At 70.9% G+C, this 57,671-nt stretch carries 31 protein-coding genes (1 of these 31 only partly in view); 19 read left to right on the top strand and 12 right to left on the bottom strand.

Annotated features, from left to right (window positions below):
* From OG792_RS20415 to OG792_RS20400, 4 genes are all read left to right on the top strand, one after another.
* A protein-coding gene (locus tag OG792_RS20415; RefSeq protein WP_329101211.1) for a low temperature requirement protein A crosses the window boundary here: on the top strand, positions 1-391 show its 3' portion. 920 nt of this gene lie to the left of the window's left edge; only the last 391 of its 1,311 coding nucleotides appear in the window; its start codon lies off the left edge, out of view; it ends in the stop codon at positions 389-391.
* A gap of 250 nt (positions 392-641) precedes the next feature.
* Positions 642-1,346, top strand: a complete 705-nt coding sequence (locus tag OG792_RS20410; RefSeq protein ID WP_329101209.1) for an RNA polymerase sigma factor — start codon at positions 642-644, stop codon at positions 1,344-1,346.
* Positions 1,346-2,572, top strand: coding sequence for a CU044_5270 family protein (locus OG792_RS20405; RefSeq protein WP_329101207.1), 1,227 nt, complete (start codon positions 1,346-1,348; stop codon positions 2,570-2,572). Before OG792_RS20410 ends, OG792_RS20405 begins: the two co-directional genes overlap by 1 nt.
* Entirely contained in the window at positions 2,569-6,345 is a 3,777-nt protein-coding gene (locus OG792_RS20400; protein WP_329101205.1) for a S8 family serine peptidase, read from the top strand. Before OG792_RS20405 ends, OG792_RS20400 begins: the two co-directional genes overlap by 4 nt.
* Positions 6,346-6,431: 86 nt before the next feature.
* On the opposite strand, the gene OG792_RS20395 is transcribed toward OG792_RS20400, so the two are convergent.
* Together OG792_RS20395 and OG792_RS20390 are read right to left on the bottom strand one after the other, a co-directional pair.
* Positions 6,432-8,984, bottom strand: a complete 2,553-nt coding sequence (locus tag OG792_RS20395) for a tetratricopeptide repeat protein (protein WP_329101204.1) — start codon at positions 8,982-8,984, stop codon at positions 6,432-6,434.
* A 624-nt stretch (positions 8,985-9,608) separates the two neighbouring features.
* Positions 9,609-9,959, bottom strand: a complete 351-nt coding sequence (locus OG792_RS20390) for a hypothetical protein (RefSeq protein WP_329101203.1) — start codon at positions 9,957-9,959, stop codon at positions 9,609-9,611.
* A 208-nt stretch (positions 9,960-10,167) separates the two neighbouring features.
* Between OG792_RS20390 and OG792_RS20385 the strand changes: the two genes are divergently transcribed.
* Genes OG792_RS20385 through OG792_RS20375 form a run of 3 tightly spaced genes read left to right on the top strand, consistent with a single transcriptional unit; the run spans position 10,168 to position 14,189 of the window.
* Positions 10,168-11,421 carry a condensation domain-containing protein gene (locus OG792_RS20385; protein WP_329101202.1) on the top strand — a complete coding sequence of 418 codons (1,254 nt, stop codon included), beginning with the start codon at positions 10,168-10,170 and terminating at the stop codon, positions 11,419-11,421.
* Between the two features lie 33 nt (positions 11,422-11,454).
* Positions 11,455-12,738 carry a condensation domain-containing protein gene (locus tag OG792_RS20380; RefSeq protein ID WP_329101200.1) on the top strand — a complete coding sequence of 428 codons (1,284 nt, stop codon included), beginning with the start codon at positions 11,455-11,457 and terminating at the stop codon, positions 12,736-12,738.
* Positions 12,735-14,189: an amino acid adenylation domain-containing protein gene (locus OG792_RS20375; protein ID WP_329101198.1), complete on the top strand. Its 1,455-nt coding sequence runs from the start codon at positions 12,735-12,737 to the stop codon at positions 14,187-14,189. Before OG792_RS20380 ends, OG792_RS20375 begins: the two co-directional genes overlap by 4 nt.
* A 15-nt stretch (positions 14,190-14,204) precedes the next feature.
* On the opposite strand, the gene OG792_RS20370 is transcribed toward OG792_RS20375, so the two are convergent.
* Both OG792_RS20370 and OG792_RS20365 read right to left on the bottom strand, forming a co-directional pair.
* Positions 14,205-15,440 (bottom strand): cytochrome P450, encoded by a 1,236-nt coding sequence (locus OG792_RS20370; RefSeq protein ID WP_329101196.1) that lies wholly within the window; start codon positions 15,438-15,440, stop codon positions 14,205-14,207.
* Positions 15,437-15,670 (bottom strand): phosphopantetheine-binding protein, encoded by a 234-nt coding sequence (locus OG792_RS20365; protein WP_329101194.1) that lies wholly within the window; start codon positions 15,668-15,670, stop codon positions 15,437-15,439. The genes OG792_RS20370 and OG792_RS20365 overlap by 4 nt, the downstream gene beginning before the upstream one ends.
* A 416-nt stretch (positions 15,671-16,086) precedes the next feature.
* Between OG792_RS20365 and OG792_RS20360 the strand changes: the two genes are divergently transcribed.
* Positions 16,087-16,698 (top strand): phosphopantetheine-binding protein, encoded by a 612-nt coding sequence (locus OG792_RS20360; RefSeq protein ID WP_329101192.1) that lies wholly within the window; start codon positions 16,087-16,089, stop codon positions 16,696-16,698.
* Between the two features lie 9 nt (positions 16,699-16,707).
* Here OG792_RS20360 and OG792_RS20355 read toward each other — a convergent pair whose 3' ends face one another.
* A complete protein-coding gene (locus OG792_RS20355; protein ID WP_329101190.1) occupies positions 16,708-17,739 on the bottom strand; it encodes a hypothetical protein in 1,032 nt (343 codons plus the stop codon).
* A gap of 297 nt (positions 17,740-18,036) precedes the next feature.
* Between OG792_RS20355 and OG792_RS20350 the strand changes: the two genes are divergently transcribed.
* Together OG792_RS20350 and OG792_RS20345 are read left to right on the top strand one after the other, a co-directional pair.
* The gene (locus tag OG792_RS20350) at positions 18,037-19,974 is read left to right on the top strand and encodes an ABC transporter ATP-binding protein (protein ID WP_329101189.1); all 1,938 of its coding nucleotides are present in this window, start codon (positions 18,037-18,039) and stop codon (positions 19,972-19,974) included.
* Positions 19,971-21,770 (top strand): ABC transporter ATP-binding protein, encoded by a 1,800-nt coding sequence (locus OG792_RS20345; RefSeq protein WP_329101187.1) that lies wholly within the window; start codon positions 19,971-19,973, stop codon positions 21,768-21,770. Before OG792_RS20350 ends, OG792_RS20345 begins: the two co-directional genes overlap by 4 nt.
* Before the next feature lie 397 nt (positions 21,771-22,167).
* On the opposite strand, the gene OG792_RS20340 is transcribed toward OG792_RS20345, so the two are convergent.
* Positions 22,168-22,998 (bottom strand): NmrA family NAD(P)-binding protein, encoded by an 831-nt coding sequence (locus tag OG792_RS20340; protein ID WP_329101186.1) that lies wholly within the window; start codon positions 22,996-22,998, stop codon positions 22,168-22,170.
* Positions 22,999-23,186: 188 nt separating this feature from the next.
* On the opposite strand from OG792_RS20340, the gene OG792_RS20335 reads away from it, so the two are divergent.
* Positions 23,187-24,488 (top strand): macrolide family glycosyltransferase, encoded by a 1,302-nt coding sequence (locus OG792_RS20335; protein WP_329101184.1) that lies wholly within the window; start codon positions 23,187-23,189, stop codon positions 24,486-24,488.
* A 210-nt stretch (positions 24,489-24,698) separates the two neighbouring features.
* Here OG792_RS20335 and OG792_RS20330 read toward each other — a convergent pair whose 3' ends face one another.
* The 4 genes from OG792_RS20330 to OG792_RS20315 form a co-directional block, all read right to left on the bottom strand.
* Positions 24,699-25,127: a cold shock domain-containing protein gene (locus OG792_RS20330; protein WP_329101182.1), complete on the bottom strand. Its 429-nt coding sequence runs from the start codon at positions 25,125-25,127 to the stop codon at positions 24,699-24,701.
* A 229-nt stretch (positions 25,128-25,356) separates the two neighbouring features.
* Positions 25,357-26,160, bottom strand: a complete 804-nt coding sequence (locus OG792_RS20325) for a sulfotransferase domain-containing protein (protein WP_329101180.1) — start codon at positions 26,158-26,160, stop codon at positions 25,357-25,359.
* Positions 26,161-26,643: 483 nt separating this feature from the next.
* Positions 26,644-27,933: an acyltransferase family protein gene (locus OG792_RS20320; protein WP_329101178.1), complete on the bottom strand. Its 1,290-nt coding sequence runs from the start codon at positions 27,931-27,933 to the stop codon at positions 26,644-26,646.
* Positions 27,930-29,018 carry an alpha/beta hydrolase gene (locus OG792_RS20315; RefSeq protein ID WP_329101176.1) on the bottom strand — a complete coding sequence of 363 codons (1,089 nt, stop codon included), beginning with the start codon at positions 29,016-29,018 and terminating at the stop codon, positions 27,930-27,932. Before OG792_RS20315 ends, OG792_RS20320 begins: the two co-directional genes overlap by 4 nt.
* Positions 29,019-29,233: 215 nt before the next feature.
* Here OG792_RS20315 and OG792_RS20310 point away from each other — a divergent pair, with 215 nt between their 5' ends.
* From OG792_RS20310 to OG792_RS20300, 3 genes are all read left to right on the top strand, one after another.
* Complete coding sequence (locus tag OG792_RS20310) at positions 29,234-30,421, top strand: sensor histidine kinase (protein WP_329101174.1); 1,188 nt, start codon at positions 29,234-29,236, stop codon at positions 30,419-30,421.
* Positions 30,418-31,083, top strand: coding sequence for a response regulator transcription factor (locus tag OG792_RS20305; RefSeq protein WP_329101173.1), 666 nt, complete (start codon positions 30,418-30,420; stop codon positions 31,081-31,083). The genes OG792_RS20310 and OG792_RS20305 overlap by 4 nt, the downstream gene beginning before the upstream one ends.
* Positions 31,084-31,377: 294 nt before the next feature.
* Positions 31,378-32,118 (top strand): FkbM family methyltransferase, encoded by a 741-nt coding sequence (locus OG792_RS20300; RefSeq protein WP_329101172.1) that lies wholly within the window; start codon positions 31,378-31,380, stop codon positions 32,116-32,118.
* A gap of 78 nt (positions 32,119-32,196) precedes the next feature.
* Here the strand turns inward: OG792_RS20300 and OG792_RS20295 are convergent, their stop codons facing one another.
* Positions 32,197-33,105 carry an alpha/beta fold hydrolase gene (locus OG792_RS20295; RefSeq protein WP_329101171.1) on the bottom strand — a complete coding sequence of 303 codons (909 nt, stop codon included), beginning with the start codon at positions 33,103-33,105 and terminating at the stop codon, positions 32,197-32,199.
* Between the two features lie 308 nt (positions 33,106-33,413).
* On the opposite strand from OG792_RS20295, the gene OG792_RS20290 reads away from it, so the two are divergent.
* The 4 genes from OG792_RS20290 (at position 33,414) to OG792_RS20275 (ending at position 37,111) form a co-directional block, all read left to right on the top strand.
* Positions 33,414-33,626 carry an MbtH family protein gene (locus tag OG792_RS20290; protein WP_329101169.1) on the top strand — a complete coding sequence of 71 codons (213 nt, stop codon included), beginning with the start codon at positions 33,414-33,416 and terminating at the stop codon, positions 33,624-33,626.
* Positions 33,627-33,718: 92 nt separating this feature from the next.
* Positions 33,719-35,305 carry a lysine 5,6-aminomutase subunit alpha TIM-barrel domain-containing protein gene (locus OG792_RS20285; protein WP_329101167.1) on the top strand — a complete coding sequence of 529 codons (1,587 nt, stop codon included), beginning with the start codon at positions 33,719-33,721 and terminating at the stop codon, positions 35,303-35,305.
* Positions 35,298-36,074 carry an OAM dimerization domain-containing protein gene (locus OG792_RS20280; protein WP_329101165.1) on the top strand — a complete coding sequence of 259 codons (777 nt, stop codon included), beginning with the start codon at positions 35,298-35,300 and terminating at the stop codon, positions 36,072-36,074. Before OG792_RS20285 ends, OG792_RS20280 begins: the two co-directional genes overlap by 8 nt.
* Positions 36,071-37,111: a hypothetical protein gene (locus OG792_RS20275; RefSeq protein ID WP_329101163.1), complete on the top strand. Its 1,041-nt coding sequence runs from the start codon at positions 36,071-36,073 to the stop codon at positions 37,109-37,111. The genes OG792_RS20280 and OG792_RS20275 overlap by 4 nt, the downstream gene beginning before the upstream one ends.
* Before the next feature lie 38 nt (positions 37,112-37,149).
* Here the strand turns inward: OG792_RS20275 and OG792_RS20270 are convergent, their stop codons facing one another.
* Positions 37,150-38,346: a cytochrome P450 gene (locus OG792_RS20270; protein ID WP_329101161.1), complete on the bottom strand. Its 1,197-nt coding sequence runs from the start codon at positions 38,344-38,346 to the stop codon at positions 37,150-37,152.
* A 243-nt stretch (positions 38,347-38,589) separates the two neighbouring features.
* On the opposite strand from OG792_RS20270, the gene OG792_RS20265 reads away from it, so the two are divergent.
* Positions 38,590-57,603, top strand: a complete 19,014-nt coding sequence (locus OG792_RS20265; protein WP_329101159.1) for a non-ribosomal peptide synthase/polyketide synthase — start codon at positions 38,590-38,592, stop codon at positions 57,601-57,603.
* The last annotated feature ends 68 nt before the right edge of the window (positions 57,604-57,671 follow it).

The raw sequence follows: 57,671 nt of genomic DNA, 5'->3' as shown, positions 1-57,671 counted from the left end.
CCTGCTCGCCCTCGGGCTGAAGAAGATGCCCGCGTTCGTCGACCCCACCCTGCGTCACCCGAACACCCGTCTACCGTCCCTGGGAGTGTGGTCCCTGTACGGCGGCGCCGCCCTGTTCCTGCTCGGGCACGTCGCCTTCCAGCTACGGATCACCCACCTGATCCGTACGATAATCCGCCCCAGGCTGGTCACCGCGCTGCTGCTGGTTGCCCTTGTCCCGGCCGCCATGATGCTGCCTGCCCTGTGGGCTCTGGGTCTGCTCGCGGCGAGCGGCCTCGGACTGGTCCTGGTGGAGATCGTCGTGGCCGACGGCCAACGCCGACGCCTGCGTGAATCCGCCCAGGCGGAGGAATCCGGCCCCGGCGGCGAGCCGGCCGGCCCGACCTCCTGACCCCGTCCCGCCCGTGAAGCCCGGCGACTACCGGTTCCTCGTCGGCGGGCACCCGCCCCGGAACCCGATCCCGGACGGCGGCTGCACCGACGGGATTTCCGAGGACTCGCACCTCCGGCCGGGGCCCGGGTTATGGGCATCGCGGGACACCAGTCGTTGGGGTGTGAAGGGGAGCGCGGTCATCGGGTGTAGAGGGGTGTCGGACCCATGACGCTCCTGGAGGACAGACATCCATGACCGGACCATTCTCGTGACAGCGTCACCCGTGTGCGCGGTCGGCCCCGACTCGCTGGCCGGCAGCGACCCGCCCGCCGACGTCGGTTACGTGGCCGACGTCGTCGTGCTGCGGCAGTCGCGGGGCGAGCCGGAGCGGTTTGCCGTGCTTTTCGACCGGTATTATCTTGAGATTCATCGGTTCGTGGCGAACCGGCTCGGTCCGACCGTCGCCGACGACCTGGCGGCGGAGACGTTCCTGGTCGCCTTCGGCAAACGGTCCCTGTTCGATAGCGGCGACCCCGCCGACAGTGGTGCCCCGATCGACCGTGTCGGTGAGGCCGGCGCCGGATCGGGCGGGCACGTCCGGGCGTGGCTGTACGGCATTGCCACGAACCTCGTCCGCCGCCAGCGGCGCAGCGAGGAGCGGCGTTATCGGGCGCTGGCCCGGGCGCCGCAGGACCGGTCCGTCGCCGGTCACGATGAGCGGATAGCCGCGATGGTCAGCGCGCAGAGTGTGCAGCGTGATCTGGCCGCGGCGCTGGCCTCGCTATCGCCCCGGGACCGCGACGTGCTTCTGCTTGTCGCGCTCGGCGAACTCACCTACCACGAGGTCGCGGCAGCCCTGGAAATTCCGTACGGCACCGTCTGCTCCCGGCTCAACCGGGCGCGTCGCAAGATGCGCAAGGCGCTCGGCGACTCCGATCCGACCAGCCACGATCGAGACCTGAGGGACCTGTGATGGACGAGGTGCGGATGATTCGCGACGTACTGGGGAATGCTCCGGCGCCGTCCGCCGAGACGATGGCCCGGGCCCGGGTGGCCCTGCTGGCGCAGGCTCGGACCGACTCCGCGGCGATCAAGTTGGGCAACGTGGAGGCACCGGGGCGCCGCCGGGTCACGGCGTTGCGTACCCGGCTGGCGGGACGGGGTGACCGACCCGGCGCCCGATGGTGGCAGTGGTCGCTCGGCGGGCTCGGGATCTCGGCCGCGGTTGCGGTGGCGCTGGTCGTACCGGTGATCCTCGGCCCGGCGACGGCTCCCGGCGACGCGAGCCGGGGTGGGGTGGCCAGTCTCCCGGACACGAACACGGACCCGGACAGGGTCCCGGTCAGCGACGGCGACAGCGCCGGGACGGTGCTGCGACTGGCCGCCGCGAACGCTCGACTCGGTCCGGCCCTGGAGGTCCGGCCGGAACAGTTCATCTACCGGGTGGTCGAGGAGGGCTACTTGCAGGTGATCGGCGACGTCGAGGGTGACGGGCCGGTGGCCAGGATCTGGGAGGGCCGCCGGCACGAGATGTGGTACACCGTCGACGGCCTGCGGTCGGCACGGCTCCGCATCACGCACGGGACCAGCCGTACCCCGCAGACCCCGGCGGACGCCGAGGCCGCCCGCGAACTCGGGTACGACCTGACCGCCCCGCCGAAGGTCGAGGAGTACGGGCCGGCGCCGGACTACCAACCGCCCGCCGACTGCGCGAACTGCCCGGCGGTCCGAGACCCGGGCGAGTTGTACCGACCGACCCCGGCCTACCTGGCCAGCCTGCCGACCGATCCGGCCCGGCTACTGGACACCCTGCGGCAGGCCGTCGGCGACCAGAACAAGCACTCGGCCGACCAGGAAGTCTTCACGGCGGTCCTGAGTCTGCTCCGGGAGGCCGACCCGATCGTGCCACCGGAGGTTCGGGCGGCTCTCTACCAGGCGGTCGCACTGATTCCCGGAGTCGAGCGGGTCGCCGGCCGGGTCGACCTGGGTGGTCGGCAGGGTATCGCCATCGGCCGCGACGGTGAGCCGACCGGTGACGAGACCCAGCGGGAGGAACTGGTCTTCGACACCGCCGGCCGTGAACTCCTCGGCTTCCGCACGGTGCAGATCCGGACGGCACGCGGCATACCGGCCGGCACCGTGGCGTCAGCGGCCGTGCTCACGTTCATGACCGTCGACCGGGTCGGTGAGGTCCGATGACCGCCGGAAAGACCCGGTTCCGGGTCCGCGGACGGAAACTGCTGGCCGTCGGTCTGTCCCTGGCCGCGCTCCTCACGGTCATGCCGACGTACGGCGCGGCCGGTGCCCCACCCACCGGATCGACGGGGGCACCCGGCGACAGCGGGACGGCCGATGCCGGGCGGACCCTACAGAGCAACACCGGAACGGTCACGCTGATCACCGGGGACGTGGTCCGGCTCGACCCGGACGGCGAACCCTCAATTCAGCCGGGTACCGGGCGGGACGCGACCGGCACGGTCCGGCCCCGGACCGTCTCGTACGCCCGCTACCAGCGCGACGGCGCCTGGTACGTGATCCCCACCGACGCCGTACCGCTGCTCCGCGCGGACCTGCTCGACGAACGGCTGTTCGACGTCACCGGCCTGCTGGCGCAGGGGTACGACGACAACGCCAGTCAGGTGCTGCCGCTGCTGGTCCAGTACGCCGACACCGGCCGGGCCCGGCGGGCGGCACCGCTGGCCGGGACGATGATCCGACGGGTGCTGCCGGCGCTGAACCTGACCGCGAACGACCAGCCGAAGGCGATGGCGGCCCGGTTCTGGGCGGACCTGGTCCGTCAGGCGAACCCGGAGGGGCGGAGCATCCGGGGTGGCGTCCGGAAGGTGTGGTTGAACGCCCGTTACCGGGCGACCCTGGAGCGGAGCGTGCCCCGGATCGGTGCACCCACGGCCTGGCGGGCGGGCTACACCGGTAAGGGCGTCACGGTCGCGGTCCTCGACTCCGGATACGACACCGACCATCCCGACCTGACCGGGCGGGTGTCGGCGGCAGCGGACTTCACCGGGACCGGGAGCGTCGAGGACCGGTACGGCCACGGCACCCACGTGGCGGCGACCGTCGCGGGCTCGGGGGCCGGCGGTCGGCATCGCGGGGTCGCGCCGGACGCGAAGCTGGCGGTGGGCAAGGTCCTCGACGACTCCGGTCGCGGGCCGGAGGACTGGATCCTCGCCGGCATGGAGTGGGCGGTCACCAAGGCCGGTGCGAAGGTGGTGAACCTGAGCCTCGGCGGCGTCCCGAGCGATGGCACCGATCCGGTCAGCCAAGCGGTCGACCGGCTCAGCGCCGAACACGGCACGCTCTTCGTGGCCGCCGCCGGCAACAACGGGGCGTGGGCGCCGGTGTCGGCACCGGCCAGCGCCGACGCGGCGCTCGCGGTCTCCAGTGTGGACTCGACCGACCGGATCAGCGAGTTCTCCAGCCGAGGCCCCCGGATCGGGGACGGGGCGCTGAAACCCGAGCTGGCCGCGCCGGGCGAGGCGATCCTGGCCGCCCGAGCGACCGGGGCGTACCCGGGGACCGCCGGCGATCCCGACCACGTGCCGCTGTCCGGCACATCGATGGCCGCGCCGCACGTTGCCGGAGCGGCGGCGATCCTCGCGCAGCGGCACCCCGACTGGACCGGTACGCAGCTCAAGGCGGCCCTGGTCGGCGCCGCGACGCCGGCTCGGGAGTCCAGGGTCTTCGACGTCGGCGCCGGCCGGATCGACGTGGCCCGAGCCGTCACCCAGCCGGTCCGGGCCGAGGCGGCGGGCCTCAACGCGGATCTGCCCTGGGACGCGGCCGGCGTCACCCGGGAACTGACCTACCGCAACGACGGGTCGACACCGGTCACCCTGCGGCTGACGCTGAACCTGGAAGACACCGCCGGCCAGCCGGCCCCGCCGGGACTGGTCACGCTCGGCGCGACCACCCTCACCGTGCCGGCCCGGGGCAGCGCCTCCGTTCCGGTGCGGATCGCCAGCCAGGAAAGGGTCGGAACGTACGGCGGGGTCGTGCAGGCCACCGGAGGAGGCAGCAGCGTACGAACCCCGGTCGGGGTGCGGCAGGCCGCCGAGACGCACGAGGTCACCGTCCGGTCGCTGGACCAGCAGGGCAGTCCCAGTGACACCGCCACCACGATGGTGGTCGGCATCGACCCCGTGACGAGCGGGTTCCGGGAGTTTGTGTTCGGATCGGGTACGGTCTCGGTGCCCGCCGGACGGTACGCCTTGCTGTCCAGCGCCGAGCTGCCGGCAGCGGCGAACGGCGGGCACCGCGCCGCCACTCTTGGCTATCCGGGCCTGACGGTCGCCGACGACACCACGGTCACCATGGACGCCCGGTGGGCCCGGGTCGTACCGCTCGGGGTAGCCGACCAGCCGGCGGCAACCGACGGGCTGCGGCAGATCACCATCGGCGGGCGGTGGGCCGGCGCACCGAACAGCACCAGCATGACGACCATCTTCGAACCGCGCTTCCGCGAGGTGCTGGTGGGCAGCGCACCCGGGGTGAGCGCGGAGGAGTTCACCCTCACCGACCTGGCAGTCCTGGAACGGCCGATGCTGGAGCTGTCGGCGACCGCACCGGAACGGTTCCCGGTCCGGGTCGGCTGGCTATGGCGGCCCGGACCGACGCCACCCTTCGAAGGGACCGCGCGGCTTCCGGTCGTCCGGCTCGTGGTCGGCCCGGCCGGTGAGCTGCCCGACGTCGACGTCGCCGGCGTGCTCGCCGTGCTCACCTCGTCGGACGACGAGGTGGAACCGTTCGCGCTGGCCCCGGTGGTACGGCAGCTTCAGGAGCGGGGTGCCCGGATGGTGCTGATGGCGACCGGACGGTTCAGTTGGGCGGGCGAGCCGCTCGCCCTGCCGACCATCACGTCGGGCCCCGGCCTCCCGGGACTCGACCGATTTGTCGAACTCGCCGGTGACGGGACGCTGACCGCGACCGTGACCGGGCAGCCGGTCAGCCCGTACCGCTACCAGCTTGGCCACCGCGTTCGGGGCGGGGTTCCGTCGGACCTGGCGTACCGGCCGACGACCAGTGAACTGGCCGCCGTCGCGACCGGTTACCACGACGCGGGCGAGGGAGTACGGCAGATCAGCTCGTCGATCCGGTTCGACGGCGACTACCACGGGGTGTTGATCTCGATGCCGGTGTTCGCGCCGCTGCGACGTACCGAGTACTACACGCCGGGTAGCTGGCGGATCGGACTCGGCAACGGCGTCTCGCCCGAGGTGGCGAGGGCCGAGTCGAGCCTGCGGCCGGGGGGCAACCCGGCGGTCAGTTGGGACAGGGCGGTGGTGGGGCCGGCGTTGACCGGACCGACCGTGGGCAACGCCGGCAAGCCGTGGGTGAGCCGGCAGGGGAACGTGCTCGACGTGCGGGTGCCGATGTTCACCGACGCCAGCGGCCATCCCAAACCGACCTCCGAGTTCGGTGAAAGCACCACGGGCAGCACCAGCCTGTACCGGAACGGACAGCTCCTCGGCACCGTCAACGAACCGGGCCGGGGGCAGTTCGCCGTACCGGCCGGACCGGCGACCTACCGGCTCACCACCTCGGCGACACACCACTCGCCGACCTGGCGGCTGAGCACAATGGTCAACGGGTCATGGACCTTCCGATCCGGTACGGAATCGACCCGGCGGCCACTGCCGCTGCTGGGACTGCTCCTCGACGCACCGGTCGACCTACGCAACACCGTGCCGGTCGGTGACCGTCGGCCGGTACGGGTGTCGGTGCACCGACAGGACGGGGTGGCCGAGCGACCGGTCGTGGCGATGACCGTCGACATCTCGTACGACGACGGCCGGAACTGGCACCCGGTGCCGACCAACCGGGACGGTGCCGGCTGGAAGGCGTCGGTGCCACACGACCGGGCCGGTCACGTGTCGCTGCGGGCTAAGGCTGCCGACGCGGACGGCAACGCGGTGGAGCAGACGGTGATCCGGGCGTACCGGGTCGGCGGATAACCGATGCGGATCCCGTCGGTCGAACACGATCGGCGGGATCCCACCGTCCTCGAACCCGAGCGGCCAGAATCCGCGCAACGTCGGGGCTACGAGACGTTCCGGTCCCGCTCTGCCCCATCCGCGCGGAGCACGGCGCGCAGCCTGGCGTGGGCCTGCCGGTCGAGGCCGTCGAGCAGGGTCAACGCCTCCGTCCAGTGCCGGCGGGCGTCCTTCGTACGCCCCAGCGCCGCGTGGACGTCACCCAGCACCTGCTGGGCGAGTCCCATGCCCCGTCGGTGGTCGAACTCCCGGCAGATGACCAGCGCCTGCCGGGCGCGGGTCAGCGCTCCCGTGGTGTCCCCGGACACTCTCAGCGTCTCCGCGAAGTTGATCAGCGTCAGCGCCTCGCGCAACCGGTCCCCGCCCTGCCGGGTGATGGCGAGTCCGGCCCGGTGGTGGGCCACGGCCCGGGTGAAGTCGCGGCGTCGCTGGAACACCAGACCGAGGTTGTCCAGGACCGATCCCTCCTTGTAACGGTCACCCAGCTCACGCCGGATGGCAAGGCTCGCCCGGAGGTGCAGCACGGCGGTGTCCAGGTCGCCCTGGTCCCGCAGTGCGTTGCCCAGATTGTTCAGGCACAACGCCTCGCCGGACCGGTCGCCGAGATCACGTTGGATCACCAGAATCCGGCGCAGCAGGTTGATGCCCTGGTCCAGCCGCCCCTCCCGGAGCATCGCCACGGCCAGTACGTTGAGGGCCAGCGCGTTCGCCGCCCGGTCGCCCAACTGCTGCGTCGCCTCGACCCCCAGCTCGCCGAACTGCACCTGCTCGGTGACGTACCCCGCGTAGTCGAGGAACCTGATGACGACCAGTACGAGATCGCGTATCTCGGCGAGGTCGTGCCCGGTGGCCAGCCGCTGCCGGGCGATGACCAGCAGATTCGTGTGTTCGCGTTCGAACCAGGCCCAGGCGTCCGCGGTGCCGTCCAGCCGGTGGCGGTGATCGGAGGATCGCGCCGGGTCACGGTCCGGAAACTGCTCGTGCGGATAGAGCAGGCGGGCCGCGGCCGCGGTCGTGGTGAACAGGTGACCGGTGAGCCGGGCCAGCGCGGCCTCACGTACCGGCGGCGGCTCGACCGCCTCGGCGCGTTCCCGGGCGAAGAGGCGGACGATGTCGTGGAATCCGTACCGCACGTCGCCGGACGGCTCCAGCAGGTGCGCGTCCAGCAGGTGTTCGAGCATCCGCTCGGCCAGCGGCACCGGCAGGTCGACCAGGGCGGCCACGGCCGGCGCCGCGGCGTCGGACCAGTCCGGCAGGCTGGCGAGCCGGAACAGGTGGATCGCCTGTCGACGCTCGTCCTGCTCGGATTCGTCGAACGCCCGGTATCCCAGATCCAGACTGGCGCGTACGGAAAGGTCCCCGGCTTCGAGCACGTCGAGACGCCGATGCTCGTCGTCGATCCGGTCCGCGAGGCCGACCAGGGTCCCGTTCGGTCGGGCCGCCGCGCGGGCGCCCACGATCCGCAACGCCAGCGGTAGCCCGGCGCAGCGCTGCACGATCACCGACGCGGCGGCCGGTTCCGTGTCGACCAGCGCGGCGCCGCCGGTCCGGCGCAGCAGGTCCAGTGCGACGCCGTCGGGCAGCGGCTGAAGCGGGATCCGGGCGGTCACGTCCAGGTCGAGCAGCCTCCACCGGCTGGTCACCACGGTGGTGCAACCCGCGCCGCTGAGCAGCAGCGGACGCACCTGCGCGGCCGAGGCGGCGTTGTCCAGGATCATCAGTACGCCGTGCGCGGCGGTCATGGTCCGCAGCAGGGTGCTCGCCTCCTCCACCGTGGGCGGAACGGTCGACGCGCCCATCGCGCGCAGGAAGCGGGCCAGCACCTCCGCGGGCTCGGCCGGCGTGACCCCGGCACTGGCGCCGTGCAGGTCGGCGTAGAGGCAGCCGCCGGGGTGCCGCTGCGCCACCAGGTGCGAAAGGTGCAGCGCGAGCGCCGACTTGCCGACGCCGCCGGCTCCCTCCACGACGCACACCGCGCCGTCGGCGGCCATCGCGTCGAGCAACTGCCGGGTCTCGGCGGTACGCCCGACGATCACCATCGGTGGCGGCGGCAACTGGAACGGAACGGGCCGGTGCACCGGTGCGGTCGGGCCGGTCGTCGACGGCGGTTCCCCGTCCCCCGGCACCGGCCCGGAGACGGTACCCGCGTCGCCGTCGCCGTCTCGGTCGCCGTCGCCGTTGTCGTCCTCGGCTGGATGGCCGGCGCCGGGAGGCCGCGTCCGTCCCGGGGCGGCGTCGACCGGGGGGAGTAGCCGGAGTGGGTTCCGGCCCTTGCCGCGTTCGGCGGCCAGGCGTTGCCATGCCCTGACCCAGGATCCCATCCGGGTGGCCGGTACGTCGCACGCCCGTAGCAGGGCGACGACGAGCTCTCGGCGGGGTAGCGTCGTTCGTCCGAACATGGTGGCGAGGGTGCTGGCCGGCAGGATTTCGCCGTTGGCCTGTGCTCGTCGTGCGATCGCGCGGTAGGTGAGGCCCGATTGGTCACGGACCCGGCGCAGGAGTGCGACGTACTGTGCGGCGCTCGATGCGATCGTCGGGTCGACGTCCGGACCGGGTGCCGTCACGGTGTTCTGTTCGGCATCACTTCGTTCGCTGTCCACTGAGACGAATTGGACCAGACGGTGGCCGGGGGAGGGGACCGCAAGTGCCACCTTTCGGTCGGGGACGAAGGCTTGCCGCCCTGGCCGGACGGCTCGACCCAGCTCGGTCGGCGGTGCTCGGCCGGTCACCCGCGCGGTCGTCCCGACGTCGGCGCGCCGCCCCGGGCGTACAGCCACGGGTGGCGCTCCGACGCGACCGGCCGCCGCGAGGCGGTCAGTTCCAGGCGATGCGGTGGCGGCGGTCAGGTCGACCCGACACCGCGTACGACGATCAGGTCCAGCTGATACCGCGCTTGCAAACGCCGCGCATGAGCTTCTCCTCTCCTTCGCGGGAGGCGGCCCGGATCCGCCCCGTCATCCCAGCGTCGATCGCATGGACCCTCCGGCGGAAGGTTCGGCGGCGGTCGAGGTCGTTCGGACTTGTTCGAGCGGCGCGTCGAGCGCCACCGCGCTGCCGCTGCCGCTGTGACTGTCGCTTGACCGGTGGACGGTGGCGCTCGATCGTCGTCGGGGCCAGAGCGGGACCACCGCCAGCACCGCGACCGTACCCAGCGTGCCGCTGACCCGCGACCCCGAAGGCGCGGCCCCGATACTCGGCCGGCACGGCCCGTCCGAACAGGGCGTTCAGCGGGATGGCGAAGGCGCTGCCGGCGCCGGCCAGCACGAGCAGGCCCAGCACCGCCCACAGTGGTGGCGAGGTCCAGACGAAAACCAGGACCGCGCCGGACAGTGCCGCCGGCGGCGGGGAAGCCGATCGGCCAGGCCGGACAGCAGCGGGCCGCCGGTGAGCCAGGCCAGGTAGGAACTGGCGAAGGCCGCCGCCAGCGCCGCCGAGCCGGTGCCGGTAAAGACGAGGTACGCCACCGTGATGGCCGTGAGCTGGTCGCCGAGCAGGGACAACAGGTACGCCCCGAACAGGTACCGGTACTCGCGTACGGCAAACACCTGCGTGTACGTCGCGGGCAGCTCGGTCACCCCTGCTCTCCTCGATGCGGTCTGCTCGATCCGTCGAGATCAGACCGTATCCAGCGGTGGTGGCACCGGGACCGGCCACGGCGTTCGGGTCCGTTCGGGACTGTTCGACCTCCTATGCCGGGCACCCCGCCGGTGGACAGACTGGCCCTGTCCGCACGCCGGGTCGCTTCCGCCCGCTGGTGAGCCGGCGTACCCCACGGAGGTCTGTGTGATCACATCCGCCCGTCTGACGTTCGGCCAGCTCGCCATCGTGCGGGACGTCGAAGACGTACCGAGGCAGCGATGGTACGAACCGAACCTGTCGGCGGTCTGGGACCTGCCGGCCGGGACCACCATGGCCGCCGTCCGTGGGGCGCTCGGCGTCCTGGTCCGCCGGCACGAGTCACTGCGGACCACGTACGACCTCGCCGGTGCCGGTGGACCGGAGCAGCTGCTGCACCCGCCGGAGGAGCCGGTGGTGCGGGTCGAGCGCACCACCGACCCACGGATCGATCCGCGAACGGTGCTCCGGGAACTCTCCCGACAGGCATTCAGCCTGGTACGCGAGCCCCCGTGGCGGGCCACCGTGGTCACCTCGGGCACCGAACCGGCCCACCTGGTCCTGGTGAGCCACCACGTCGTCGCCGACGGGCACGCGCTGACGGTCCTCGAACGGGACTTCTTCACGGCACTGGCCGGCACCGTCGACGGCACCGCGACCGGACCCGGCGTGATCCTGGCGCACGAGCGGTCACCCGCCGGGCTGCGGCGCGGCGAGGCGGCGCTCGCGTACTGGACGAAGACGGTCGCCGAGATGCCGCCACCACCGGTCGCCGGTGAGCCGCCGTACGTCCAGGCCACCCTGGTCTCCGCGACGCTGCCGGCGGCCGCCCGGCAGGTGGCCGCGAGGCTGCGCGCGTCCGTACCCAACGTGGTCCTGGCAGCGTTCTGCACCGCCCTGCTCGGACTCACCGACGACGACCGGTTGGCGGTCCGCCTGCTCTCGTCCAACCGGTTCGACCCCTACCGCAGGGACATCGTGACCTCGATGAACCAGTGGGTTCCCATCCTGGTCGACCGATCGCCACAGTCGGACCCGGCCAGGCTGGTACGCGAGATCGGCAAGCGCGCCATGGTCGCGTACGCGCACGGCGTCTACGACGTGGACGAGGTGTTCCGGCTGTTGGACGACGCCGGTTACCGGCCCGGCCAGTACGACAGCCTCTGGTCGTTCAACTTCGTGTCCCACCGCCCCCGGGAGCCCGTGTCGCCGGCCGTGTCAGCGGCGTCCACGGCGCCGGAGGACGAGCCGATCCACTGGGCCGCGCCGTTCTCGTCGGTCGGACCACGGTGCTACCTGCGTGCGATCGAGGGCGCCGACCTCCGGCTCGAACTCCGGGTCCCGATCAACCGGTCGGAGCTCGCCGCCGAGCTGATCCGTCGGATGCGCCTCTTCCTCGTCGAAGCAGGCCGAGCCGGCTGAGCCGATGATCACGTACAAGACAAAGGAGACGGTATGCAGGACCAGCTCACCGTACCGCTGTCCCCGGCCCAACGGCTGCTGTGCTGGGTGGACGAGGTCACCCCTGGCATGATCTTCGGGCCCCGGTTCGTCGCCGTCGGTGGCTACCGGATCAGCGGACCGCTCGACGTGTCGGTGCTGCGCGGCGCGTTGGACCGGCTCGTGGTGCGGCACCGGGCGCTGCGTACGGCGATAGTGCGCGACGACGGGGTGCCGTACCAGTCGGTCCGCCCACCCGCGCCGGTGCCGTTGACCGAGGTGGCGCCGGACCTGCTGATCGACACGATCGTCGCCGGCGAGTACCCGCCCGGGTCCCCGTCGCTGCTCTGGGCGTTCCTCGCCCGGCACGATCCCACCGACGCGACCCTGGTGCTGGTGGCCCAGCACACGGTCGCGGACCCCTGGTCGATGCGGATCCTGATCACGGACCTGCTCCGCACCTACGGCGACAGCGTGACCGGCTGGACACCCGCCGGGTCGGCGGAACAGGCGGACCCCGTCCCGGTCCCGCCCGGCGGGAGTGTGCCCGCCGCACCCCGGCACGACGAGCAACGTCTGCGACGGCTGACCGACCACTGGCGGCAGGTGCTCGCCGACCCGCCGGAACTGCCGCTGCCCGCCGCCGCGCCGGGAGGAGATCCGCGTACGTCCGAGGTCCGCTTCCCGCTGTCGGTGACCGAGCCGAGGCTGCGAGCCGCCGCCCGCCCGCTGCGCACCACACCGTTCGTGTTGCTGCTCAGCGGGTTCATGGGCGCGCTCGGCACGCTGACCGGCGCCACCGATCTCGCCGTGCCGGTGCTGACCTACGGGCGCGACCGATCCGACTGGGACACCGTCGGACTCTTCATGAACGCGCTACCGGTACGGGCGGACCTGACCGGCGACCTCACCGCGACCCAGACGGTCGCCCGCGTTCACGCCGCCTTCGCCGCCGCGTTCAGCCGGGAACTGCCCCTGACCGAGCTGCTGTCACGGTTGCCGGAGGCGGTCCGGTTCTTCGCCCCGGACGGGCCCGTCTGCGCCCAGTTCGAGGTCATCCAGCTCCCGCCGGCGCAGTCATCGGCGCCGCTGTCCCACCGGCCACTGCGCCTGCCCGGCGGGCTCCCACTCGGCGGGCCGGTGATCCCGGTCAACGGCCTCGTGACCTGGCTGGAGCAGGACAGCGACGGCGGCTACACCGGGACGATCCGGTACCGGGCCGACCTGTTCGGCCCGGACACCATCGACCGGCTGGTCCGGTGCTACGCGGACCGGCTCGACGAGCTGGTGGGGCTGTGACGGAGGCCGGCGCCGCGGTGCCACCGTACCCGGAACATATCCTCGACCTGCTGGAGCCGCACCTGCGGCCCGATTCGACGGACACCGCCCTCGTCGACCCGACGACCTCCCTGACCTACGGCGAACTCGACGGGTTGACCCGCCGGGTGGCCGCCGGGCTGCGGCGTCAGGGCATCGTGGCGGGCGAACCCGTGGTCGTCCGGGCCCGTCTGAGCGGGTGGGCGATCATCGCCCTGCTCGGCGTACTGCGGGCCGGCGGCCGGTACGTCCCGGTCGACGCGGCCTTTCCGGTCGAGCGGCAACGGCTCACGCTCCAGCAGAGCGGGGCGAGACTGGCACTCGTCCAGCCGGGGGTGGAGCCGATGACGGGACCGTGGCTGTCGGTCGACCTCGGTCCACTCGTCGGCGGGGCACCACCGCCGGACCGGGACTGGCGGGGGCCCGACGCGTACACCTATTTCACCAGCGGCACCACCGGGCAGCCGAAGGCGGTCACGGTGCCGGCATCGGCGCTGGCCTACTCAACCGCGGCGCGCCTGGCGTACTACCGCGAGCCGGTCGACGGCTTCCTGCTCTGCTCGTCGATCTCGTTCGACAGCTCGGTCGCGGGCATCTTCTGGACCCTCGCCAGCGGCGGACGGTTGATCATTCCGAGTGACCGACCGTCGAACCTGGTCGCCGTGCAGCAGGCCGCCGCCCGGCACCGGGCGTCCCACCTGCTGATGGTCCCCTCGCTGTACGCGGTACTGCTGCGATCCGCCGACCCGGCCCGACTGGCCGCCCTGACCACCGTCGTCGTCGCCGGAGAGGTATGCCCGCCCGCCCTGGTCGCCGGGCACTTCGCCACGCTGGCGGACACCGCCCTCTACAACGAGTACGGACCGACCGAGTGCACGGTCTGGAGCACCGTGCACCGCTGCACCCCGGCGGACGCGATCGCGCCCACCGTACCGATCGGCACCCCGATCCCGGGTACGACGGTGTCCCTGCGTACGTTGCCCGGCGGCGAACCGGTGCCGGCCGGCGCGGTCGGCGAGTTGTGGATCGGCGGGCCGGGCGTCGCCTCCGGGGCGGAGCACCACCGGACCGGGGATCTGGCCAGCATCGGACCCGACGGCCTGCTGAGCTTCCACGGACGCGCCGACGACCAGCTCAAACTCGGCGGGGTCCGGATCGAGCTGGCCGAGATCGAGCGGGCGCTGACCGGCTACGTCGGGATCACCGCCGGCGCCCTCGGCCGATCCCGGCACGGCGATGGCCGGATCACCCCGGTCGCCTTCGTCGTGCTGGCGGGCGAGCCGCTCGACACCCGGGCGATCCGCGCGTTCCTCCTGGCCAGGCTGCCCGCGGTGGCGGTGCCGACCCGCTACGTCGTACTGGACCGGCTGCCCACCCAGCCCAACGGCAAGCTCGACCGAGGCGCCCTGGACCGGTTGGCGTCCACCGGCTGACGATCCGGCCGGCGGTCAGCGCGGGGTGGCGACCACCGGGAGGCGCTTGACCCCACCGAGCCAGGTCGACCGTACGTGCTCGACCTCACCGGCCAGTTCGAACGACGAGAACCGGGCGAACATCTCGGCGAAGAAGGTCCGCAGGGCCAACCGGGCGATCGACGCCCCGACACAGTAGTGGGGGCCGTCGCCGAAACTGAGGTGCCGGTTGGGCGTACGCCGGACGTCGAACGTGTACGGGTCGGAGAACACCCGCTCGTCCCGGTTCGCGGAGCCGATCCAGACGACCACCGCGTCCCCCTCGGCGATCGTCACGTCGCCGAGCCGGGTGGTACGGGTGGCGCACCGCAGGAAGTGCCGGGCCGGTGAGGTCCAGCGCAACGCCTCCTCCACCCCGCTGTCCAGCAGCTGGGGATTCCCCGCCCAGTCGGCGTAGCCGCCGGACCGGATCAGTTCGAGCAACGCCACGTTGGGTACGTGCGGAATCGCCGCGCTGGCACCGAGCAGCAGGCTGTAGCAGTTCGCCACGACCGCCCCGGCGCTCAGCCGCTCACCGCCCACGGTCATCGACGCCAGTACGTCCACCAGGTCGGCGCGGGGGTGGCGTCGGTGCGCGACGACCAGGTTGAGCAGGTATCCGAAGAGTTCCCGGTGGGCCCGTCGAAGGGTCGCCTCGGTGCCCTGCGGCAGCTGGTAGTCCGGATCGTCCTCGGCCACCGACATCGCCACCAGTCGCGCCAGTCGCGGCCAGTCCTCGGCCGGGATGCCGAGCAGCGGGCCGAGCATCGCCATCGGCAGGGCGCTCGTGGCCTCGGCGAAGTCGAACGGCCCGCCGTCAAGGGCGGGCGCGAGCAGCCGGGCGACGTCGATCCGCAGCGTCTCGGCGTGGCGCCGGATCGCCCGGACGGTCAGCTCGCGCTGCACCGGCCGGCGTATCTGCCCGTGCCGGGGCGGGTCGGTGGCGGCGAACTGGTGGTCGCTGGCCGGTTCCTCACGGCCCAGCATGTTCAGGAACACGCCCCGGGTGGAGGTGAAGGTGGCGTGGTCGGTGAGTACGAGCTCCGCGCCGGCATAGCTGGCCACGGCCCAGAAACCGGACCTGCCGTCGACCGGCTGCCAGCGGACGGGCTGACGCTCCCGCATCGCCCGCCAGACCCCGTGCGGTTCGCCGTCGCCGTACAGCCGGGGGTCGGAGAGGTCCAGCCGGTCCAGGTCCACCCCGCTGGTGCCACCGGGCGAATCGCGCCTCATCGGGCATCCACCTCACGGTCGCCCGCCGGCATCGCCTCGACCAGATCGGCGATGGTCGGCGAGAGGAACAGCACCGAGGCGTCGATCTCCACCCCGAGGTCCCGGTAGATGTCCATCAGCAGGTCGGCGGCGAGCAGCGAGTCACCGCCGAGTTCGAAGAAGTCGTCCCGGACCCCGACCGGCGACACCCCGAGCTTGGCGCTCCAGAGCATCGCCAGTGTGTTTTCCACCGTGGACCTTGGTGCCACATAGGTGGAGACGACACCCAAATCTTCCCTGGAAACACCACTCATTCCGTCCGTACCCCCATGGTCTTCGGTCCGTCGGCGCCCGTTTGCGCCGGCGGTCCTCGTGTCGGGGCCGCCGCCCGCCGCGTAGGCGAGTAGGACGCAAACCGACTCAGCGGCTCGTTTCCAGCGTCGAACCGACGTCACCTCGGAGCAAGGCCGCCACTGTTCGGATCCGTTCGGACTTGTTCGGCTCGCCGCTTCGTCCGGACTCCCGAACAACCGTTTGGTGTCGTTGTTCGGTAACCATCCCGGCGTGCGCTCATCGAGCGACAGAGGACAATGTCAGCCGTGTGTTAATTTCGGGTCGACCAGGCCGCCGAGGGGCTTTTCGCCCCCTGACCCGAATCCGGTGCCACATGAACTCACCGTCGATCGAGGACATCGCGCGTCTGGTTCCCGGCGTACGCGACGCCGCCCGGGTGACCGTGGACGGCCCGGACGCGGCCCGGTTGGTGCTGTTCGTCGCGGCGGGCGGGAGCACGAATCCCGATCGGGTGACGCGCGCGGTCCTGGCGGCACTGCGGACCGCCCCGCCCACCGTGCCGCGACCGGACGCCGTCCTGGTCCGGGCCGAGCTGCCGCGCGGGGCGGACGGCCTGCCGGACCTGGCCGCGCTCGGCGTCCTGGCCCGTGGCGCGCAGTCCCCGGCAGCCGCGGCCGAGCGGGCTGCCGCTGCCGAGGAGGAACCCGCCGGGCAGCCGGATGCCGCCGGCCCGGAGCCGGTGCCGACGCCGTTGCAGCGGATCGTGCTGGGTGCCTGGGCGCAGGTCCTGGGGCTCGCGCAGGTCGGGCTCGACGACAACTTCCACGAGATCGGCGGCGACTCCACCACGGCGATCGAGATCGCGTTCCGGCTTCGCGGTCAGTTCCAGGACATCGACCTGACGGAGATCCTGGTCATGGACACGCCCCGGGAGGCCGCCGAGGTGCTGGCGGCACTCGGCACCCGGCAGGACCGGCCGGCCTGACCCTCTCGATCACACCGCGCCGCGCTCGGCGAGCGTCAGGAACCGTTCCAGCAGGTCCCCCTCGCGCTCCTCGAAGCCACCGAACCGGGCGACGTCGTCGCCTGTCGGCCGCCGCCCCTCGGCGATGCCCATCAGCATGCCCAGCCGGAACCGGTTCACCTCGTCGACGAACCGGCCGTATCCGGCGACTGCCCGCTCCGGCTGGTCGAGATGCCGACCGAAGGCGAGGAGGCCCTGCCGGTGCAGCAGCAGCCGCTTGTGCTCGTAGTAGAGGTGCAGCATCGGGTAGTCGACCGGCACGGCCCCGCCCGCCGCCAGCTCCAGATGCTCGCGTACGTCGTCGTGGGTCGAGATGCCGAAGCGGACGGGTGCGGTCGCGGCCAGGTCGACGGCTCGGTCGTACCACCACCAGCCGTCGGTGACGGTGAAACCCGGCGGCGGTGTGCAGGCCAGGTATCGGCAGATTTCGGCGTAGATCCGGTCGAGGGACAGTGGTTCGTCGGCGTCGGGCGGGCGCAGGGTCTGGATGACCGACCGGATCAGGTGCAGCTGGCCCTCGGTACGCATCGCGTCCAGGCCGCTGGTGAAGGCGTCGTTCAGGTCGTCGGGCCGAAACGTCATCGCGGTGAATCTGGCGTCGCCGTCGAACCCGGTGGCGAGCAGGTCACCGTTGCCGTCGGAGCCGGAGAACAGGAACTCGCGGATGTGCGGGCCCGCGCCGGTCAGCCGCCTGCTGTCCAGCATGACTATCGAATAGCGGCCCTCGTCGAACCGGGCGTGCAGGAAGTCGACGAGGGGCCCGAGGGATCCGGCCGCCTCCCGCGAGACGGCCGAGGCGTCCAGGAAGGTGGTGTAGGCGAAGGAGTCGGGGTAGTCGAGGATGTGCTCGTCGGGTCGTGAGGTGAGCCGGTAGGAGCACAGCTGCACGAACCGGTGGGAAAACCACGAGTCCAGGCCCGCGCCCAGCACCGCGCACAGCGGCAGCGCGGCGTACGCCTTCGAGTTGACCAGTCGCTGGACGCGGATCGGCAGGGAACGCACGCCGTACTTCTCCTTGATGGACGACAGCAGCAGGATGACGGTGACGAAATTCCGATCCGGCTCGAAGAAGTCGGTGTCGTCGCCAACCCACGAAAGACATCAGGGGCCGCGCAGGCGCGCGAGACGACCGGGCCGGATCAGCCGATATTATGTCCCAAGAATGCGGCGCCCGCAGCCCTTGCGCGTTCGGATGGATTTCGTCCGGTGTGGAGCGACGGGCCCGGACTCGATCGGCATCCACGACCCTTCGGATCCGGACGCCCCCACGGAACGCGGCGTGGTCGATAGCATAAGCACATGCCAATGCGCTTGGCAGCTTATCTGACCGAGGTGACCACACCCCGACTCTTCGTCATCCGTCACCTGCAACTCGGCGGGCGCGGGGTGCTGGTCTCACTGACCCTGCTCAACGTCCTGCTCGGCCTGCTGCCGGTGGCCTTCGTCATCGCGACGAGCGTCGTCGTGGGACGGGCACCCGACGCGTCGCGGGACGGAGTCGGGTCGGCGTCGTGGGACGGCCTGGTCGCCGCGTTCCTGGTCGCGGCGGGCGCCTTCTTCCTACAGCAGTTGCTGGTCCCGGTCGCGCTGTCGCTCGGCGACGTGATGCGGCACCGGGTCAACGCCGTCTTTCGGGCCCGTCTGGTCGACACCTCGTTGAGCAGCACGGGCATCGCGCCGCTGGAGGACCAGAAGGTGCTGGGCGACCTGCAACGGGCCGCAGAGCAGCTGGAGACGGCCTGGATGAGTCCGGGCGACGCGGCCAAGGGGACGCTGGCCTACCTGACCCGGTACACGTCGCTGGCCGGTTTCCTCGTCCTGCTGGGGGTCGTGGCAGGCTGGTGGGCCGCGCTGGCGACGGCGGTGTGCGCCCTCTGCTTCCGCTACGGCCACCGCAGCGGTCTGCGCATCTACATGCGGGTATGGCCGACGATCAGTCCGCTGCACCGCCGCCGGGACTACTTCCGCAATCTGGGCGTGCTCGGGCCGGCCGCGAAGGAGCTTCGTGTCTTCGGCCTGACCGAGTGGGTGGTCCATCGCTACCGCGAGGCGGCGTTGGCCGGGCTGGAGCCGCTGTGGGTGGAACGCCGGCGCATGCTGGTCGGCCGCTTCCGGTGGTTCACCGTGCTCGGCCTGGCCGCGGCCGGTACCGTGCTCGCGCTGGTGGTGCGCTCGGCCGCCCAGGGGCAGCTGTCCCTGACCGGGCTCGCGCTCGCGCTCCAGGCGACGATCGCCGCGATCCTGCTCGGCGACTACTACGCCGAGGCGGACAACCAGTCGCAGTTCGGCATGGCCGCGGGCGAGGCGATGGAGTCGTTCGACCGGCAGGTCGCGTCGTACGCCGCGCGGGACGTCTCCACCGACGCCACCGGTGACGCGCGCGGGCTGCCCGAACGGGACATCCGCTTCGCCGACGTCTCGTTCGCCTACGCCGGAGGTGACCGGCCGGTGCTGGACGGGCTCAACCTCACCCTGCGCGCCGGTGAGTGCACCGCGATTGTCGGTCTCAACGGCGCGGGCAAGACGACTCTGGTGAAGATGCTGGCCCGGCTCTACGAGCCGACGGCCGGCGCGGTCCTGGTCGACGGACACGACATCCGCGACTTCGCGGTCGACTCGTGGCGGCGACAGTTGGCCGTCATCTTCCAGGACTTCAACCGGTACGAGCTGTCCGCGACGGACAACATCGCCTTCGGCGCCGTCGAGCGGCCGGTGGACACCGAGGTCGTACGCCGGGCCGCCAGCCGGGCCGGCATCGCCGAAACCCTCGACGTGCTGCGGCACGGCTTCGACACGTTGCTCGCCCGCCAGTACGACGACGGGGCAGAGCTGTCGGGCGGGCAGTGGCAGCGGGTCGCGATCGCCCGCGCGCTCTACGCCCTCGACGCCGGCGCGCGGGTGCTGGTGATGGACGAGCCCACGGCGGCCCTGGACGTACGGGCGGAGGCGGCGTTCTTCGATCGGTTCGTCGAGCTGACCCGTGGCGTGACGACATTGCTGATCTCGCATCGCTTCTCCAGCGTGCGGCACGCCGACCGGATCGTCGTGCTCGAACACGGCCGGGTCGTCGAGGACGGCACGCACGGCTCGCTGCTCGCGGCCGGGGGCCGATACGCCGACCTCTTCACGCTGCAAGCGATGCAGTTCGCGGCCGGACCCGACCGGGATCGCGACGACGAGGACCCGGACCGGGAGCACGCGGACCGGAAACCGGGCGGCAGGGGCGGCGACAGGTGAAGGACGCACTTGCCAGCTGTGTAGCCATGCTGCGGGTCGGCTGGCAGCAGAACCGCCGCAAATTCATCGCCGCGAGCGTACTCAGCATCGCCTCCGGGCTGGCCTGGCCGCTGGTAGCCCTGGCCCTGTCCGCCGCCACGAGCGCCGCCCTCGGGCGGGACGTGCGTGGGGCGACGATCGCGGGCGCGCTGACCGGCGTGGGCGTGATCGGCGTGCTGATGCTGCGCCACTTCGCTTACACGTCGTACGTCGAGATCGCCGACCTGGCGGTCATCACACTCGAAGCGGAGCTGATCACCCTCGCGAACGGCTCCGCCCGGCTCGACCATCACGAGCGGGCCGACTACGCCGACAGGATGGACATCCTGCAACGCGAGCTGCACAGCCTCATCAGCGGGGTCGGCGCGCTGATGACCGTGGCCACGCTCGCCGTCTCGCTGGTGTCGACAAGCGTGGTCCTCGCCTTCGTGAACCCCTGGCTGCTGCTGCTCCCGTTGGCCGCCGTGCCACCGGTGCTGTGCGGGCAGCGCGCGACGGCGATCACCGAACGGGCCAAGGAGCGGATGGCGACGGTCAACCGGAAGGGCTGGCATCTCTTCCGGCTGGCGACCGGTGCGGAATCGGCCAAGGAACTACGCGTGTTCCGGCTCCAGGACGAGTTCCGGCGGCGCAATCGCGAACTCGCGGCAGAGGTGGGCCGCACCCTGATCGCGGCCGAGCGACGAGCCATCGCCGTCAACGCGGCCGGGCAGGTGTTCTTCGCCGTCGCGTACCTGCTCGGGGTGCTCTTCGTGGTGCGGCAGGCGGTGACCGGCCGGGGTGCCGTCGGTGAGGTCGTCCTGGTCATCACACTCGCGGCGCAGGTGAACCAGCAGGTCAACCAGACGTTGCAGGAGCTGCGCAACATGCAGCAGATCGTCAAGGGGTTCTCGCGGCTGCGCTGGCTGCGCGCCCTCATCGCGGCGCAGCAGCCAGCGGCGGCGGACCGGGAGATGCCCGACCGGATCCGGGACGGTATCGAGCTGCGCGGGGTGCGGTTCGTCTACCCGGGCACCACCTCACCGGTGCTGCGGGACGCGAACGTCCTCCTCTCCGCCGGTTCCACGGTCGCCATCGTCGGCGAGAACGGGGCGGGCAAGTCCACGCTGGTCAAGCTGCTGTGCCGGTTCTACGACACGACCGATGGGGCCATCCTGATCGACGGGATCGACATCCGGCGGCTGCCGCTGGACGCCTGGCGCGAGCGGATCTCGGCCGGGTTCCAGGACTTCGTACGCTACGAGCTGCCGGCCCGGCAGACCGTCGGCGTCGGGGACCTCCCGCGAATCGACGACGAGCAGGCGGTTCTCGATGCTCTCGACCGGGCCCACGCCGGCGACGTGATGGCCCGGCTGGACGACGGACTGTCGACGCACCTCGGGAAGAGCTACACCGAGGGAACGAACCTGTCCGGCGGCCAGTGGCAGAAGCTCGCGCTGGGCCGGGCGATGATGCGCGAGACGCCGTTCCTGCTCGTGCTCGACGAGCCCACCGCGGCCCTGGACGCCGAAGCCGAGCACCACCTCTTCGACCGGTACGCCGAGAGCGCCCGACGGGTCGGCGCCCGGACCGGAGCCATCACGCTGCTGGTCACGCACCGGTTCTCCACCGCCCGCAGCGCCGACCTCATCCTGGTCGTCGACGAAGGCCGGATCGTCGAAGCCGGCGGCCATGCCGAGTTGATGGCCAACGACGCCCTCTACGCCGAGCTCTACCGGATGCAGGAGTCGGCCTACGTCGACGCCCAGCGGGACTGACGGGCTCAGCGCACGTCGAGACCGAGCAGCGAGTAGCCGTAGCTGGTCGAACGCCTGGTGCCGAATCGGGTTGCCGGGTCTCCGTCGACCGCGTTCGACGCCGGCCATATCCCGTGCTCGACGCTGGAGGCGGTAGCCGCGCTGTTCAGGGCGAGGTTGCGGCCGGAGGTGTTCGCCGGGACCTTCGGCGCGGCCGGGGACGCGGGCGGGGAGGTCTCGTGTGCCGCGGGTCGCGACGGAGCTGGTGGCGGCGCGACGGACTTCGTCGGGCCGGCGGAGGGCTGGTCGCCTGCGAGCGCGGCACCGACGGAAGCGCCCCCGGTCGCCGGGGTCGAGGCGCCCGCGCCGGCGGACGATGCGATGTCGTTCCCGGCTCCAGGGGGCGCCGCCGAGGACCCTAGCCGACCGTATCGCGGGGCGCCCGGAAACGATCCGCGTGCTCGGCCGTCCACTGCGCGAACGTACGCGCCGGGCGGCCGGTCACCTGCTCGACGGTGTCGACGGCGGTCGTGGAGGCATCGGTGGGAGCGGAGTACCAGCCGATGACATATTCGGCGTCCGCCCGGGACACACCGGTGGCCATCAGCCTGTCGACGGCCTGATCGTGCGTGATCGGGACGAAAGCGATGTCGCGGCGGATTGCCCGGGACAGGATGGCGATCCGTTGGCGCGGGGTCAGCGACTCCGGCCCGGTGAGGTTGTAGGCGCGCCCCGCATGGCCATCGTCGAGAAGCGCGACCGCTGCCACCGCCGCTATGTCGGCCTCGTGGACCAGCGCGCTGGGATAGTCGTACGGCTCGCGCACGTTTCCTTCGGCCCGAACCGATTCGATCCAGGTCAACGTGTTGCTCATGAACTCCTGCGGTTCCAGGCGTGTCCACTCCACACCCGAGTCCGCCACAGCCTGCTCGACCGGCCCCACACCACCACCCCACACCACGGTGATACGCCGTACGCCCGCCCCAACTGCCCGCCGTACCAGGTCGGACCCGACCGCGGCGAGCCCCGCCGTCACCGTGATGTGCAACCGGCTGACGCCATCGAGGGCGGCGTCCAACGACTCCGGTGCCGTGTGCGTGCCGGCCACCAGTTCCACCTTGGCCGGAAATCTCCCCGCGGCGGCAACCGGATTCCGCGTCAGCGCCCGAACGGGCTCTCCTCGGCGGACCAGCTCCGCCACAACATGCCGGCCGGTGTTCCCGGTGGCACCCGTAACCAGTGTCGTCACAGTCGAACTCCCTCCGTTTGCGACGACGCTAGAACCTCAACAGCACTCAAGGTCAAGGAGCCGGGGCTGATGGCGGGCAGTGGACCCGACCCGGGATCAACCGCTCAACTGCGGTCGGGAATGTACTTGAACAGTCCTCGGCATCGGTGTTCTGACAGCCCGGAGACGCTACGATCTAGCCGCCATCGATGGTTGCGCCTACTCTCGCCGACCGCCGTGTCGCCGCATCCGGGCGGCAGGGGGCGCCCGAGCGGGCCTGGCACGTGCCGCGTCGACCCTCATCGTCTGCCAGCCAGAGGGGTACCCCGTTGTCGCACATCGCAGTCATGTCGTCGCCGGTCTTCAGCCATGTCAACCCCACTCTCGGCCTCGTGCGGGAGCTCGTGGCCAGGGGGCACCGGGTGACCTACGTGAACATCCCGGCGTTCGCCGATCAGATAACGGCGACCGGGGCGCGTTTTGCCGCGTACACCTCCACGCTGCCCATTGCCAACGGGCTGCCCCCGCAGACCAAGAATGCGCTCGACATGCTGGAGCTGTCCGTCAACGAGGACATCTCCCTACTGCCGCAACTCCGGGAGATCTTCGAGGCGGATCCACCCGACCTCGTCGTCAACGAGACGGGAACGGACGCCATCCGGATCCTCGCCCGCAACCTGGGCGTCCCGACCATCCAGTTCTCCACCACCGTCGTGCCCTGGGAGGGCCAGCGGGAGTACGTGCTGCAACAGGCGGCCGCGGTCCTGGACGACCTGCGTGGCGTGGAGCTGGGCCAGCGGTTCATCGCGTGGCTGGCGGACAACGGGATGGCGGACGTGGATCCCGTCGAGTTCATGCTGGGGGAGCCGGAACGGGCGCTGGTGCTGATACCGCGGTACATGCAGCCGCTGCCGGAAGCCGTGGATGCCAACCGGTACACCTTCGTGGGCTGGTGCGCCGACCAGCACAGCGCACGGGTCGGCTGGGAGCGCCCCGCTGGGGTGGCGAAACTGGCCTTCGTCTCGGTCGGCTCCGTCCTCACCGACCGGCCGAGCTTCTACCGTGAGTGCCTGGCCGCATTCGGTGACCTGCCCGACTGGCATGTGGTGCTCCAGATCGGCAAGCACCTGGACGCCGTCGCGCTGGGCGACCTTCCGGCCAACGTGGAGGTGCACCGCTGGGTGCCGCAGGTGAGCGTCCTGGAGGTCTGCGACCTGTTCGTGACCCATGGCGGGATGGGCAGTTCCATGGAGGGCCTGCGCAGCGGGACCCCCATGATCGTGGTGCCGTTCGCCAACGACCAGTTCGGCAACGCGGAGCGCCTGGTGGACCTCGGCGTGGCTCGACAGCTCGACAGTGCACAGGTGACGGCGACACGGCTTCGCGCGACGGTCGGGGAGTTGCTGTCCGACCGGCAGGTTGCCGCGCGGGTGGCTCTGCTGAGCAAGGAACTCCGGGCGGAGAACGGCCCGGCTCGCGCCGCCGATCTGGTGGAGGACTGCCTGCGCTGACCCGCCGGCACGCCGGGATCGGCACGTCCACCCGCGCGACGCGGCAGCGCCCGGGTCACCGGTGGCCGACCGGATATGAACAGGGCTCTGGTCCGGCGAGGAACGCCAGCCCAGAGCCTTGATCAATTGCGCGCCGGCACCCGGGTCGTCCGGGCGAGCGCCGGTGCTCCACGGACCACCGGTCGGCGGTCGTGTCGCCGTCAGTGCTGCTCAGCCATCCACCCAACCATGGGAACGGCTGAACTCGACGAACCGTTCCCGAACCTCGATGATCTGGGCGCCGGTCAACGACGGTGCGCCCTGTAGGAGTAGTTCCGTCACGGCCCTCATGAACTCGGCGGGCGCGAGGACGTCGCACATCTCCTCGTCGCCGTCCGCCCGGACCCGGAGTCGGCGCTCGTCACCGTTGGTCGTCCCGTTGACCAGTCCGTCCGTCTCGACGATACGCACCGACAGGGCCTTCAGGCCGCGGTCACCGCCCACCGCCTCGTACTCGACGGGCAGGCCGACCCGCACCGACTGGCGGTGTTCCCCGAAGTCGTTGGCGTGGACGAAGACGTCTTCGCCGCCGTCGGACGGTGCGATGAATCCGTAGCCCCGCACGTCATCGAATCGAATGATCTTACCCACAGAAGCCACAACCAACCCCACACTCACTCAACGCTCGAACACTTATCCAACAAATATTGCCAGCCGACAGTGGGCGACCACCTGCAATGGGCGGCACGCTCACGCCTCGACATTACCACACGTGCGCCGACGAATCGTGCCTGACGGAGCCAGGGGAGTGGCACGTAGACGGTGCTAATCGGGCACTCGGGAGTGCTGTCCGTAGCGCAGTACGGTGCATCCCTCGTGAAGCCATCGATTAAGCCTCGTACTTGAACCTCCGTACATATTCGAAGAACTCCTCATCTTTCTTCAGCATCTCCTGGTACGCAATTTCCACGTCACTACCCAGGCTTGCCAGAGACTGATTCTGCAACCCCTCTCCGACGAAGCGGTTCTGTCCGGCCGGAATCAGCCCGGAAGCCACCAGCTCCTGTTCCGTCGCTTGCATCCTACGGAGTGACGAGTTCTCGGCTGCCCTCCGTACGCGGGCGGGATCCACCGGGCCCAGGTCCAGGAATTCGAGGATCATCTGTAGCCTCTGGGGCGTTTCTGCCCGCAGGTCCTCGTACCGAACGACAAGCAGCTCCGCATTCGGGAAGTGTCGCGACACGTTTTCCGGGTCCGACCATTCGCGAACGCTCGACAGCCACGTTCCCCACCCCTCGGTCCAGACCGGGGCTCCGCGGTTCTCGATGAAGCTCTTGGCGTAATCCGCCGCGTACTCCTTGCCGATGCCGAGATGAGGTATCGTGCTGTGCAGAACGTCCCGAGGATTACGCAACAGGTAAATTACCTTGGTGGTGGACGATCTATGTACCTGCATCAAGTCTGCGTCCGGCAGGAAATGGCTCTTGACGATTGTCGGCCGCCCGTCTTCGTTGAACGGGATCATGCGCCCGGCCGACAATAGTACATGGATGTCTGGAATAGCCTCGTCAAGGGCCTCTTCGGGTGAGGCTATGGAGGTCATGGAAGCGTCCGCGAGATAACTCGCCAGCAGGACCCGAGTCCAAGTATTGCCGGACCTCGGATAGCTGGCGAGCCATGCAACCTGGCGCATTCTCTCTCCTTTTCGAGACCAAGTGACGCATGCGCGATTACGGACGCGTCGCGTTTATCTGGGCCCCCGCCCGAACAGTATGCGATGGGACATGCGAGGGCGCCATCGTTGCGACTCGCTGTCAGGTGAACAGGGGTTGCCGGGTCGCGACGCCGCCCGCGGAAGCCATTCCGGCACGCCGGCCGGTGCACGTGACACGTGCCGAGTCGGGGCCCTGCCGCACCACGTCGGCGTCCAACTGCGGATCGGGTCAGTTGGACGATTATTGCCCCTGCTCTCCGGGCCGGGGGTAGCGGTATGTCGACGGGGGCCGAGTGCAGGCGCGCCTGTCCCGGTGTTGGGCACCGTGATGCGGCGGCCGGCGGCCGCCGCATCACACGGACGCTACGAGCATGCGGTCGCCCGCCACCGGGCCGGCTCAGCCTTCCCGGGCCGGCGCCGGCCCGGGCAAGCCCGGCGAAGGAGGGATCGGGGAGACTGCGGTCATGGAGCCCCGGCGCCCGCCGGTCCATCGGGCGGCGGCGGTTCGCCGACCGGATCCGGATTCGCCGCGCTGGCTGGTTCGGCTGGTCCGATTTTTCGGTCGGCCGGTGCCGCCGCTGCGAACGGCCGGTCGAAGATCAACACCAGACCGACCAAGACCAGCACGAACAGCGGCAGCCAGATCAGGCGGTGCAGCGGCCACCAGCCGTCGGGCACATCGAGCAGACCGGGCAGCTGACCGCCGACGAGCAGACCGGCGAAAACCACCAGCAGCATTGCGGTCTGGTGCCAGCAGAACAGCGTCATCGCGGCCCGGTTGAGCAGGGTGACCAGCGCGCCCGGCGCGGGGCGACGCAGGATCCGGGCGAGCCTCGCTCGCAGCAGCATGAACAGGCCGAGTTGGGCGAGGGCCAGTGACAGGGTGAACAGCGATGGCGGGTCAAGATTGGACCAACGGTCCCCGGGCACGCCGACGGCGCTGGCGGGATAGCCAGCCACGAGCACCAGGAGGGTCCCGCCCGTGATGCCCAGGGCCAGCATGCCCGCGCCGGCGTATCGGGGCAGCCGGTTCTCGGCCAGCGCGACGCCCAGCAGGTAGGGAACCGACCAGCCGACCACGGTTACGACGACTTTCCACCACAGCGGCAACCCGTCGGCACGGAACGCGTCGGTGGCCCCGATGAGCCCCACCGCCGGCAGAATCGCCCAGGGCCCCCAGCGTACGACGAGCTTGAGCAGCACGCTGGTGAGCGCCAGCAGCGTCAGATACACGGGTAGAAACCACAGCGGATGGGTCACCAACGAGGTGACGACGTGCCGGGTGCTGACCGGTGCGCCAATGGCGTCCAGCAGCAGAAGGGCCGGCACCCACACGGCAGCGAACAACAGCAGTGGCCGGAGCAGACGGTGGTAACGGGCCGACCGTAGTGGGATGCGCAGCGTACGGGTCGGGCGGTTCCGAGGCGCGTCCGGCGGGTCCGCCTTCGCACGCCGGGACCGGACGGCCGCGTAGCCGCTGGCGAAGAAGAACAGCCCGAGGGTCTGTAGCAGCCAGCTCGCCGGGGCGAACCGCGGAATGTGCGACAACGGACTCTCACCGTGCAGCGCCGTCGGCAGATACGGATCGCTGACGACCGCCGAGACCATCCAGTGCCCGAAAACCACACCCAGGATGGCGACGGCCCGCAGGGCATCCACCGTACGGTCCCGGTGAGGCGGTATCGACGCCGCGATCCTCGTCGTCCAGTTCGTTGCCACGGCCGTCGTGGGCCGCTTGAGGGTGATGGTCATGGCATCTCCGGTACGTCGGTGCCGAACAATGCGATCGATGTGAGGCTGGCCTGCGACCGGGTCCCCACCGTCAGGTAGTGGTCGTGGTTGGGCACGTCGTCGGCGGGAATGACGATGGCCCCGAATCCCGGCTCGGCCGGCTGGGCGCCGTGGCCGAGGCCGCGTACGTGCACACCGGGCACCCAACGCATGTTGTCGCGCGGGGACAGTGCGGCCCAGATGCGCGCACGGGTGCCCAGTTCCGCCGCCCTGTCCACTCCCATGCCCGGGCTGCCGAACGCCGCTATGTCGGTCACCTGAATCGGCAGGCGGCGCGCGGCAATGCCGATCACCGTCGACCCGTAGCTGTAGCCGAGCAAGGCGATAGTGGCCCGAGGCCGGAGCACGGTCAACCCGGTGACGAATCGCTCCAGGGCGGCCGCCCCGGTGTGGGCGAGGTCCTCCCGTGCGGCGGAGAGGTCAATCCCGTCCGGAGCGTCGTACCCCAGCCAGACCACGACGGCGAACCGCTCCGCCGGCATCGTGTGGCTACGGGCCGAGCGGTAGAGATTTTCGCCCTGTGCCGAGGGGGACCGGAATCGTTTGCCGCCGACGCCGCGCCAGAAGTTGCCAGCCCGGTTGCCGGCCCCGGGCGCCAGGACGGCGATTCGGTCCGCGCGCTCCAGGTCGCCGAACACCTGGGCGACCTGGCCCTGCCCGCGAGGGTCGAACAAGAGGTACTGCCCGGGCTGGTCCCGGTACGGCGGACCGGCCGCGGCCATTGCCCGCCGGTTTGCCTCGTACCGCAGCGCCGGCGGCGCGCCGTCCAGGTTGCCGACCACGTCCGGGTATGTCGCCGCCATTCCGCGCTGCTCCTCGGGATCGAGGGTGGACAGGAACCGGTGGATGGTGGCCGGGTCGGTGCGTACCGGGTCGGGCAGGCGCCGGGCATCGGCGAGCCACGCCGCGGTGCCCACCGGCGGGGTCATCCGCACGGCACCGGACGGCGGGAGGGTGACGGCGGCCGCCGGTGCGAGGGAAATCAGCACGCCGGTCAGGCAGGTGAACAGGCTGCTGCGCCAACCGCTCCGGGCGAACCGGATCACCCCCGCCTCCGGTCGGTGCGGCCGCGGGGGTCGATGGCGGGATCGCGCGTGGCGTTTCCGCGGGATTGGTGCGCGGGTTGGTTCATGGGATCCAGGGTGTCGATGAGGCGGCCGACAGACATCGGTCTATCGATGACATTGCCTCCGATGGGTTAGACCCCCGGCTTAGGCCCGTGGACTGATGAGCCTGGTGGCGGGCTGGATAGGATCGACCCATGTCGGTCATCGCTCCTGCTCAGCTGCCCGGACGCGGGTCGGCGCGGTTCCGTTCCTGGATCGTCTGGGGCAGCTGCGTGCTCTCGCCCGTGCTGCTGTTCGTATGGCTGAATACCGGTAATCCGGCGAACTGGCCCTTCGGTCTTCGCCTCATCGTGCCGATCTTGCTGATGGCGTTGCCGGTCGCTGGGCTGCGCCGGCGACCGCTCGTCGCGCTGGCCGTGATGCTGCTCGACGTGGCGTTGGTGGAGCTGCCGATCTCCACGGCCGTGTCCGACAACGAGTCGTTCCACGGCGCGCTACGCACCATCCAGATCGTCGCGGTGGACGTCGCGGTCGGTTTCGTCGCGGCCGGTCGACGCCGCTGGGTCTCCGTGACCACCGCGGTCCTCGTGCTGGTCCTGCAATTGCTGGTGGCCGTCGCGTTCCAACTCAGCCCGGCCGACCTCAACGAGCGGGCGACGCAGGACGTCCTCGCCATGGTCACCGCCTGGATGATCGGCAACTCGATGCGGCAGCGCCGGTTGTTCGCCGAGGCGCAGCGGGCCGAGGCCGAGGCGAGCGCGGTACGGGCGGAGCGGTTGCGGATCGCCCGGGAGCTGCACGACATGGTCGCGCACTGCGTCGGGGTGGTCGCGATGCAGGCGGGCATGGCCCGGCGGGTGCTCGACACCCAGCCGGAGGAGACCCGGAAGGCGCTGGTCGAGATTGAGCAGACCGGTCGGGAGACCCTGGCTGCGCTGCGCCGTATGCTTGGTTCGCTGCGCCGTGCCGACGCGAGCTCGGGCCCCGCTCCACTGGACCCGGCGCCGGGCCTGACCGATCTCGGTCGGCTGGCCAAGCGCTCCCTCGACCTCGGCGTGCAGGTGGAGGTCCGGTCCAGTGGCGAGGACCGCCCGCTGCCGGCCGACATCGACCTGTCGGCGTACCGGATCATTCAGGAGGCGGTGACCAACGTGGTGCGGCACGCTGACGCGCGGCACTGCGAGGTCGTCGTCGACCAGCGCTCCGACGAGCTGTCCATCCAGGTCATCGACGACGGGCGTGGCGGTGCGGTGGGCGCGGGCTACGGCATCGCCGGGATGCGCGAACGGGTCAGCCTGCTCGGCGGCGAGTTCGACGCCGGCCCCCGTCCCGAGGGTGGCTTCCGGGTGGCGGCCCGGATCCCGCTGGCCCCCGCCCGATGACCGTCCGCGTGGTGCTGGTCGACGACCAGCCGTTGATCCGTAGCGCGTTGCGGGTGCTCATCGCCGACAGCGGGGACCTGGTGGTGGTCGGGGAGGCCGGCACCGGCGACGAGGCGGTCACGGTGGTGGCCCGGATGCGGCCGGACGTGGTGGTGATGGACATCCGCATGCCGGGCATGGACGGCATCGAGGCGACCCGGCGCGTCGTGGTCGGCCCCGACGCGCCGCGCGTGCTGATCCTCACCACGTTCGATGACGACGAGTACGTGTACGGTGCGCTGCGCGCCGGCGCCAGCGGCTTCCTGGTCAAGGACATGGCGCTGGACGAGATCCTCGGCGCGATCCGGGTGGTCGCCGGCGGTGAGGCGCTGCTCGCGCCGCGGGTGACCCAGCTGCTGATCGAGGAGTTCGTCCGCCGGCCGGCGACCGTCGCGCCGGCCGGACCGACCCGGACCGCCGACGTCATCACCGAGCGGGAGCGCGAGGTGCTGACGCTGATCGGTCAGGGTAGGTCCAACACCGAGATCGCCGGCGAGCTGTGGATCAGCGTGGCCACGGCCAAGGCGCACGTCGGCCGCCTGTTGACCAAGTTGGACGCCCGCGACCGGGTGCACCTGGTGATCCTGGCCTACGAGATGGGGCTGGTGTCGACGTCGCGGTGAGGCCCGGCCGCCGGACGCGCATGGCCGCCAGGTACGCCAGCGGGGCGGGATCCCCCATCAGATAGCGGCCACCCCGGCGGTCGGCGCCGGCCGGTTCGACGGCGCGGGGGTGTCGACGGGTTCGCCCGGACCACCCGTCAATGATTCCGTGCCACCCGGACTTGAGCATCCACCCGTCGGTCACGATAGGCTGCGCCGGGTCGCCTCAGGACGTACGTCCGCGAGGGGATGTCGCTCCGGTAGATCATTTCTACTGTGGGCACGATCTCATCCTCGACCGTTGCGGAGAACCGGATGCCCGGCCTCGACCGATCGACCCTCACCCACATCGTCACCAACCTGGTCGCTCGTCACACACGCTTTCTGGACAACGAACTGCCGACCATGCGTACCTTGGTCAAGCGCGGTGACGTGTGTGTCGACGTTGGATCCGCGGCGGGGGTCTACACCCAAGCGCTGTCCCAGTTGGTCGGCCCCGCCGGGCTGGTGCACAGCGTGGAACCACTGTCCTTCTCACATCCACTGTGGAGTCGGTTGCTGGCCGCCAAGACACGGCCCAATGTGCGCTATTACCCGGTCGCGATGGGCGCCGAGCCGGGCCGGGTGGCCATGCGGGTGCCGTTCGGCCCCGGCGGAGCGGCGACCAGCCGCTCCTTCCTGGACTGGCGCTCGCAGGGCGTCGGATCCAACGACGAGTTCACCCACCACGCCGACGTGATGGTCGACGTGACCACATTGGATGAACTGGCCGCCGAGGTCGGCCTCACCCGGCTCGATTTCCTCAAAATCGACGTCGAGGGCGGTGAGCTGCACGTGCTGCACGGCGGCGAGCGGACCATCGAGAAATACCTGCCGACGATGTACATCGAGATCGAGGCCCGGCACACCGCCCGGTACGAGTACGGACCGGACGACATTGTGACCTGGCTACGAGAGCGTGGCTACACCATGTACCTGTGGCGCAACGGATGGCACGCGACCGAGCGGGTGTGCGCACACACCAACAACTACGTGTTCCGGGTGCCGCCGCGGTAGGACGGCCGTGCAGGACCGCCCCGCGTCCGGCGTGGGGCGGCCCTGCGCGTACCGGCGGCGGGACGGGCCGCGCGTCGCTCAGACGCCCACCTCGGCCGGCGCGGCCGTGGTGCGCTCGACCGCCCCGACGAACTCCAGGTCCTCGACCGGCCGATCGCCGAAGAACGTGAGGAACAGATCGGCGGTTTCCCGCGGCCGTTCCAGGTGGCTCATGTGGTCGGCGTCGGCGATCAGCGCGAAGATGCCGTCCGTGCTGGTCCGGGCCACCCGGCGCGAGATGTCCGGCGGGGTGTACGTATCGTGCTCGCCGGTGACGACCAACAGCGGCGTCCGGATCGCCGGCTCGGGCTCCAGATGGTCGCGGCTGAGCAGGCGCAGGGTGTTCTGGACGTACTTCTCGGCCTCGTCGGCGCCGACCGTGGCGAAGCGGCGGGTCAGGATCCGGTCGACCGCGATGCGGTGCACGATGGTGCGGGACGTGTCGGCGCACATGAACAGCGCCACCGTGGCCGCGGCGAACTCCTCCATCCGCCGCTCCCGCAGCAGCGTCAGGCTGTGCTCGACCGCGGGACGCACCGCCTCCGGGATCGTGGTCAGGCAGGCCATGATGACCAGGTGCTCGACCAGCTCCGGACACAGCTGCGCCAGCCGATAGCCGATCATCGCGCCGTACGAGCCGACGGCCATGTCCACCCGGGCCACGCCGAGCTCGTCGAGCGCCTGACGCAGCGTGTCGGCCAGGAAATCGATGTCGTAGTCGGCCGGCAGCGTGTCCGCCGCACCCCAGCCGGGCAGGTCCACTGTGATCACCGGCCGTTCCTCCAGGAGGAACCGTTCGAGACGGCCCCACGACTCCTTGTGCTGGAAGGCGCCACCGACCAGCAGGACCGGTGTGGCGCCCGGCGCCGGTCCGGCGACTGTGCGGGTCTCGAAGGTGAACCTGTCACGGATGTGCCGGCGGATGGTGATCGTACCGGTGCCACTCATGTTGATTCCTCTCTGGCGACGACGACAAGAGGGACGAACCAGCGCCACGGTGACCGCGCCGAATGTGGTGAAGGGGTCGCGCAACAGAGCCGGTCACCGACTCCCGCCGCGCCGCTCGGCGATCGATCGGCGCCACGTTCAAATGCCCCCACAGCACAGTTGAACGGGGCCGGCGAGGCGTCTGCCAGGTGTTCGGCGGCTCGGCTTCCGCATGATTGATTGAGCGGCGCCGGGGGGCCCATAGTGTCGGCGTCGTCCCTGAAATGGCGCCCCGGCACACAGCTCGGCGGTGGAGAAAGGACTCAGCAGTGACGAATCCGTTCGAGGATCCCGACGCCAACTATCTGGTGCTCGTCAACGAGGAGGGGCAGCACTCGTTGTGGCCGGTCTTCATCGACGTACCCGCCGGTTGGGAAACGGTGTTCGGTGAGGCCGGGAGGCAGGACTGCCTCAACTACATCGAGAAGTCGTGGACCGACATGCGGCCGAAGAGCCTGATCAAGGCCATGGAAGGCAACTGACGCGTACGGGATGTTCCTGGTTCGGGGCGCCGGCGCAACCCGGCGCCCCGGCAGGTGGCCGGCGCAGGCTCTTCACTCGCCCGGGAGGGTGCATGCAATCGAAACTCGACCTCGATGCCGGTCTGGTCGGCTCGTGCCGCGAGGTGGCCGCGGAAATTGCCCGTGACGTCGAAGAGCGCACTGCCGGCAGGACCACGGTGTCGGTGGAGCGGACCGTCGCCCGGCTGCTCGGCGTCGACGGCGTCGACGACCTCGACGTCCCGCTGCCCAATGTGCTGGTCGACCGGGTCCAGGAGCACGGCGGGCTGGGGCGGGGCCTGGCCTACTGGCTCGGCAACGCCATCATCGCCACCGGAGCGGAGCCGCTGGAGATCGCCAAGGTGGTCGGCGCCGGCGAACTCGACCTTTGCGCTCTGCCGACCGCCGACGACGAGCAGATCCGGCAGACCATCCGACGGCACGCCGCCGCGGCGCTGGAGAAGATCCGCGGCACCCGGGCCGAGCGTTCGGCGTTCCGAGCCAGCCTGGATGGCGATCGCGACGGCGACGGCTCGCGTCGCGCCAAAACCCCGGAGATATACGTGCTGACGGCCACCGGCAACGTCTACGAGGACGTGGCCCACGCCGAGGCGGTCGCCGAGAACGGCGGCGATATCGTCGCCGTCATCCGGTCGACCGCGCAGAGCCTGCTCGACTACGTGCCGTACGGCCCGACGACCGAGGGCTTCGGTGGCACCTTCGCCACCCAGGCAAACTTCGCCGTCATGCGGGAGGCGCTGGACCGCTGGTCGCGGGCGAACGGCCGGTACGTCAAGCTGTCCAGCTTCTGTTCCGGCCTCTGCATGCCGGAGATCGCGGCGATGGGCGCCATCGAGGGCCTCGACAACATGGTCAACGACGCCCTGTACGGCATCCTCTACCGCGACATCAACCAGCGCCGGACCCTGATCGACCAGCGGTTCTCCCGTATGATCAACGGCTACTTCGGCGTCGTCATCAACACCGGCGAGGACAACTACCTGCGTACCGCCGACGCGGTCGCCGCCGCGCCGTCCGTCGTGGCCTCCCAGCTGATCAACTACTTCATCGCGCGGGACTGCGGCCTGCGGCCGGAGCAGATAGCGGTCGGCAACGCCTTCGAGATCCACCCGGACGTCACCAACGGCCTGCTGTACGAGTGGGCACAGGCCCAGCTGACCCGGGAGCTGTTCCCGGATTGCCCGGTCAAGTACATGCCGCCAACCGTGCACATGAACGGCAACCCGCTCCGCACCCACGCGGTCGACACCCTGTTCAACCTGGTCACCGTGGCCACCAAACAGGGGATCCAGACCATTGGTGTGCCCACCGAGGGCATCTTCACCCCGCACATCCATGACCGGGTGCACGGCCTGGAGAACACCCGCTACGTCGGCAACTTCGCGCGGGACCTGGGTGACGACATCGAGTTCCGCCCCGGCGGGATCGTCCGCACCCGGGCGGCGGCCGTCCTCGCCGACGCGCACCAGATGCTCCTGGAGATCGCCGAGATGGGGTTGTTCGGAGCGATCGAGAAGGGCTACTTCGGCAACGTGTCCCGGCACCCGGGCCAGGGCCGGGGCGTGGAGGGCATCGTCGAGCACGAGGCCGGGTACCAGAACCCGTTCATGGAACTGATGAAGGAGACGTCCCATGCCTGAGACCGCCGACCTGTCAGCGGTCCGGCCGTACGGTGACCGTCTCAACGACGGCCTGGTACAGGTGACCTTCACGCTTCCGGTGCCGTACGGCCTGTCGGCTCGCCATGCCGCCCTCGAACTGGCCCGGGTGATGCAGTTGAGCGAGCCGGAGGTGGTCCACTTCCAAAGGCTGTGCGACGGGTACACCTACTTCGTGGTGATCGGGCAGTGCCGGCAGGCGATCGACTTCACCGGGCTGCGCGAGGGCGCCTTCGACATCCAGTACCTGACGGAGCGCGAGATCGAGCGGTTCGTCGACGAGCAGATCGGCCGCCCGGTGGTGGTGGTCGGCGCCAGCACCGGCACCGACACACACAGCGTCGGCATAGACGCCATGCTCAACCCCAAGGGGCTCGACGGTCGGCACGGGCTGGAGGCATACCACGGCTTCCAGGTCTACAACCTGGGCAGCCAGGTGCCCAACGCGCGGCTGGTGGAGCGCGCGATCGCTGTCAATGCCGACGCCATCCTGGTCTCGCAGACGGTGACCCAGCAGAACCTGCACCTGCACAACCTCACCGAGCTGGTGGAGCTCGTCGAAGCCGAGGCGGTCCGGGACCGCATGCTGCTCATCTGCGGCGGGCCACGGGTGTCGCACGAGCTGGCGAAGGAACTCGGGTTCGACGCCGGATTCTCCAAGGGCACCTATCCGAACCACGTCGGCACGTACATCGTCAAGGAACTCGTGGCCCGCCGCGCGGCCACCCCGACAGCCGAGAGCGTGGGGTGAGCGCCACCGACCTGGCCGATTTGATCGCCGGGGCGCACCGCGTCTCGGTCATCGGCCTCGCCAAGAACACCGGCAAGACCCGTACCCTGGTCGCGCTCCTGGCCGAGCTGTGCCGGCGCGGCCGTACCGTCGGTCTGACCTCGGTGGGTCGCGACGGCGAGACCGCCGACGTGGTCGACCCGAGGATCCCCAAGCCGCGGATCCCGCTGCCGCCGGGCGGCCTGGTGGCCACCTCCGAGCCGCTGCTGCGTGCCGCCGGCGTGCCGTACGAGGTGCTGCGCCGCGCCGGCTACTCCACCCCGCTCGGCCAGACCGTGATCGCCCGGCTGCCGGCCGGCGGCGCCACCGAGGTGGCCGGCCCCAGCTCCAACCGGGGCACCGCCGAGGTCACCGCCGCCATGCGCGAGCACGGCGCCGACGTCGTGCTCGTCGACGGCGCGATCAACCGTCGGGCGGCGTCCGCGCCGGCCGTTGCCGACCTGGTGGTGCTCGCCACCGGCGCCGCCCTGCACACCGACTTCGCGCAGGTGGTGGAGCAGACCGTCGCGGCGGTCGAGGTGTTCGCCCTGCCCCGCTCGGACGACCCGGCGGTGCACGACGCCGCCGCGACGGCGACGGGCAGCGTGGCGATCACAGACTCCGGCGCGGTGGTGCCGGTCGACCGCGCGCTCACCCTGGGCGGCACCGGCACCGACCTGCGCCGGCTGTTCGCCGGGCCGGACGGGCTGCGGCACGTCGTGCTGGGCGGCGCACTGTGCGAGTCGTTCGCCGAGGACGTCCGCCGCGCCGCGCGTGGCCGCAAGGTCTCGCTGGTCACGGCGGACAGCTCGAAGGTCTTCCTGTCCCGGCGCACCAGCGACTGGTACCGCCGGCAGAACGTGTCCATTGAGGTGCTGGAGCCGACCGTGCTGGCCGCGATCAGCGTGAACCCGGTCGCGCCGATGTCGCACCGGTTCGACTCCGTCGCGTTGCGCGCCGAGCTGTCCGACCGGCTGCCCGGCATGTACCTCTGCGACCTCGGGCCGCACGCCGACTGACGGCGGGACACTCGTCTGCTCGACCCGGGCCGCGACGCTCAGCCGTGCAGGTGGACCGGCATCCGCTCGGGGCCGTTGACCACGATCGAGCGCAGCAGGGTGGGCTCGTCGGCCAGCTCGATCCGTACCGACCGGCGGAGCAACTCCTGGTAGAGCAGCCGTAGTTCGACCCGGGCCAGGATGTTGCCCACGCAGAAGTGCTCCCCGAAGCCGAGCGCCAGGTGCCGGTTCGGCTTGCGGGCGACGTCGAAGCGGTCCGGGTCGGCGAACACCTCCTCGTCCCGGTTGGCCGACGGCAGCCAGAGCGTCACCAGCTCACCCGCGGCCACGGTCGTGCCGCGGATCTCGACCGGGCGGGTGACCGTACGCACGATGTGGGTGGCCGTCGAGGTCCACCGCAGCACCTCGTCGACGGCGGTCGGCAGCAGGTCGGGATCGGCGGCCAGCATCGCCCACTGGTCGGGGTGCCGCAGCAGCGCCAGCATGCCGCCGGACGCCGCGATGCGGGTGTTCTCCGTGCCGCCGACCAGCAGGTTGTCGCAGTTGAGGATCACGTCGTCGGCGGGCAGCCGTACGCCGTCGATCTCCGCCGTGGCCAGCACACTGACCAGGTCCTCGCCGGGCCGGCGCGCCTTGGTCGTCCGCAGATCGTCGAAGTAGGCCATGATTTGCAGGTGGGCGATCCGCTGGATCGCCGCGTCCCCGGCGCCGAACGCCTGACTGGTCAGGCCGTACAGCAGCTCCCAATCGGACTTCGGGATGCCCATCATGTCGCAGATGACGTAGAGCGGCACCCGGCCGGCGATGTCGGCGACGAAGTCGCACGTGCCCAGCTCCAGCGCCCGGTCGACCACGGTCTGCGTGATCTTCTCCAGCTTGGGCTCCAGGTTGCGCATCGCCCGTACCGCGAACCAGGAGTCGACCAGGTTGCGTAGCTGTCGGTGCCGGGGCGGATCGGTCAGCGCCAGCGTCCGGCCCCCGCCCGGGTCCTCGCCGTGCCCGGCCGGTCGCAGGAGAATCCCCTTGGCCGAGCTGAACGTCGCCGCGTCCCGGTACGCGGCGCGCACGTCGTCGTATCGGGTCAGCGCCCAGAAGCCGGGCAGGTCGGTCGCCGGGTGCCGGTAGACCGGCGCGTGCGCGCGCAACCACCGCCATTGGCGCAACGGGTCGCCGCTGCGGTACAGCTCGGGGTCCACCAGATTGATCGTGGGACGGGGATCCGGATCGAGGGGCATGTCGACACCTCACCACCGTGCCGGCGGTGCGTCGACCGCCCGTTCAACCAGCGGATCGACGCAGTTGAACAGGGGTTGGTCATCTGGTGCGAGCCCACGGCGACCGGCAGCATGATGCGCGGCCCGCCCTGCCAGCCGGGGTGTTCGTGGTGCCAGGTCGCGACCGGACAGCGCAGCGGAATCGCGCAGGCGTGCAGGTGCGCCCCGCCGTCCCGGTCGTTTTCGAGCGATGGGAGATTACGGATGCCTACGCCTGACGGTGGACTCCGGGAACTGACAGCCGGCCAGCTCGGCATCTGGTACCTCCAGCAGTTCGCTCCCGAAAACCCGGTCTACAACGTCGCGGAATACCTTGAGATCCGCGGTCCGCTCGACGCACCCCGGTTCGTCGAGGCGATGCGCAGGGCGGTCGGCGAGAGTGACACCTTCCTCACCCGGATCCGCCTGGTGGCCGGCGAACCGCGGCAGTACCTCGACCACGCGGTAGAGCCGAACGCCGGGTTTCTCGACCTCACCGGCGAGACCGACCCGGCGGTTGTCGCAGACCGGCTGATGCGGGCCGACCAGGCGCAGCCGCCGGACCTCGGCGGCGGACAGCTGGGCAACTTCCTGCTCATCAAGCTGACCGAGGACCGGTTCTACTGGTACCAGCGGGCGCACCACATCGTCGCCGACGGGTACGCCGGCGGGCGGGTCGCCGCCCGCACCGCTGAAATCTACGCCGCCCTCGGCACCGGCGACCCGGTCGGCGACGCCCACGACTCGGTGACGGTCCTGCTCGATGCCGACCGCGACTACCGGGCCTCCGACGAGTTCGCCGACGACCGGGCGTACTGGCGCGACGTCCTCGCCGACCTGCCGACGCCGGCCGGAGCCGAGTCCGGCCGCCGGCTGGCCGGCCCCGCCGCCCGACACACGGGCGACCTGAGCGCCACCGCGTCGGCCGAGCTGAAGGCCGCCGCCCGTCGTCTCGGCACCAGCCTCGGCGGCCTGATGATCACCGCCGCGGCGGTGTACCGGCACCGGACCACCGGTGAGAACGACATCGTCATCGGCGTGCCCGTCAGCGGGCGCACCAACCGGCACACGCTCGCCATCCCCGGCATGACCTCCAACGTGATCCCGGTGCGCTGCCGGATCCGCCCCGGCACGTCGGTGGTCGACGTGGTACGGCAGGTGTCCCGGGCGGTCCGGGACGGGCTACGCCGCCAGCGGTACCGCTACGAGGACATGCTGCGCGACCTGAAGCTGCTGGACAGCAACGGCCTGTTCGGCGTGGAACTCAACTACGTGTCGTTCCTGTTCACGGTCGCCTTCGCCGGCTGCACCACCACCGCGCACAACCTCTCCAGCGGCGCCGTCCCGAGCGTACGGATCAACGTCTTCGACACTCCCGCGCTCGACGGCACCCGGGTCACCGTCGAGGTCAACCGGGAGGCGTACCCGGCGCTGGCCGAGCAGGACGTGTCCCGCCGCTTCACCGCCATCCTCGACTGGCTGCGCACCGCCGGACCAGACGAGCCGGTCGCCCACGCCGACGTCCTCGACCCCGACGAGCGGCACCGGCTGCTCGACACCTGGAACGACACCGCCGCCGTACTGCCGCAGACCCTGGTCCCCGCGCTGGCGGCGGCCCGAGCGGCGGAGCACCCGGACGCCGTCGCGGTGGTCTGCGACGGCGAGCGCCTGACGTACGCCGAACTCGACGCCCGGGCCAACCGGCTGGCGCGGTTCCTCGCCGCCCAGGGCGTCGGCGTCGAGTCGGTGGTCGCACTGTGCCTGCCGCGCGGTGTCGCGGCCGTGGAGTCGGTGCTGGCCGTGTGGAAGACCGGCGCCGCATTCGTTCCGATCGACCCCGACTACCCGGCGAACCGGGTGGCGTTCATGATCGCCGACAGCGGGGCCGCGCTGGTCCTCGGCACCAGCGACGCGCTCGACGAACTGCCCGCCAGCCGGGTCCGCGCCGTGGCGATCGACGACCCGCGCACCGCCGCCCTGGTGGCCGCCCAGCCGACCGCACCGTCCACCGTCACGCCGGCGCGGGACTCCCTGGCGTACATCATCTACACCTCCGGGTCGACCGGCCGGCCGAAGGGCGTCGCCGTCACCCACGGTGGCCTAGCCAACTACGTGCTCTGGGCGGCCGACGCGTACCGTGCCGCCGAGACCGGCGGCAGCGCGCCGCTGCACTCCTCGCTGGCCTTCGACCTGACCGTGACCAGCCTGGTCGTGCCGCTGATCTCCGGCGGCACGGTCTGGGTCAGCCCGGCCGGCGGAACCGACGGCCTGGTCGACCTGGTCCGCGCCGCCGGCGGGTTCGGGCTCGCCAAGGTGGTCCCGGCGCACCTGCCGCTGTTGACCGCCACCCTCGGCGACGCCGAGGCGGCCGGCGCCGCGCGTACCTGGGTGGTCGGCGGCGAGGCGCTGGCCGGCGCCGACGTGCGGGCCTGGCTGGCCCGCGCACCCGGGTCGGTGGTGGTCAACGAGTACGGTCCCACCGAGACGGTGGTCGGATGCTGCGTGTACGTGATCGCCGCCGGTGACCCGGTCGACGCGTTGGTGCCGATCGGCCGGCCGATCGCCAACACGCGGCTCTACGTGCTCGACGGCGCGCTCACCCCGGCGCCGGTCAACGCGGCCGGCGAGCTGTACATCGCCGGAGCCCAGCTCGCCCGTGGCTACGTCGGCCGGCGCGGCCTGACCGCCGAGCGCTTCGTGGCCTGCCCGTTCGGCACCGGCGAGCGGATGTACCGCACCGGCGACCTCGCCCGGTGGACCGCCGACGGCCAGCTGGAGTTCCTCGGCCGCGCCGACGACCAGGTCAAGATCCGGGGCTTCCGGATCGAACCCGGCGAGGTGCAGGCCGTCATCAGCGCCCACCCGTCGGTCGACCGTGTGGCCGTGGTGGCCCGCGAGGACATCCCCGGCGATCTGCGGCTGGTGGCCTACATCGTCCCGGACGACCCGGACGACACCGCCGACGCCGATCTGCCGGCCACGGTTCGGCAGTTCGCCGCCGCCCGGCTGCCCGAGCACATGGTGCCCGCCGCCGTGGTGCCGCTCGCCGACCTGCCGCTGACCGCCAACGGCAAGCTCGACCGCGCCGCCCTACCCGCCCCCGACTACACCGGCGGCGGCCTCGGCCGGCGGGAACCGACCAACGCCCGCGAGGAACTGCTCTGCGCCGCCTTCGCCGACGTGCTTGAGCTGCCCACGGTCGGGGTCGACGACGACTTCTTCGCCCTCGGCGGGCACTCGCTGCTGGCCGTGCGGCTGATCAGCCGGATCCGGGTGGTCCTCGGCGTCGACCTGGAGATTCGGCAGCTCTTCGACACGCCCACCCCGGCCACCCTTGCCGCCCAGCTGACCGGCGTCCACCCCGGACGGCCGCCGCTGCACGCCGGCGCCCGCCCCGACCGGATCCCGCTGTCGTATGCCCAACGGCGGTTGTGGTTCGTCGGGCGGCTGGAGGGGCCGGGTGCCACCTACAACAGCCCGGTCGCCCTGCGTCTGTCCGGGACCGTCGACCCGGCGGCCCTCGACGCGGCGCTGCGCGACGTGATCGACCGGCACGAGGCGCTGCGTACGGTCTTCCCGACCACCGACGGCGAGCCGTACCAGCGGATCCTCGACCCGGACGAGCTGCGCTCGGAACTCACCGTCCGTACCGTCGCGCCCGACGACCTCGCCGACGTGGTCGCCGCCGCGGCCGCGTACCCGTTCGACCTCGCCACCGAGGTGCCGGTCCGGGCCTGGCTGTTCAGCACCGCGCCCACCGACCACGTCCTGGTGCTGGTCGTGCACCACATCGCCAGCGACGGCTGGTCGGCCGCGCCGATGTCGCGCGACATCGCCACCGCGTACGCCGCCCGTCGGCTCGGCCGCGCCCCGACCTGGACGCCGCTGCCGGTGCAGTACGCGGACTATGCGCTGTGGCAGCGGGAGTTGCTCGGTGCCGAGTCCGATCCGGACAGCCTGACCACGCGGCAGACCGCGTACTGGCGGGAGGCGCTCGCCGGCATCCCCGAGGAACTGACCCTGCCTGCCGACCGGCCGCGCCCGGTTGTCGCCGGCCACCGGGGGCATGGCGTGGACCTCGACGTTCCCGCCGACGTGCACGCCCGCATAGTGGAGGTGGCGCGGGCCGAAGGCGTGACGGTGTTCATGGTGTTGCACGCCGCATTGGCCGTGCTGTTGTCGCGGTTGGGTGCGGGTGCGGATGTGCCGATCGGGACGGTCGTGGCGGGGCGGACCGATGAGGCGTTGGACGACCTGGTCGGCTTCTTCGTGAACACGTTGGTGCTGCGTACGGATGTGTCCGGTGATCCGACCTTCGCCGAGCTGCTGGCCCGGGTGCGGGAGACCGGGCTGTCCGCGTTCGAGCATCAGGACGTGCCGTTCGAGCGGCTGGTGGAGGAGTTGTCGCCGGCGCGGTCGATGGCCCGGCACCCGTTGGCGCAGGTCGTGCTCACCCTGAAGAACACCATCGACGCCGGCCCGTCCCTGCCCGGTACCGACAGCCAACCGTTTCCCACCGGCCCGGCGGTGGCTCGCTACGACCTGGAATTCAACGTCGAGGAACAGCGCGACGAAGCCGGCGCGCCGGCCGGGCTGCGCGGCCGGATGATCGCCGCCGCCGACCTGTTCGACGTGGACACCGCCCACCGGCTCACCGAGTGGTTCGGTCGGGTGCTGGGTGTGGTGGTGGCCGATGTCGGTCGTCGGTTGTCTTCGGTGGATGTTTTGGATGATGTTGAGCGTCGGCGGGTGTTGGTGGAGTGGAATTCGGTGCCGGTGGTGGTGCCGGCGGTGTCGGTGGGTGACTTGTTTGCGGCGGTGGTGGCGGGGGCGCCGGGTGCGGTGGCGGTGGTGGCGGATGGTGTGGGGTTGACGTATGGCGAGTTGGATGAGCGGGCGGGTCGGTTGGCGAGTTTGTTGGTGGGGTGTGGGGTGGGTCCGGAGTCGCGGGTTGCTTTGGTGTTGGGTCGGGGTTCGGAGTTTGTGGTGGCGATGTTGGCGGTGGTGCGTGCGGGGGGTGCGTATGTGCCGGTGGATCCGCGGTATCCGGTGGAGCGGGTTGGGTACATGTTGGAGGATTCGGGGCCGGTGGTGGTGTTGGCTTCGGCGGCGACTGTGGGGGTGTTGGTTGATTGCCCGGTGCCGGTGGTTGTGCTGGACGATGTGGAGGTCGTCGCGGAGTTGGCGGGGTTGCCGGTTGCGTTGCCGGTGTCGGTGTTGGTGGATCATTCGTTGTATGTGATTTATACGTCGGGGTCGACGGGTCGGCCGAAGGGTGTGACGGTTACGCATGGGAATGTGGTGGGGTTGTTTGCGGGTGCGGCGGGGTTGTTTGGTGGGTTCGATGGTGCTGATGTGTGGTCGTGGTTTCATTCGGCGGCGTTTGATTTTTCGGTGTGGGAGTTGTGGGGTGCGTTGTTGCATGGTGGTCGGGTGGTGGTGGTGCCGTTTGAGGTGTCGCGGTCGCCGGGGGAGTTCGCGGCGTTGTTGGTGCGGGAGCGGGTGACGGTGTTGAGTCAGACGCCGTCGGCGTTTTATGGGGTGATGGATTTGTTGGATGGGTCGTTGTTGCGGGTGGTGGTGTTTGGTGGGGAGGCGTTGGATCCGGGTCGGTTGGGGGGTTGGTTCGTTCGTCATGGTGGTGGTGGGCCGGTGATGGTGAATATGTATGGGATTACTGAGACGACGGTGCATGTGACGTTTGAGCGGGTGGGTTCGGGTGGTGGGGGGAGTGTGGTGGGTCGGGGGTTGCCGGGGTTGCGGGTGTTTGTGCTTGATGCGGGGTTGCGGCCGGTGCCGCCGGGTGTGGTGGGTGAGGTGTATGTGTCGGGTGGGCAGTTGGCGCGGGGTTATTTGGGGCGGGCTGCTTTGACTGGTGAGCGGTTTGTGGCGTGTCCGTTTGGTGGTTTGGGTGGGCGGATGTATCGGAGTGGGGATGTGGCGCGGTGGAGTGGTGGTGGTCGGTTGGAGTTTGTGGGTCGTGTTGATGATCAGGTGAAGGTTCGGGGTTTTCGGATTGAGTTGGGTGAGGTGGAGGCGGTGGTTGCGGCGGTGGGGTTGGTGTCGCGGGCGGTGGTGGTGGTGCGTGAGGATGTTCGGGGTGATGTGCGGTTGGTGGCTTATGTGGTTCCGGTGGGTGGGGTGGATTTGGTGGGGTTGTCGGGGGTGGTGTTGGGGGAGGTGGCTCGGCGGTTGCCGGGGTATATGGTGCCGGCGGCGGTGGTGGTTTTGGATGCGTTGCCGTTGACGGTTAATGGGAAGTTGGATCGTGGGCGGTTGCCGGTGCCGGTGTGGTCTGGGGGTGGGGGTCGGGCGCCGGTGAATGTGCGGGAGGAGTTGGTGTGTGCGGGGTTTGCTGAGTTGTTGGGTGTGGATGGTGTGGGGGTTGATGACGATTTTTTTGTGTTGGGTGGGCATTCGTTGTTGGTGGTGCGGTTGGTGGAGTGGTTGCGTCGGCGTGGTGTGGTGGTGTCGGTGCGGGCGTTTTTTCAGACTCCTACTCCGGGTGCGTTGGCGGCTAGTGTTGGTGTTCGGCAGGTGGAGGTGCCGGCGAATCGGATTCCGGTCGGTGCCACTGGGATTACTCCGGATATGTTGCCGCTGGTTGAGCTGACCGTCGAGCAGATTGATCGGATCGCTGTCAGCGTCGATGGTGGTGCCGCGAATATCGCTGACATCTATCCCCTGGCTCCGTTACAGGAGGGTTTGCTGTTCCACCATCTGCTGGCCGGCGACGGACCGGACACCTACGTCCTGCCCAGCGTCCTGCGCTTCGCCGACCGGCACCTGCTCGACGACTTCCTCACCGCGGTGCAGCAGGTGGTGGACCGGCACGACATCTTCCGCACCTCGATCGTCTGGGACGGCCTGCCCGAACCGGTCCAGGTCGTCCGGCGACACGCCACCCTGCCCGTACGCGAGGTCGTCGCGGACGGGACGGACGAGCTGCTGGCCGTCACGGGTCTGACGATGGACCTGAGCCGTGCACCGCTGATGGACGCCACGCTGACTCCCACCGCCGACGGGCAGTGGCTGGCGCTCATCCGGGTCCACCACGTCGTGCAGGACCACACCGGCCTGGACGTGCTGCTCTCCGAGGTACGCGCGATCATGTCCGGCCGGGCCGACGAGTTGCCCCGGCCGCTGCCGTTCCGCGACTTCGTCGCTCAAACCCGGGGCGGCGCCGCCGAGGAGGAGCACGAGCGGTACTTCGCCGCCCTGCTCTCCGACGTCGACGAGCCGACCGCCGCGTACGGGGTGCTGGACGTCCGTGGCGACGGCACCGGCCAGCGGCGAGCCGAGGTACCGCTCGACGCCTCGTTGGCCGACCGGCTGCGCCGGGTTTCCCGCGACCTCGCTACCAGTCCCGCGACCATCCTGCACGTCGCCTGGGCGAGGGCGCTCGCCGTTGTCTCCGGCCGCGAGGACGTGGTGTTCGGCACGGTCCTGTTCGGTCGGATGAACGCCGGCGCCGGCGCCGACCGGGTGCCCGGCCCGTTCATCAACACCCTGCCGGTCCGGGTACGCACCGGTGCGCTGACCGTCCGGGACGCCGTCGCCGCCCTGCGTGACCAGCTCGCCGGACTGCTCGAACACGAACACGCCCCGCTCGCCGTCGCGCAGCGGGTCAGCGGGGTCCCGGCGGACCAGCCCCTCTTCACGTCGATTTTCAACTACCGGCACAACATCTCCGGAACCGACATCGACATCGACGGCGTCAGCGTCGTCTCCGCCCGCGAGTTCGACAACTTCCCGCTGTCGGTCTCGGTGGACGACGACGGCGACCGGATCGCCTTCGCCGTCGACGCCACCGGAGAGATCGACCCGTACGCGGTGGGCGTGCTCCTGCGTACCGCGACCGATGGGCTCGTCACCGCGCTCGAATCGGCGGCCGACACCCAGCTGAACACCGTGGACGTACTCGATGTTGATGAGCGGCGGCGGGTGTTGGTGGAGTGGAACGAGACTGCGGTGGCGGTGGGGGCGCCGTTGGTGTTGGAGGTGTTCGAGGCTCAGGTGGTGTTGTCGCCGGAGGCGACGGCGGTGGTGTGTGGGGAGGTGGCTCTGAGTTTTGTGGAGTTGGATCGGCGGGCGAATCGGTTGGCCCGTTTGTTGATCGGTCGTGGAGTGGGTCCGGAATCGGTGGTGGGTCTGTTGCTACCACGGGATGTGGACGTGGTGGTGGCGATTCTGGCGGTGTTGAAGGCCGGTGGGGCGTACCTGCCGCTGGATGTGCAGTATCCGGTTGAGCGGATCAATTTGATGGTGGCGGACGCGGCGCCGGTGGTGGTCGTGACGTTGTCGGAGTCGGTGAGCGCCGTGCCGGCGGGTGTTCCGGTCTTGGCGTTGGACGATCCGGGGGTCGGCGTGGAGTGGGCGGCTGTGTCGTCCGATTCTTTGCCGGTGGTGGTGGGTGCGGAGTCGGCGGCGTATGTGATTTATACGTCGGGGTCGACGGGTCGGCCGAAGGGTGTGGTGGTGACTCATGGTGGGTTGCGGAATTTGTTTGCGTTCCATCGTGCGGGGACGATGGCGGGTTTTGTGGGTCGTCGGTTGCGGGTGGCGTTGACGGCGTCGTTGTCTTTTGACACGTCGTGGGAGGGGTTGTTGTGGATGGTGGCGGGCCATGAGTTGCACGTCATTTCTGATGAGGTGCGGCGGGATACGGCGGCGATGGTGCGGTATGTGGTTGAGGTGGGTGTGGGTGTGATGGATGTGACGCCGACGTATGCGGAGCAGTTGGTGGCTGATGGGTTGTTGGAGGGGCCGCCGGAGGTTTTGTTGTTGGGTGGTGAGGCGGTTGGTTCTGGGTTGTGGGATCGGTTGCGGGGTGTGGTGGGGATGTTGTTTGTGCCGTTGTATGGGCCGACGGAGTACAGCGTGGATGCGTTGGGTTTGTCGGTGGCCGTTGGTGAGCGGCCGTTGGTGGGTGTGCCGATTGCGAATACGCGGGCGTATGTGTTGGATGCTTTGTTGCGGCCGGTGCCGGTTGGTGTGGGTGGTGAGTTGTATTTGGCGGGTGCGGGTGTGGCTCGTGGGTATTTGGGGCGGGCGGGTTTGTCGGCGGGTCGGTTTGTGGCGTGTCCGTTCGGTGGTGTGGGTGAGCGGATGTATCGGACGGGTGATGTGGTGCGGTGGGATGTGTGGGGGCGGTTGGAGTTTCTGGGTCGGGTTGATGATCAGGTGAAGATTCGTGGGTTCCGGATCGAGTTGGGTGAGGTGGCGGCGGCGGTTGCGGCCTGTCCGGGTGTTGCTCGGGCGGTGGTGGTGGTGCATACGGATGTGGTGGGTGACCGGCGCCTGGTTGCTTATGCGGTTGCCGATGGTGGGGATGTTGACGGGTTGCCGGGCCGGGTGCGTGGGTTCGTCGCGGAGCGGCTGCCGGGGCACATGGTGCCGGCCGCCGTAATGGTGCTCGACGACCTGCCGGTGACGGTGAGTGGGAAGCTCGACCAGCGGGCCCTGCCCGCACCCGACTTCGCCGACCAGGGCGGCACCAGCCGGGCCGTCTCCGATCCCCGGCAGGAGCTGCTGTGCGGTGTCTTCGCCGACCTGCTCGGCCTGCCGGAGGTCGGGGTCGACGACGACTTCTTCGCCCTGGGCGGACACTCCCTGCTCGCCGTACGCCTGCTCGGCCGGCTGCGGAACGTCCTCGGTGCCGAGGTGCGGCTGCGGACCCTCTTCGACGCGCCGACCCCCCGAGCATTCGCCGCCCGGCTGACCGAGGCCGGTCCGGCCCGCCCGCCGCTGACCGCCGTCGCCCGTCCCGATCGGGTGCCGCTGTCGTTCGCGCAGCGCCGGCTCTGGTTCATCGACCGGCTGGAAGGCCCCAACGCGACCTACAACCTGCCCGAGGCGCTGCGGCTGTCCGGGCACGTCGACATCGACGCCCTGGGCGCCGCGCTGCGCGACGTCCTCGGCCGGCACGAGATCCTGCGGACCGTCTACGACACCGTCGACGGAGAGGCCCACCAGCGGGTCATCGCGCTGGACGATCTCGACTGGCGACCCGGCGCCGTGACCGTGGCACCGGAGGCGCTGGACGGCGCGATCGCCGAGACGGCCGGGCAGCCGTTCGACCTGGCCCGCGAAGTGCCGGTCCGGGCCCGGCTGTTCTCCACCGCGCCCGACGAGCACGTGCTGCTCCTCGTGGTGCACCACATCGCCAGCGACGGCTGGTCGGTCGGCCCGCTCGCCCGCGACCTGTCCGCCGCGTACGCCGCGCGACTCGCCGGACATGCCCCGGCGTGGGAGCCGCTACCGGTCCAGTACGCCGACTACGCGCTGTGGCAGCGCGAGCTGCTCGGCGACGAGCGGGACCCGGACGGCACGCTGCTGTCCGCGCAGGTCGCCTACTGGCGGGACACCCTGGCCGGCGCGCCGGAGGAACTGGCCCTGCCGTACGACCACGCCCGCCCGGCGGTGCCCGGACACCGCGGCCACCCCATGAGCGTCGAGGTGCCCGCCGCGCTGCACGCCCGGCTCCGTGAGCTGGCCCGGACCGAGGGCGTGACGGTCTCGATGGTGCTGCAAGCCGCCGTCGCCGTACTGCTGTCGCGGCTCGGGGCCGGCACCGACATCCCGATCGGCATGGCGGTCGCCGGGCGCACCGACGAGGCGTTGGACGACCTGGTCGGCTTCTTCGTCAACACGCTGGTCCTGCGCACCGATCTCTCCGGCGACCCGACCCTGCGCGACGTGCTCGTCCGGGTACGGGAGAGCGCCCTGGCCGGTCTCGGCAACCAGGACGTGCCGTTCGAGCGGCTGGTCGAGGAACTAGCCCCGGCCCGGTCGCTGGCCCGCCACCCGCTGTTCCAGACGATGTTGACGTTGCAGAACAACGCCGCCGCGACGCTCGACCTGCCGGGGCTGCACGCCCAGGAACGCCCGGTGCCGAGTACCGCGGCGAAGTTCGACCTTGAGTTCAGCCTCGCCGAGACCTTCGACAACAAGGGTGCGCCGGCCGGCCTGGCCGGAGAGCTGATCGCCTCGGCGGACCTCTTCGAACCCACCACCGCGGGCCAACTGCTGAGCCGCTTCGTCCGCGTGCTCGACGCGCTCGCGGACGACGCCGAGCGCCCACTGAGCAGCGTTGACGTGATGGACGCGGACGAGCGTTCCCGGGTGCTGGTGGAGTGGAATGACACCTCGGTGTCGTATCCGGTTGGTGGGACGTTGCCGGAGTTGTTCGCGGGGCGGGTGGCTGTGTCGCCGGGTGCGGTGGCGGTGGTGTTCGAGGGTGAGCAGTTTACGTATGCGGAGGTGGATGCTCGGGCGGATAGGGTCGCCCGGTATTTGCGGGCTGCGGGTGTGGGTCCGGAGTCGGTGGTGGGGGTGCGGTTGGAGCGTGGTGTTGATTTGGTGGTGGCGTTGTTGGGTGTGTTGAAGGCGGGTGGGGCGTATTTGCCGATTGATCCGTCGTATCCGGTGGAGCGGGTGGCGTTGTTGGTGGAGGATGCCCGTCCGGTCGTGGTTCTGGATTCGATCACCGGCCTGGATGGTCCGGTGCCGGAGACGTTGGTGGATGTGTGTGCGGATCATCCGGCGTATGTGTTGTTTACGTCGGGGTCGTCGGGTCGTCCGAAGGGTGTGGTTGTTTCGCATGCGGGGATTGTGAACCGGTTGCGGTGGATGCAGGACCGGTTCGGGTTGTCGGCTGCGGATCGGGTGGTGCAGAAGACGCCGTTCACGTTCGATGTGTCGGTGTGGGAGTTCTTCTGGCCGTTGTTGGAGGGCGCGACTTTGGTGGTGGCGCGTCCGGGGGGTCACCGTGATCCGGCTTATCTGACGCAGCTTATTGACGCTGAGCGGGTGTCGACGGTGCATTTTGTGCCGTCGATGTTGGAGGCGTTCCTGCCGGTGGCGGAGTCCTGCACCGGCCTTACCCGGGTGATCTGTTCGGGTGAGGCGCTGCCGGCCACTGTCCAGGACCGCTTCCTGGCCGCGCTTCCCGACGTCGAACTGCATAACCTGTACGGGCCGACGGAGGCGTCGGTCGACGTTACCGCTGCCCGGTGCGAGTCGGGTGCGCTCGTGACGATCGGTGAGCCGGTCGCGAATACCCGCACGTATGTGCTCGACGCCAACCTGCAACCCGTCCCGCCGGGTGTGGCCGGGGAGTTGTACCTCGCTGGTGTGCAGCTCGCTCGCGGTTATGTGAACCGGGCCGGGTTGACGGGTGAGCGGTTCGTTGCCGATCCGTTCGAGTCGGGTGGGCGGTTGTATCGCACGGGTGATCTGGTGCGCTGGACCGCTGACGGGCGACTGGACTATCTGGGTCGTACGGATGAGCAGGTGAAGCTGCGTGGGTTCCGGATCGAGTTGGGTGAGGTGCAGGCCGCCGTGGCCGCGTGCCCGGAGGTGACCCAGGCCGCTGTCATCGTCCGCGACGACAAGCTCATCGCGTACGTCGTCGGCGGTGACGGCGCCGGTGTCCGGGAACACGTGAGCCGGCGGTTGCCGGAGTACATGGTTCCCGCCGCCGTGGTGGTGCTCGATGCACTGCCGGTCACGGCGAACGGCAAGCTCGACCGCCGCGCGCTGCCGGACCCGGAGTTCACCGCCGGTTCCGGTCGTGGCCCGGCGAACGCGCGTGAAGAACTGCTCTGTGCCGCCTTCGCCGAGATTCTCGGCCTCGACACCGTGGGCGTGGACGACGACTTCTTCGCGCTCGGTGGGCACTCGCTCGCCGTGGTGCGGTTGGTGGAGTGGCTGCGCCAACGCGGGGTCGCGGTGCCGGTGCGGGCGTTCTTCCAGACTCCTACTCCGGCTGCGCTGGCGGCCAACACCGGCGCTCGGCAGGTGGAGGTGCCCGCCAATCGGATCCCGATCGACGCCACCGAGATCACCCCGGACATGCTGCCGCTGGTCGACCTGACCGCCGAGCAGGTCGACCGGATCGCCGCCACCGTCGACGGCGGCGCCGCCAACATCGCCGACATCTACCCCCTCGCCCCGCTCCAGGAGGGCATCCTCTTCCACTACCTGCTGGCCGACGGCGGCGACGACGCGTACATCCGGCCGATGGTGCTGGAGATGGACTCCCGGTCGCGGCTCGACGACTTCGTCGCCGCGCTGCAACGGGTCGTCGACCGGCACGACATCTACCGCACCTCGATCGTCTGGGAAGGACTCACCGAGCCGGTGCAGGTGGTCCGGCGGTACGCCGTGCTGCCGGTCACCGAGGTCACCCTGCCGGCGGGGGCGCACGACCCGGTGGCCGCGCTGATCGCCGCGACCGGGATGGCGATGCCGCTGGACCGCGCGCCGCTGCTGGACCTCAGCGTGGCCCGGGTCCCGGACGGCGACCGCTGGCTGGCGCTGATCCGCGTTCACCACATGGTGGAGGACCACACCGGCATGGACGTCGCGCTGGCCGAGTTGCGGGCCTTCCTCACCGACCGTGGTGAGGAGCTGCCGCCGGCACTGCCGTTCCGCGACTTCGTCGCCCAAACCCGGGGCGGCATGGCCGAGGAGGAGCACGAGCGTTACTTCGCCGGCCTGCTCGGCGACGTGGACGAGCCCACCGCGCCGTTCGGGGTGACCGACGTGCTCGGCAGCGGCAGCGGCGTGGTGCGCGGCGTCCGCGAGTTTCCACCCGCGCTGTCGGCCCGGGTCCGGGACGTCTCCCGGCGGCTGGGTGCCAGCCCGGCCACCGTCCTGCACGTGGCCTGGGCCCGAGTGCTCGCCGCCCTGTCCGGCCGCCATGACGTCGTGTTCGCCACCGTGCTGTTCGGCCGGATGAACGCCGGCGCCGGCGCCGACCGGGTGCCCGGCCCGTTCATGAACATGCTGCCGGTACGGGTGCGGATCGACGACCGGGACACGTCCACCGCGGTCGCCACGATGCGCGACCAGCTCGCCGAGCTGATGGAGCACGAGCATGCGCCGCTGGCGGTCGCCCAGCGGGCCAGCGCCGTCGCCGCCGACCTGCCGCTGTTCACGTCGATCTTCAACTACCGGCACAACACCACGGTGAACCCGGAGGACGTGGCGCTGGCCGGGATCCGGATGGTGCACTCCGACGAGCCCACCAACTATCCCCTGTCGGTGGTGGTCGAGGACGACGGTGACCAGCTCGCGCTCGCCATCGACGCGGTCGCGCCGATCGACCCCGAGCTGGTCTGCGGGTTGCTGCACGCGACCACGCGGAACCTCGTCGACACGCTCGGCGCCGTACTGGACGGCGGACCGGACAGCCCGTTGGAGGGCGTGGACGTCCTGGACGAGCGAGAGCACCGGCGCCTGCTCCGCGAATGGAACGACACCGCCAGCGAGGTGCCGGACGCGACGATCCCGGAACTGTTCGAGCGGCAGGTCCAGCGGACGCCGGAGGCACCCGCCGTCGTGGCCGAGGACGGCGAGCTGACGTACGCCGAACTCGACGCGCGGGCCGAGCGGCTGGCCCGCTCGCTGGCCGCGCGGGGGGTTGGCCCGGAGTCGGTCGTCGCGGTCTGCATGCCGCGCGGCGCCGCGCTGACCACCGCCCTGCTCGGCGTGCTCAAGGCGGGCGGCGCCTACCTGCCGGTCGACCCCGACTATCCGGCCGAGCGGATCGCGTACATGTTGCAGGACGCGCAGCCGCCGGTGGTGCTGGCCACCACCGACACCGCCGCTGTCCTCGCCGACGTGTCGAACGTGCCGGTGCTGGTCACCGACGGCGCGGAGCTGACCGCCGAGTTGGCCGCCTGGGACCCGGTGACGCCCCGTCCGGGGGAGCGGGCCCGGCCCACCAATCCGGCGTACGTCATCTACACGTCGGGATCGACCGGCCGGCCCAAGGGCGTCCTGGTGTCGCACGCCGGCGTGCCGAGCCTGGTCGCCGGGCACGTCGAGTTCCTCGGCGTCGGCGCGGGCTCCCGGGTCGGCCAGTTCGCCTCGGCCAGCTTCGACACGTTCGGCTGGGAGTGGATGATGGCGCTGCTGACCGGCGCCGCCCTGGTGGTGATCCCGACCGAGCGTAGGCTCGGCACGGCGCTGCCGGCGTTCCTCGCCGAGCGGGGGGTGACGCACGTGACCCTGCCGCCGGCCGTGCTGGCCACCCTCGACGAGACCTCCGTCGCCGCCGACGTGGTGCTGGTGGTGGCCGGCGAGTCCTGCCCGCCGGACGTGATGGCGCGCTGGTCGCCGGGACGGCGGATGTTCAACTCGTACGGCCCGACCGAGACCACGGTGGACGCCACCCTGTGGCGGTTCGTCCCGGACGCCCGGGAGGTGTCCATCGGCGCGCCGGTGCTCAACACCCGGGCGTTCGTGCTCGACGACCGGCTCACCCCGGTCCCGGTCGGGGTGGCCGGTGAGCTGTACGTCGCCGGCGTCGGGCTGGCCCGCGGCTACGTGAGCCGCGTCGGCCTCACCTCGGAACGATTCGTGGCCTGCCCGTACGGCGCGGCCGGCGAGCGGATGTACCGCACCGGCGACCGGGCACGGTGGACGGCCGACGGGGAGCTGCTGTTCGCCGGCCGGGCCGACGACCAGGTCAAGATCCGTGGCTTCCGGATCGAGCCCGGCGAGATCGCCGCCGTGCTCTCCGCACACCCCGGCGTGGCACAGGCCACGGTCGTGGTCCGCGAGGACGTCCCCGGCGACGTCCGGCTGGTCGGCTACGTCGTGCCGACCAGCCCGGAGGCGGCGGGCACGCTGCCCGACCTGGTCCGCGGGCTGGCCGCGCAGCGGCTGCCGGACTACATGGTGCCGTCGGCGGTGGTGCTGCTGGACGCGTTGCCGCTGACCGCGAACGGGAAGCTGAACCGTGCGGCGCTGCCGGCGCCGGACCTGCGTGGCGGCGTTGGCGGCCGGGGTCCGGCGAACCTGCGGGAGGAGCTCATCTGCGTGGCTTTCGCCAGTCTGCTCGGGGTCGACCGGGTGGGTGTGGACGACGACTTCTTCGCCCTGGGCGGGCAGTCGCTGCTGGCGGTGCGGCTCGTCAGCCGGCTGCGGGCGGTGCTCGGCGTCGAGGTGGAGATCCGGGCCCTGTTCGAGGCGCCCACCCCGGCCGGGCTGGCGGCGCGGCTGACCGGCGCCGACACGGCGCGGCTGTCGCTGACCGCCCGGCTCCGGCCACCGCGGGTGCCACTGTCGTACGCCCAGCGCCGGCTCTGGTTCATCGACCAACTCGAAGGGCCCGGGGCGACGTACAACATGCCGCTCGCCGTGCGGCTCACCGGCCGGGTCGACGTGCCGGCGCTCGCCGCGGCACTGCGCGACCTGATCGACCGGCACGAGGCGCTGCGGACGACGTTCCCGACCGCCGACGGCGAGCCCTACCAGCGGATTCTCGACCCGACCGATCCGCGCGGGGAGCTGGCGACCATCACCGTGCCGGCCGCCGGGCTGCCGGCCGCCGTCGCGGCGCTCGCCGCACGGCCGTTCGACCTCGCCGTCGAGCCGCCGGTGCGCGCGTCGCTGCTGACCGTCGGACCGTACGAGCACGTGCTGGTGCTGGTGCTGCACCACATCGCCGGCGACGGCTGGTCGCGCGACCCGCTCGCCCGGGACCTGTCCACCGCGTACGCGGCCCGGACGGCCGGACGGGCGCCGGACTGGCAACCGCTGCCGGTCCAGTACGCCGACTACGCCCTCTGGCAGCGCGAGCTGCTCGGCGCCGACGGCGACCCGGACAGCCTGCTGTCGCGGCAGATCGCGTACTGGCGGGCGGCGCTCGACGGCGCGCCGCAGGAGCTGGCCCTGCCGACCGACCGGCCCCGTCCGGCCGTCGCCTCGCACCATGGGCACGAGGTGCCGGTGCACCTGCCGGCCGCCGTGCACGCGCGGCTGCGCGAGGTGGCGCGGGCCGAGGGGGCGACGGTGTTCATGGTGCTCCAGGCGGCCCTCGCCGTGCTGCTGTCCCGGTTGGGTGCCGGCACCGACGTGCCGATCGGTTCGACCAACGCCGGCCGCACCGACGTGGCCCTGGACGACCTGGTCGGATTCTTCGTCAACACTGTGGTCACCCGGGTCGACCTGTCCGGCGACCCGGCCTTCGACGAGGTGCTGACCCGGGTCCGGGACGCCGGCCTGGCCGGGCTGGCCAACCAGGACGTGCCGTTCGAGCGGCTGGTCGAGGAACTGGCGCCGACCCGGTCGCTGTCCCGGCACCCGCTGTTCCAGGTGATGCTGACCTTGCAGAACAACGCCGCCGCGGTCGTCGACCTGCCCCAGATACGGGTCGAGGGGGTGCCGGCGGAGCTGTCGGTGGCCAAGTTCGACCTTGAGCTGGTGGTCGCCGAGTCCTTCGACGCGGCGGGCGTACCGGCCGGAGTGGACGGTGTGCTCATCGCCGCCGCCGACCTGTTCGAGGCGGCCACGGTCGGCCGGCTGGCGGAACGCCTCGCCCGGACCCTGGACGCGGTCACCGCCGACCCGGCGGTGCGGGTCGGCGCGGTCGACGTGTTCGGCCCGGCCGAGCGGCACCGGGTGCTGGTGGAGTGGAACGACACCGGCCGCGACGTACCCGGCACACTGGTGCCGGACCTGATCGCCGCCCGGGCCGCCGAGACCCCCGACGCGGTCGCGGTGCGGTACGACGACGCGGCGCTCAGCTACGCCGAGCTGGATGCCCGCGCCCGGCGCCTGGCCCGGTCGCTGCGCAACCTGGGTGCCGGCCCGGAGACCGTGGTGGGTCTGTACCTGCCGCGTGGCCTCGACGTGGTCGTGGCGATCGTGGCGGCCTGGCAGGCCGGCGCGGCGTACCTGCCGATCGATCCGGAGCAGCCGGCCGAGCGGGTCGCGTACCTGATCGGGGACGTCGAGCCCGTCGTGGTCGTGACCGACCGGGCGCACGCCGACCTGCTGCCCGACGAAGCGCCGCGCCTGCTGCTCGACGCACCGGCACCCGACACGGTGGCCGGTGCCGTCGCCGGCCCGGCGCTGCTGCCCGCGCATCCGGCGTACGTGATCTACACCTCTGGCTCCACCGGGCGGCCGAAGGGGGTAGCGGTGCCGCACGGCGGCCTGATCAACCTGGTCGAGGTGTTCCGGCCGGTGCTGCGGGTCGGCCCCGGTGTGCCGGTGCTGCAATTCGCGTCGTTCAACTTCGACGCCTCCGTGCTCGACGTGGCGGTCACCCTGGCCTGCGGTGGCACGCTGGTGGTCGCCACCGCCGCGCAACGCGCCGAGCCGGCGCTGCTGCGCGAGTTGGTCGCCGGCACCGGCGTGCGGTCGGCCAGCGTAGTGCCGTCGCTGCTCGGTGTGCTGTCGCCGGACGACCTGGCCGGCGTGGAGTCGATGGTGGTCGGGTCGGAGGGCATCGAGCCGTCGCTGGCGGCGGCCTGGGCCCGGGACCGGCGGCTGACCCACGCGTACGGGCCGACCGAGGCAACCGTCATAGTCGCGGCCGGACCGGTCGACCCGGACGGCGCCGGTAGCGCCACGGTGCCGTTCGGCGGCCCGCTGGCCAACAGCCGGGCCTTCGTCCTCGACCGGTCGCTGGCACCGGTGCCACCGGGGGTCGTCGGCGAGCTGTACGTCGGCGGCGACCAGCTCGCCCGCGGCTACGTGCGCCGTTCCGGGCTCACCGCGGAGCGCTTCGTGGCCTGCCCGTACGGCGCGGCCGGCGAGCGGATGTACCGCACCGGCGACCTGGTGCGGTGGACCGCCGACGGGCAGCTGGTGTTCCTCGGCCGGGCCGACGACCAGGTGAAGCTGCGCGGGTTCCGGATCGAGCTCGGTGAGGTCCAGACGGCGCTGGCCGCACACCCGGGCGTCGGGCAGGCCGCGGCGCTGCTGCGCGAGGACACGCCCGGCGACCGTCGCCTGGTCGGCTACGTGGTGCCGGCCGACGGGACCGACATCAACGGGCTGCCTGCCGAGGTCCGTGCCGGGGCGGCGGCCACACTGCCGGAGTACATGGTGCCGTCCGCCATCGTGGTGGTGGACGCGATACCGCTGACCCCCAACGGCAAGCTGGACCGGCGGGCGTTGCCGGCGCCCGACCACGCCGCCGGGGCCGGCCTGGGCCGGCCGCCGGCCACGCCGGAGGAGGAGGCGATCTGCGCCGCGTTCGCCGCCGCGCTGGGCCTGGGCAGCGTCACCGCCGACGACGACTTCTTCGAGCTGGGCGGCCACTCGCTGCTGGCGATCGACGTCATCGCCCGGATCCGGGAACGTCTGGGAGCAGAGGTCGGGATCCGGGAGCTGTTCGAGGCGCCCACCCCGGCGGGGCTGGCCCGTCGGATCGCCGCCACCACCACCGCCGTCGCGGCCCGGCCGGCGCTGCGCCCGATGCGGCGCGGCGACTGACCGACAACCGGGCGACGCCGCCGGCCTCGTCGAGGAACCCGGGACCGTCCGGGTTCCTCGACGGCGGC

Origin of the sequence: Micromonospora sp. NBC_01699 (assembly GCF_036250065.1) — a bacterium.
Classification (GTDB): Bacteria; Actinomycetota; Actinomycetes; order Mycobacteriales; family Micromonosporaceae; genus Micromonospora_G.
This window is presented reverse-complemented; position numbering and strand designations above follow the sequence as displayed.

Excerpts from the sequence above, each read along its gene's own strand:
- OG792_RS20400 (WP_329101205.1), top strand. The coding sequence starts at position 2,569 with ATGACCGCCGGAAAGACCCGGTTCCGGGTCCGCGGACGGAAACTGCTG.
- OG792_RS20305 (WP_329101173.1), top strand. The coding sequence starts at position 30,418 with ATGACCGTCCGCGTGGTGCTGGTCGACGACCAGCCGTTGATCCGTAGC.
- OG792_RS20295 (WP_329101171.1), bottom strand. The coding sequence starts at position 33,105 with ATGAGTGGCACCGGTACGATCACCATCCGCCGGCACATCCGTGACAGG.
- OG792_RS20335 (WP_329101184.1), top strand. The coding sequence starts at position 23,187 with ATGGTTGCGCCTACTCTCGCCGACCGCCGTGTCGCCGCATCCGGGCGG.
- OG792_RS20405 (WP_329101207.1), top strand. The coding sequence starts at position 1,346 with ATGGACGAGGTGCGGATGATTCGCGACGTACTGGGGAATGCTCCGGCG.
- OG792_RS20300 (WP_329101172.1), top strand. The coding sequence starts at position 31,378 with ATGCCCGGCCTCGACCGATCGACCCTCACCCACATCGTCACCAACCTG.
- OG792_RS20320 (WP_329101178.1), bottom strand. The coding sequence starts at position 27,933 with ATGACCATCACCCTCAAGCGGCCCACGACGGCCGTGGCAACGAACTGG.
- OG792_RS20360 (WP_329101192.1), top strand. The coding sequence starts at position 16,087 with ATGAACTCACCGTCGATCGAGGACATCGCGCGTCTGGTTCCCGGCGTA.
- OG792_RS20350 (WP_329101189.1), top strand. The coding sequence starts at position 18,037 with ATGCCAATGCGCTTGGCAGCTTATCTGACCGAGGTGACCACACCCCGA.
- OG792_RS20285 (WP_329101167.1), top strand. The coding sequence starts at position 33,719 with ATGCAATCGAAACTCGACCTCGATGCCGGTCTGGTCGGCTCGTGCCGC.
- OG792_RS20325 (WP_329101180.1), bottom strand. The coding sequence starts at position 26,160 with ATGCGCCAGGTTGCATGGCTCGCCAGCTATCCGAGGTCCGGCAATACT.
- OG792_RS20380 (WP_329101200.1), top strand. The coding sequence starts at position 11,455 with ATGCAGGACCAGCTCACCGTACCGCTGTCCCCGGCCCAACGGCTGCTG.
- OG792_RS20370 (WP_329101196.1), bottom strand. The coding sequence starts at position 15,440 with ATGAGGCGCGATTCGCCCGGTGGCACCAGCGGGGTGGACCTGGACCGG.
- OG792_RS20265 (WP_329101159.1), top strand. The coding sequence starts at position 38,590 with ATGCCTACGCCTGACGGTGGACTCCGGGAACTGACAGCCGGCCAGCTC.
- OG792_RS20310 (WP_329101174.1), top strand. The coding sequence starts at position 29,234 with ATGTCGGTCATCGCTCCTGCTCAGCTGCCCGGACGCGGGTCGGCGCGG.
- OG792_RS20270 (WP_329101161.1), bottom strand. The coding sequence starts at position 38,346 with ATGCCCCTCGATCCGGATCCCCGTCCCACGATCAATCTGGTGGACCCC.
- OG792_RS20280 (WP_329101165.1), top strand. The coding sequence starts at position 35,298 with ATGCCTGAGACCGCCGACCTGTCAGCGGTCCGGCCGTACGGTGACCGT.